The sequence below is a fragment of the Streptomyces daliensis genome, from assembly GCF_054782395.1.
Genome location: NZ_BAAGSO010000109.1, coordinates 17,245 through 58,580, shown reverse-complemented (window position 1 = coordinate 58,580; position 41,336 = coordinate 17,245). Strand labels below are relative to the sequence as shown.

Genomic DNA, 41,336 nt, shown 5'->3' with positions numbered 1-41,336 from the left:
GCAGGTCGAGAAAGTCACCGGCGGAGAGCCGAACGCGAGACCTTCACGCCGAGGAGACACCCCACCCCGGCACCGGACACCCCCCACCCACGCGCCCACAACCACGGTGGAAACCCGGAATCACGCGGCGCCAGCCGCGACGCACCGGTCCATAGGCCGCGCCGAAGCCACCGGCCAGGCAGCCGAACACGGCGCCCAGCCCAGCCCAGCGCCCCGTGCGACGGCGCCAAAAATGTTGTGGGCAATCGTCCCGCGGGCGGGACGGGTGGGCACAACCCGTGCCACCGGCCCGCAACACGCGAACGAAACCCCAAAGGGGCACCCACACCAGGCGCACCCCCACGAGAAACGCGCACCCCGTGTGGCCTTCACCCCGCACCCCGTGAAGGGGCGCCACCGGTGAAGGGGCAACCCTGTGTTTCCTTCCGCGCCCCGCGAAGGGGTCAGTGCCAGGCGCTGAACTCCGCTTGGCCGCGGGCCGCGGAGCCACCGTTCGTGGCGGTCATGAAGAGGCCCGCGTCCATCGCGTCGCTTGCCTGGGGCACCTTCACCGTCGCGACTTCGCGCCACGACTTCCCGTCGTCCGTGGACAGCTCGCCCTTGAACGCGTTGCCCTTGCGCGACAGCCGCAGGGTGACGGGCGCCTTGACGCCGGTGACCCGTTTGTACGTGTCGAGCGTGCCGTCGCCGTCGGAGTCGTAGGAGAGGGCGACGCCGTTGGCGGGGGTGACCGCCAGGTTGACGAAGCCGGGGGAGGTGTCGGCGGCGCGCTGCCCCCCGGGCGCGGCCAGCGTGTTGCGGGCGACGAGCCCGGCCCGTGCCCAGGGCCCGGTCGCCTCCTGCGAGGTCACCTTCGCGGTGACCGAGTCCCCGTCGCGCAGCGCCCCCTCGCGGTAGACCGTGCCGAACTCCTCCGTGCCCTTCCACAGGTCCTTGCCCGCGCCGTTGATGGCGAAGCGGTCCTTGAGCTGGCCGAAGACGGCGTCGTTGCTGGTCGCCGTGCGCAGGCTCCGGTCCAGGGGGCCGCCGACGTAGAGGGTCCCGTCGTGTCGCGTACGGACGCGGCTCTCGCCCTCGGGCCCGTATTCGACCGTCAGCTTGTAGGGCAGTGGTTCCAGCGGGCGTTTCAGTGGCCGGTCGGGTGCGGGGACGCGCCAGCGGACCGTGGCGCGGGCGCCGGGGCCCACGCGCTTGACGGAGGTGGGGTCCTGGGGCTTGGCGCCGTCGAGTCCGGTGAGGGAGAGGTCGACGGCGCCGGTGGCGCGCAGGCCGTTCTCGTTGCGGAAGACGGCCTTCAGCTCGCCGTCGCCGCCCGCGGGCAGCGCGGGCGGGTCGGCCGTCACGCTGAGGCTGCCCTGGTACGGGGCCTTCGCGAGGGCGTCGTGTACGCGCTGCGCGGTGCGGTGCGTGTCGCCGACGGGCCGCAGCGCGTGGGTGTCCGTCTTCTTCGTCCAGGGCTCTTCCAGCGCGTACCAGTCGAAGCTCTTGGGCGCCCTGTCCTGTTTCAGTGCCTCCTCCAGCTCTTCGAGGTAGGCCCGCCACTGGGGGAGGTGGAAGTCGCCGATGAGGCCGTGCCAGTCGCGGTTGGCGTAGTTCGCGAGGCGCCCGGGGTCGGCGGCCGGGCGGTCGGCCCAGGTGGTGATGAGCACGCGCGCGGTGCGCTCCAGCGCGGCCCGCTCGGACGCGGCTTTCCGTTCGGACGCGGCGAAGCGTTCCTGCGCGGCGGCCATCTCGTCCGCCGTGGCGTGCCCGCCCCCCTCGGCCCAGGCGCCCGCCCAGGGGTCCATCGCGGCGGACATGGGCTCCTCGCGGGCCCGCCCTGGCGCGGCGGAGCCCGCCATGTTGCGTGCCGCCTCCAGCCAGGGGCCGAGCAGGAAGGAGCGGTGCGTGCCGGTGATGTCCTCGCTGAGCTGCATCAGCTTCAGCCAGAGCGTGGCGAGCTTGCGGAACGCGGCCGTGTCCTTGGCGCGGTAGGCGGACTGGAGCTGTCCGATCAGCAGCCAGGAGCGGTTGGCGAGGGCCTGGCGGGCGGCGTCGGCCAGGTCGTAGCGGTAGGCGTCGCTGCCGCGCAGTGGCTGCTTGACGGCCAGCAGCCCGGCCAGTGCCCCGTCGAAGTCCGGCAGGTCGAAGGCCGGGGTGTGGGTGGCGAAGTAGGTGCCGGAGCGGGCCTCCAGGCTGGGGCGCGCGGCGAAGATGGAGTCGTGCGGGCGGCCGTCGGTGCTGCTGATCTCGTACGCCGTGTCGCGCAGCGCCGTCAGGGCCCGGCGTGCCGCGCTGTCGTCGCCGCCGTAGCGCAGCCGCGCGTAGTCGTCGAACCACGCCTTGCGGTCGACGGCCTCGCGCCGCCACGCCAGCTCGCTGAACAGCTCGAAGGCGGCGGGGTCGCGGTGGGTGGCCTCGGGCATGTAGGCGGTCCCCGCCAGCGCGCTGCCCTGCCGGTCGCGCCACTGGGTGAAGCGCTCGGTCCACATGTGGGTCTTGGCGCCGAGGGTGGTGCGCCCGCCGAAGTTGGGGATGGTGCCGAACGCGTACGGGACCCCGCCCCAGTCCTTCTCGCGGTCCGTGACGCGCTCCAGGTCGGAAAGGCCGTCGACGATGAGCATGCGCTCCTTGCGCGAGACGCCCTCCAGGACCTCGCGGCGGGGGTTCTCCTGCCAGCCGAGGATGACCCAGGTGGCGTCGCGCACGGAGCGGTGCAGCGCGTCCTCCACGGCCCGCGCCGCCTCGGGCACGGGGACGTCGCCCGGGTCGCCGCCCTCGTGGAGCAGGTCCATCTTGACGTGGCCGATCTCGCCGAAGAGCGTCCGCTGGTGGCGGTAGAAGGCGTCGGCGACCTTGCGGAAGACCTTCGTGCGCGGGTCGAGCCAGGCGGGCCTGGGCAGCCCGTTCCAGGTGCCCTGGGGGATGGTGCGCCCGCCGGAGTTGCGCTTGGCGAAGTCGCCGGGGACGGTGCCGAAGTAGCCGGGCAGCACCGGGCTCATGCCCAGCTCGCGCATGCGCTTGACGATCCGCTGCGCCAGTTCGGTGCGCCGCTTCAGCAGCCCGGCGCTGATGGGGCCGCCGTACTCGGCCATGTTCTGGAGCAGCCACCAGGGCTGGTGGCTGGGTGCGGGGATCCAGGCGCGGGCCTCGGCGTCGCTGTAGCCGAAGTCCTTGAGGAGCCGGTGGTACACGGCCTCGGAGCCGACGGTCACGAGCACGCGGTTGCAGCCGTGCACGGCCAGCACGTCGATGAAGCGCTCCCAGTGCGGCCAGTCGGCGTAGGGCGCCGTGTAGCCGTCGTGGGTGTCGTTGAGCGCGAAACGGTGCGGGACGGTGGCCTCGCGCTCGTACGTCTCCGCCGGGGCCGGGAGCGTCTTGGGGAGGTCGAGCTGGGTGCCCGCCCAGGAGATGTGGGCCGCGCACGTGTACTTGAGGTACCAGTGCAGGCCCGTCAGCACGGCGACGGGGCCGGTGCCCGCGATCTCGATCGCGCCCGCCGTGCCGGTGACGCGGAAGCGCTCGCGCGGGCCCTGCGCCTTGCGGCTCCGGTCGCCGCCCTTCTCGTCGCTCGTGTCGTCGAACCAGTCGCCGGAGCCGCCGCCGACCCAGCCGTCCGCGTCGCCGCCACCGGTGTCCGCGCTGCCGGAGTCGCCGCCCGTGTCCGCGCCGCCGGTGTCCGCGCTGCCGGGGTCGCCGCCCGGGTCCGCGCCGGGCTCGCCGCCCGTGTCGCCGCTGCCGGTGTCGCCGCCCGTGCTCCCCCCGGTGTCGCCGCCCGTGCTTCCACCCGTGTTCCCGCCGGTGCTCGCGCCCCCGGAGTCCGTCAGCTCGCTGATACGGATCTGTCCGCTGTGGTCGGGCAGCAGCCGCGCCACCGCCTCGCGCGCCGGTCCGAGAGTGTCCGCAGCGGGGGCTGCGGCGTGCACCACCCGTCCGGCACCGATCGCCCTACCTCCCGTCGCCGCCACCGAGGCCGCAACCGCTCCGACTCCCAGGACGTGCCGTCTGCTGAGCTCCACAGTCCTCACCTCTCTCGTCCGGTCGAGGGGTGGGGAAGCGTAATCATGTGATCAACGGCGGTCGAGACCACGCGCGGAGGGTCGGCGGTGGTCTCCCGCGATGGTCTAACCAGGTCATCCGACAGCGCCGGATCCTTCGGCTAACCGGGCCCGGAGCCGCCCTTGTCCAGATAGGCCAGTACGGCCAGGACACGCCGGTTGTCGTCGTCGGACGGCGGCATGCCGAGCTTGCCGAAGATGTTGGACGTGTGCTTGGCGACGGCACGCTCGGTGACGAAGAGCTGGTTCGCGATGGCCGCGTTGGACCGGCCCTGCGCCATCAGCTCCATCACCTCGCGCTCACGGGCCGTCAGATTGCCCATCGGCTCGTCCTTCGCGCGGCGCGACAGGAGCTGCTGGATCACCTGCGGGTCCATCGCCGTGCCGCCCTCGGCGACGCGCCGCACACCGTCGACGAACTGCTCCGCGTCGAAGACCCGGTCCTTGAGGAGATAGCCCACCCCGCCGTTGCCGTCGGCGAGCAGCTCCCGCGCGTAGAGCTGCTCCACGTGCTGCGAGAGCACGAGCACCGGCAGCCCGGGGCGCCGCTGCCGCGCCTCCAGCGCGCACTGGAGCCCCTCGTCGCTGAACGAGGGCGGCAGCCGGACGTCGACCACGGCCACGTCGGGGTCCAGCTCGGCCAGCGCGCGGGTCAGCTCGGGGCCGTTGTCCACGGCGGCGGCGATCTCGAAGTCGTACGCCTCCAGCAGCCGGACCAGCCCGTCCCTCAGCAGGAACAGGTCCTCGGCGATGACAACGCGCACGCGATCTCCAGGGTGGCCTTACTCGGCCCGCCGGCACCGGCACGGGCGCCGACGGCGGGACAGCGCCGAATCTACCGGGGGCCGGGCTGAGCGGCGGCGGCGTGACGGGGCTCACGGGACGGCCGTACCCCGTCCGAACAGGCGTTTACATCTGGTTCACACAAGAGCAACGGATGAGAAACGGCTGGTTGTGAAGGTGCTTCACGCAGGGCTCGGAGAGTGCCCGCGAGCCCGGAGCCGCCGCACGGCGATCAGTCGGGCAGCGCTCCGGAGTCCGCCCGCACAGCCCCGCACCCGTGAGGACGACACCGTGACCTTCAAGGCCGAGTACATTTGGATCGACGGCACCAAGCCGTCCGCCAAGCTCCGCTCCAAGACCAGGATCCTGGCGGACAGTGAAGAGCTGCCCACCTGGGGCTTTGACGGTTCCAGCACCAACCAGGCCGAGGGCCACGACTCCGACCGCGTGCTGAAGCCGGTCTTCTCCTGCCCCGACCCGATCCGCGGCGGCGACAACGTCCTCGTCCTGTGCGAGGTCTTCAACGTCGACGGCACCCCGCACGCCTCCAACACCCGCGCCGCGCTCCGCCCGGTCGCCGAGCAGTTCGCGGCGCAGGAGCCGATCTTCGGCATCGAGCAGGAGTACACGTTCTTCGAGGGCGACCGCCCGCTCGGCTTCCCCGAGGGCGGCTTCCCGGCCCCGCAGGGCGGCTACTACTGCGGCGTCGGCGCCGACGAGGTCTTCGGCCGCGAGATCGTCGAGAAGCACCTCGACCACTGCCTGGCCGCCGGTCTCGGCCTCTCCGGCATCAACGCCGAGGTCATGCCGGGCCAGTGGGAGTTCCAGGTGGGCCCGCTGTCCCCGCTGGAGGTCTCGGACCACATGTGGATCGCGCGCTGGCTGCTCTTCCGCACGGCCGAGGACTACGGCGTCTCCGCGACGCTGGCGGCCAAGCCCGCCAAGGGCGACTGGAACGGCGCGGGCGCGCACACCAACTTCTCCACGAAGGCGATGCGCGAGGGCTACGACGCGATCATCACCGCGTGCGAGTCGCTCGGCGAGGGCGACAAGCCCATGGAGCACGTCTCGAACTACGGCACCGGCAGCCAGGAGCGCCTGACCGGAGCGCACGAGACCGCGCCCTGGAACGAGTACAGCTACGGCGTCTCGAACCGCGGTGCCTCCGTGCGCATCCCCTGGCAGGTCGAGCAGGAGAAGAAGGGCTACATCGAGGACCGTCGCCCGAACGCCGACGTCGACCCGTACGTCGTCACCCGGCTGATGGTCGACACCTGCTGCACCGCGCTGGACAAGGCGGGCCAGGTCTGACGGCCTGACGGCTCCCGCCGCGCGGTCCGGCCCCTGAGCGGGCGGGGCCGCGGGGGCGGGCGGCCGGGACGTGCGGAGTCCCGGTGCGAACGACGTGGCGTGTCCCGGCCTGCTCCTCCTGGCCGGGACACGCCACGTGGTCGTGGTGCCTGGACACAGGGTCAGCGCAGGGCCGCCTCGGCGCGCGCGAGGATCTCGGTCACGCGCTGCGCGAGGCGTACGTCGCACGGCGGACCCGCCTCGGCTGCCGCTTCCACACCCGTTCCGCTCGCCGCAGAGATCAGCGCGTCGATCGCACGGGCGAACGCCTCGGCGGGGCCCTCGTCGCGCTCGGGCAGTGCCGCCACCCCGGCCGTGCCCCGCACCTCGGCCGTGACCCCTGACGCCTCGGGCGGTACGGAGTGGCTGAGCGTGGCCGTGCTCGAAGCGCCGCTGGTGTGACGCAGCGTCAGGTGGACGGTGTCGCCGTGTCCGCCCGCCGCGTGCACGTCGTCCAGCGAGCGGACGTCGCCGAGCAGCGGCAGCAGCACCGAGAGCGCGTGCGGCCCGATGTCCCACAGCGCGCCGCGCTCGCGCCGCCACGGCGAAGCGGCGTACGGCGAGTCGCCGCCGCCGAAGACGGGCGAGAGCCAGTCGGCCCGGCCCAGCAGCCAGCCTTCCTCGGCGCGCCGCGCGCGCAGCCAGCTCGCCGACGGTTCGCTGAAGTGAAGCGTGAAGAAGACGACGGACGCCACTCCGGTACGGTCGACGGCCGCCGTGACGCCGCGCGCGCCCTCGACCGTCGTCGCCACCGGCTTGTCGAGCAGCAGATGACAGCCCGCCTCGGCGGCCCGCACCGCGAGCGGGGCCTGCACGTCAGGGGGCAGCGCGACGGCGACCGCGTCGCAGTCGGCGAACAGCGCGTCGACATCGTCGTAGGGCCGCGTCCCCAGCTCCGAGGCCAGCTCCAGCGCGGCCTCAGGGCGCCGCCCCCACACGCCCACCAGCTCGACGCCCTCGTGCGCGGCGAGCGCGGGCCCGTGGGTCCGCCGCGCCCAGGGGCCCGTGCCCAGCAGCCCGAACCTCACGCGCCCGCGCTCCACACCGAGGCCCCCTGGTCGTGGTGGCTGACGTGGCTGACGTACGAGCCGCGCGCGAGGTCGCTCACGTCGACGGAGGTGTGCAGGGCGAACCCGGGCGTGGGCTTGATGTGGTCGCGGGCCAGCCCCAGGACGGCGCGGGACAGCTCGGCCTTCACCTCGGGCGTGCGCCCCGACAGCAGGGACACCTCGATGTGGACCATGGCGATGTCGTCGGCGCCGTCCGCGAGCACGCACTCGTCGATCCGCCGGAAACGGGTTTTGCAGCCCGCGACGGTGCCCTCGATCGTCCGGGCGACCAGCGGGTGGAGGGCGAGCCCGAACCCCCTGCGGTCGAAGGTGTCGGCGAGGGTGTCGGAGTAGTCGACGGTGATATGCGGCATGGGGGCAGGGTAAAGGAGGTGACTGTGTGGAAGGCGTGGCCCTGCGCGGGTCGGCGCGGTACCGCCTCGCGGCGCCCCTCGCCCGGCGCAACCGGGCTGCCGGGGCGGTCCGTGAGCCCTCTCAGCGGGCCCCGGAACCGGACAGGCGACCGGTCCCGGGGCGGGTGCGGAAGGGCTCAGTCCGTACGGGCTGTACGGGCCGTGCGCGCGCGGCGGCGCGCCCGCACCCCCAGCACCGCGTCCACCGTGAGGAACGCCACCAGGCCGATACCGAACAGCGGCAGGAACCAGCCGACGACGGCGGCCACCGCGACCAGCGGCAGCAGCGTCGGCAGCGGGACCCGGCGCCACGCACCGCGCTGAGGGGGTACGCAGTGGTGCCACCACATGCGGTAGCCGAGCACGATCAGCGTGATCAGCGCGCCCGCGAGCGCCATCAGCAGCACCTGGTTCGCGAGCCCGAACAGCAGGCCCTGGTGGCCGTCGATGCCCCAGCGGGTCAGCTTCGCGAGGAGCGGATAGTCCTTGAAGTCCAGCCGGTCGACGACCTTTCCGTCGGACGGGTCGACGGCGATCTGGTCCAGGTGGTGCGGCCACTGCTTGTCGGTCTGCGCGACGACGTAGGCGGAGCCGGGGCCCGAGGAGGGGGTGATCTCGATCGGGCCGCTCAGCCCCTGGCCCTCGCGGGCCACGGTGAGGACGCGGTCGAGCCCGACGTCCTCGGGCTCGGCGGGGTGCCCGGCGTGTGCGTCCCCGTGCCCTTCGTGCGTCCCGTGGCCGCTGTGGTCGCCGCCGCTCCCGTGCCCTTCGTGACCGGTGCCGGTGCCCTCGCCGGTGTCCGTGTCGGCCGAGACCGTCGGTGTGGCGCTGCCCACGCTCGTCCGCAGCGCCTCGATGTTGGCGCCCGCGTACGCGGACCAGGACAGCCCCGTCGCGGACAGCACGAGCAGCCCGAGGGCCGCCCAGAGGCCGACGGTGCCGTGCAGGGAGAGGGTGCGGCGGGCGCCCGTCGTCCCGCGCAGCTTGCGCTGCCCGCGCGCCCTGCCCAGCCACAGCGCGACTCCGCCCAGGGCCACGACCCACAGCCAGCTCGCGGCGAACTCGCTGTAGAGGCGCCCGGGTTCGCCCAGATGCAGATCACGGTGCAGGTGGTCGATCCACGCCCGCACGGGCAGCGCCCCCGAGCTGCCGTAGCTCTCCAGCGCGCCCTGGACCCTGGCGGTGTAGGGGTCGACGAAGACGGCGAGGGAGTTGTCGGGGTCGGCCACGCTCGGGTCGTCGAGCAGCACGCGGGTGGCCGCCTCCGGCTCCGACGAGGGGCGTACGGCGGTGAGTTCGCCGTCCGGGTGCGCGTCGAGCGCGGCCTCGACCTGGCGCGAGAGCGGCAGCCGCGCGGGGTCGCCGTGCGGGCCGCCCTTGGGAACGTCGACGGTCAGCTCGTCCGCGTACACCGCCTTCTCGATCTGGAACGAGGCCGCGTACAGCAGCCCCGTCACCGCCGCGACGAGCAGGAACGGGGCTATCAGCAGCCCCGCGCAGAAGTGCAGCCGCAGCACCAGCGGGCGCAGCGCCTGCCAGCCTCCGGCGCGGGGGGAGGGGGTGGGCGCGGGCGTCCCTTCGGCGCGTGCCGCGCCCGAACCGGGCCGGTCGTGCGGTGGGGTCTCCGGGGTGTCTGGGGTCTCTACGGACATGCGAGGTCCTCCGGTCTGCCGCCGCGCGGACGCGCGCGTCCATGACCTGCGGGCCGACGGATCGACGGGCCGACGGGGCGGCCGTCCGCGCGGAGTCGGGTGTGGTGTGCCACGCCCCCGGCTGCCGGCGGACCTCTCGGCCGTCGGACGTCAGACGTCAGGCGGGTGCCGGAGCGACGGGCGTGGTGGAGCGGGGTGCGGGGCCCGTCGGCGGACCTCGGCGGGAGACCGTGTGGAGGAGCAGCGCGCACGGAGGACGCGGGGTCCGCGCGGGCGAGCGGCGCCGTACGGGGCGCGGTGCGGGAGCCGTCGCGCAGGCGCCGCGTACCGCCGCGCACAGCGCGAGCGGCGGCAGGGCGAGTGCGGCAAGGGCACGCAGCAGCCCGAACAGGGCCCGCTCACCGCGCCACAGCCACAGCGCGCAGAGCAGCGCGGCGAGCAGATGCGCCGCGAGCATGGTGGCCGAGCCGTGCCCGGTCGGCCCGAGCAGCTCCGCCCACTGCGAGGGGCCCGGCCCTCCGGCACCGGCACCAGCACCAGCTGCGGCACCGGACCCGGCGGCACCCGCGTCCATGGAGCCCATGGAGCCGGGGGAGCCCATGGGGGAGTGCGCCATGTGCGCACCGTGCCGCCCGCCATGGCCACCGGGTGCGGCGTGACCGCCATGCGACTGGTGCCCCGTACCCGCGAGACGGCCGAACAGCAGGTGGAGCGCGGCCTGCGCACCGAGCAGCCCGCCCCCGATGGCGAGCGGCCCGCGTTGACGTCGTGCGCCGAGCCAGCCGAGCACGGCCACCCCGGCGAAGGCGGCGCCGAGCACCCGTGGCGGGAGGCCGTGGCCAGCCGCCGTCGCGTGTCCGGCCCCGGCGAGCAGCACGCACACCGCGGCGAAGAGGAAAGCGCGCGCGGTGCGTAGCGGAGGCGTGACGGTGCCGCTCATCGGGCGGCATCCTGCCACGCTTCGGCCTCTCGACGTCGGCCGCTCACCGGCTGGGCACACCGGTCACGGTGCTGCGCCGCAGTCCCGCTTGTCTCAGCTCTGTCACCAGATCCGGGATCCATGTACGCAGCACTCGCGTGCGGCTAGCGTCCCGTTCCGCACGAACTGGAATTCGATCGCCGACAAGAAAGACGCGAGATGAAGCTTCGCAGAACCCGCATGACCATCGGCACGCTCATGTTCGCCGGCGCCGCCGTCACCCTCAGCGCCGGAAGCGCCTCCGCCATCAACTGGGACCACACCAGGACGTACGACGGCGCGCGTGTCTACTTCGAGGAGCACGGCGACATCGTCAAGGTGTGCGACACGTCGAAGAACGGGCATGCGGCAGAGGCCAATGTCTACGAGAACAGCCCCGGCGACGTCGGCTACACGATCACCGTCACCACGGGCACCGGCACCTGCAAGTCGCGCAGGGCGAGCCAGGGCCCCATGTACAACCTGATGGAGGGCAACAACACCTACATCAATCTCGACGGCAACGGCGGCACGTCCTACACCTACAAGTGGCTCAACGACCACTGAGGGACCGCCGTCGCGAAGTCGCCGGTGTGAAGGTGAAGGTGAAGAGGCCGGAGTGATCCCGGTGGAGCGTGCTCAGGCTGGTCGCGGAGGACAGCCCTGAGCAGCCACCGACGGCTCTTCCCCGCCATCCCCTGGCCGCGGGCCGGCCGTACACACTGGTCGGCACCGCGATGAGGCGACACACCCCGAACACCGAAGGGCCGCCCCTCCAAAAGGGGCGGCCTTTCCGCTATGTGTCCCGCGTTCCGTCACCGGCGCGGACGGCGGCGGACGGGGGTGGCGCTAGGTACACCCCGGTCCGGGTGCCGGTCCCCGTGCCAGCGGTGTGCCGCGCACCGCAGACTGGACGCGGAAGCGCGAGGCGCGGGACGGGGACGGGGCCCGGACCGGGCAGGGGAGAGGAAGCAGCGACGTGACGAGCCAGCCGCACGGGAACGGGCGCGAGGAACAGGGCCGGGAGGGCGCGGGCACGGGCACGGCCACCGACCGCGGCACCGGCACCGGCGCTGATCGCGGCACCGACAGTGGCCCCGACCGCAGCACCGGCACCAGCACCGGCAGCGGCACCAGTACCGGACCCGACCGCAGCACCGGACCCGCCGACGCCACGCCGCACGCGCGCCGTCGCCCGAGCCTGGCCGAACGCGCCAGGGACGCCGCGATCGCCGCCGTCCAGGGCCTCACGCTGATGGGCCTGTCCATCGGCGCCTCGCTCGCCCTGTTCATCCTGAGCGTCGTGTCGATCGCGCTGATCCTCGTCGGGGTCGGCGTCTTCACCACGCCCCTGGTGACCAGCCTGGTGCGGATGCACGCCAACCAGCGGCGCGCGTTCGCGCTGGAGTGGGCGGGCCTCCCCGTGCCCGCGCCGTACCGCCCCCTCCCGCGCGACCTGCGCACCGGGGTGACCGGCGTCGTCGAGCGCTGCACGTACCTGCTCAAGGACCCGGCCACCTGGCGCGATCTGGCCTGGCTGCTCACCGACGCGGTCGCGGGCTTCGTCTGCGCCGTCTTCCCGCCCGCGCTGGTCGCCTACGGCGTGTGGGGCTACGTCCTGCTCGCGGGCGTCTGGCAGGCGGTACGGGACAGCTACTGGTACGCCTTCATCCCCGTCACCGGCTTCTTCAGCGCCGTGCTGTGCGCCTGCCTGGGGACCGCCCTGCTCGCCGTGGCGCTGCGGGTGAACGTGCCCCTCATCAAGGCGCACTTCCTGCTCGTCAAGCTGATGATCTCGCCGAGCCGGGGCGCCGAGCTGGCGCAGCGCGTGGAGCGGCTGTACGAGACACGGCACGACGCGGTCGACTCGTCGGCCGCCGAACTGCGCCGCATCGAACGCGACCTGCACGACGGGGCCCAGGCGCGGCTGGTGTCCATGGGCATGAGCCTGGGCACCGTCGAGGCGCTGATCGAGAAGGACCCGGCGCAGGCGAAGCGGCTGCTCGCGCAGGCCAGGGCGAGTTCGGCGGCGGCGCTGACCGAGCTGCGCGACCTCGTCCGCGGCATCCACCCGCCGGTACTGGCCGAGCGCGGTCTCGGCGACGCGGCCGAAGCGCTCGCGCTGCGCACGCAGATCCCCGTGGAGACGGACATCGAACTGCGGGGGCGCTTCGAGGAACCCGTCGAGTCGGCGGCGTACTTCGCCATCAGCGAGGTGCTGACCAACGCGGCCAAGCACTCGGGCGCCGAGCGGGTCTGGCTGGACGTCCACTACAGCGAGTCGGCGGGCGGCATGCTGCGCATCGCGGTCACGGACAACGGCTGCGGCGGCGCCGACCTCGCCAAGGGCTCGGGCATGGCGGGCATCGAGCGGCGGCTCGGCCAGTTCGACGGCATCCTCGCGGTGAGCAGCCCGCCCGGCGGGCCGACGATGGTCACGATGGAGATCCCCTGCGTGCTGCGGCCCAGACGCTGACGGAACCGGGCCGACGGCGCCGGGTCGGCGTGACGGGGCTGGCGTGACGGGGTCGGTGTGACGGGGTCGGTGTGACGGGGTCGGTGTGACGGGGTCGGTGTGACCGGGCCGGTGTGACGGGGTCGGTGTGACGGGGTCGGTGTGACGGGGTCGGTGTGACGGGGTCGGTGTGACCGGGCCGGTGTGACGGGGTCGGCGTGACGGGGTCGGCGTGACCGGGCCGGTGTGACGGGGTCGGCGTGACCGGGCCGGTGTGACGGGGTCGGCGTGACGGGGTCGGCGTGACCGGGTCGGTGTGACGGGGTCGGCGTGACCGGGCCGGTGTGACGGGGTCGGTGTGACGGGGTCGGTGTGACCGGGCCGGTGTGACGGGGTCGGTGTGACGGGGTCGGTGTGACCGGGCCGGTGTGACGGGGTCGGCGTGACCGGGCCGGCGTGACGGGGTCGGCGTGACCGGGCCGGTGTGACGGGGTCGGTGTGACGGGGCTGGCGTGACCGGGCCGGTGTGACGGGGCGGTGCCCGGTCGGCTCCGCCCCGTCACACCGCCCGCCCCGTCCGTCACTCAGCGCGAGAGCGCGTCCCGTACGGCCTCGTCGGAGCGCGCGACGAGCGCAGTGCCGTCGTCCGCCGTGATGATCGGGCGCTGGATCAGCTTGGGGTGCTCGGCCAGCGCCCGGATCCAGCGCTCCCGCGCGTCCGCCTCGCGCGGCCAGTCCTTGAGCCCCAGCTCCTTGGCCTCGGCCTCCTGCGTCCGCACGATGTCCCACGGTTCGAGCCCGAGCCGCTCCAGCACGGCACGCAGCTCGTCGGGTCCGGGCGGGTCCTCCAGATAGCGCCGCACCGTGTACGAGGCGCCCTCCTCGTCGAGCAGCTTCAGCGCGCCGCGGCACTTCGAGCAGGCGGGGTTGATCCAGATCTCCATGCACCCACGGTAACGACCCGCGACCGCCCGCCCCACCCCCGGCAGGGGAGGGGGTGGGGCGGGCGGGGCGCCGCATCAGCCCAGCGCGGCGACCCGTTCGCGATAGCCCCGCACGGGCGCCGCGTCGCGGTAGGGCTCAAGGCGGCGCTCGAAGTCCCGTACGTACTCGTGCGCCCGCACGCTCCGCATCTCGGCCGCCTGCTGCGCCGCCTCGGCGCCCAGCGTGCACGCCTGCTCGATCTCGCCGAGCCCGAGCCTGGCCGTGGCCAGCACCACGCGGCAGAAGAGGCGGCTGCGCGCGTACCCCGTCCCGCGCAACTGGAGCGAGCGCTCCGCGTGCTGGGCCGCCGCGCGGTACTGCTGGAGGTCGCGGTGGCAGTGCCCGAACTCGTCGGCGAGCTGCGCCTCGTCGAAGAAGCGCGCCCACTGCGGCACCTCCTCGCCCGCACCGGGCCGCGACGTCTCCAGCGCGCGCTCGGCCCGCGCCAGCGACGCCGTGCACGCCCTGACCTCGCCGAGCACCCCGTGCCCGCGCGCCTCCGCCGCGTGCAGCAGCGCCTGGACGACGGGCGGCGCCGCCGTCCCCACGCCCTGCTGCGCGACCCGCGCGAGCTGCACCGCCTCCCTGCCGTGTCCGAGATACACGGCCTGGCGGCTCATGGTCACCAGGACGTAGCTGCCGTAGGCGCGGTCGCCCGCGGCCTGGGCCAGCCGCAGGGCCTGGACGAAATAGCGCTGGGCGAGGCCGTGCGCGGCGATGTCGTACGACGTCCAGCCCGCGAGCCGGGTCAGATCGGCTGCGGCGCCGAAGAGCCTGCGTCCGACCTGCTCGCCGTAGACCCCGCGCAGCATCGGCTCGGTCTCGTGCTCCAGATACCGCACCAGGGCCTGGCGCGCGTGGCCGCCGCCGTAGGCGTGGTCGAGGGCGCGGAACAGTTCGCAGACCGAGCGCAGCGCGTTGACGTCCCCGGCGCTCACCCGCTGTCCTGGACCGCGCTCGACCCGGTCCATCCGGGAGGCCGCCGTCGCCGCCGAGGTGGCGGCGGCAGCCGTGACCCCCGGCGCCGCGGCGGGGGAGGCGGTCAGCGCGTGCGCGCCGCCGGGCGCGGGGCGCCGCCCGGGGTAGCCCGCGTGCCCGGGGCCGTGGCCGGACCCGTGCGCGGCGGAGCCGTGCACGCCAGCGCCCGCCGGAACGGGCGAGGCGGACGGCTGCCCCGGACCCGGACCCGGACCTGGGCCCGGACCGCCCTGGCCCCGTAGCTGCGCGGGGACCCGCGCCCTGTTCCCCGGAGCCCCCGGGGTTCCGGGCGCCCCTCCCGGCGGCCCGCCGGGTCCGCCGCCGGGGCCGCCCGATTCCGGGTCGCCGCGCGCGACGCGCTCGTCGGCCCGGCCGATCAGCCAGTCGCGGCTGGGCACCACGAGCCCGGCCGGGGTGAACGCGATCTTGCGCAGCTCGGCATGGCTGCCGGAGTCCTTGCGCCACAGGCCGCTGACGATGTCCACCGCTTCGGTGGGCGTCGCGGCGAATTCCAGGCCCGCGTAGACGGGCGCGCACGCGTCGAGCCCCAGATCCTGCGCGGTCAGCCGACGTCCCAGCCTGCGGGTGAAGACCTCGGCGATCAGCGCGGGCGTCGTGCCCCGCGGCTGCTGGCCGCGCAGCCAGCGCGTCACCGAGGTCTTGTCGTAGCGGAGATCGAGACCGTGTTCCAGGCCGAGTTGATCCACGCGCCGGGCGAGCCCGGCGTTGGAGAACCCGGCCTCGGCGATCAGTGCGGCGAGCTGGCGGTTGGGGATGCGCTGTGGGGAGGACTGGGAGGAAGCGCTCCCAGGTCGTTCCATCGTCATCAGCTTTACGGTCTCCTGCCCTACGGCTTGCGGCAGACGCCGGGGCGCCCTGCGGAACGGCGCGAATGTAACGGCCCCTCGTACATCCCTCGGCCTCTTCGTCGCGTATTCATCCGTACGTGTGAGCCGACGGGCGCCTGCCAGGACCGCCGGGGACGGCCGTACAGTGGCTTCCAGGGCGCGATCCCGGGCCTCCGCGATCCGGAGCCCGGCACACCGTAGGAGGAGCTGTCGTGAGCGAGCTGCGCTTTGTCCACCTGGGGTTCGGCGGGGACGCCGTCGACTACCAGGAGGCGTGGCAGGAGCAGCGCAGGGTGCACGCCGCGCGCTTCGCGGACGAGGTCCCCGACACCTGTCTGCTGCTGGAGCACGCCCCGGTCTATACGGCCGGACGGCGCACCGCCGACAACGAGCGCCCGCTCGACGGCACCCCCGTGGTGGACGTCGACCGCGGCGGCAAGATCACCTGGCACGGTCCTGGCCAGCTCGTCTGCTACCCGATCCTGAAGCTCCCCCGCCCCGTGGACGTGATCGCGCACGTGCGGCGGATGGAGGAGGCCATGATCCGGGCCTGCGCCGACTTCGGCCTGGAGGTCACCCGCGTCGAGGGGCGCAGCGGTGTGTGGGTGCTGGGCGACCCGGTGGAGTCGCGCCCGTCGCCCGGCGGCCTCTCGCTGGACCTGGCGCCGGGCCTCGACGGGGCTGCCGGGCAGGGCGACGGGGAGGACGACGAGTTCGACGCCCGTCTCAAGGGCCCCGAGTACGCGCCGTCGAACGCGGGCCAGCGCGGCGAGGACCGCAAGCTCGGCGCGATCGGCGTCCGCGTGGCCAAGGGCGTCACGATGCACGGCTTCGCGCTGAACTGTGACCCCGACAACACCTCGTTCGACAAGATCGTCCCCTGCGGCATCCGCGACGCGGGCGTCAGCTCGCTCTCGAACGAGCTGGGCAGGAATGTCCCGGTGGCCGAAGTGCTTCCTGTAGTGGAGAAACACCTGCGCGAGGTCCTGGAGTCCACGGAACCGCTGCCGCGCGCGGTGTGAGACCCGAGTAAGCCAGCACTGAACCAGCACTGAGAACCGACGGGGGGCGACCCCCGGAGCCCGGAGAAGCACAGGCGTACCCTTATGGGCGCCGAGGAATCGAAAGTACGTAAGTACGTAGGGAGCCGGACGTGTCCGCTGTCGCACCCGACGGTCGCAAGATGCTCCGCCTGGAGGTCCGGAACAGCCAGACCCCCATCGAGCGCAAGCCCGAGTGGATCAAGACCCGGGCGAAAATGGGCCCCGAGTACAACGCCCTCCAGAGCCTCGTGAAGAAGGAGGGGCTCCACACCGTCTGCCAGGAAGCGGGCTGCCCCAACATCTTCGAGTGCTGGGAGGACCGCGAGGCCACCTTCCTCATCGGCGGCGAGCAGTGCACCCGGCGCTGCGACTTCTGCCAGATCGACACCGGCAAGCCCGCCGAGCTGGACCGCGACGAGCCGCGCCGCGTGGCCGAGTCCGTCCAGCAGATGGAGCTGCGCTACGCGACCATCACCGGCGTCGCGCGCGACGACCTGGACGACGGCGGCGCCTGGCTCTACGCCGAGACCGTCCGGCAGATCCACGCCATGATGCCCGGCACCGGCGTCGAGCTGCTGATCCCGGACTTCAACGCGGTGCCCGAGCAGCTCGCCGAGGTCTTCTCCTCGCGGCCCGAGGTGCTGGCGCACAACGTCGAGACGGTTCCCCGGATCTTCAAGCGCATCCGCCCCGGCTTCCGCTACGAGCGCTCGCTGGAGGTGATCACCCGCGCCCGTGAGGACGGCCTGGTCACCAAGTCCAACCTCATCCTCGGCATGGGGGAGACCCGCGAAGAGGTCAGCGAGGCCCTGCGCGATCTCCACGAGGCGGGCTGCGAGCTGATCACGATCACCCAGTACCTGCGCCCCACGCCCCGCCACCACCCGGTGGAGCGCTGGGTGAAGCCGCACGAGTTCGTGGAGCTCCAGCAGGAGGCCGAGGAGATCGGCTACGCGGGCGTCATGTCGGGACCGCTGGTCCGCTCCTCGTACCGCGCGGGGCGGCTCTACAAGCAGGCCGTCGAGGCGCGCGGCGCGAAGGTGGCGTAGCGCCGCCGCCTTCCGCCGCCCGAGCCGCGTGTCAGCGCGGCGTCAGCATGGCGCGAATACGGCGTGAGGTTCGACGCACATCCTTTCGAAGTCTTTGACCCTCCGGTCATGCGCTGGTAACACCGGAACGTGACGCTGGACTGACGCGGAGTACGGGGGATGTACGGGGGCCACGGGCGCGTGACCGGGCGCACGCCCGGCACGGACCCGAGCACCACAGCACCGCACAGCACGACTGGCACGGCACGACCGCGGCACACGCACGACCGCAGTACCCGCACAGCTCATTCCGTACCCACACGCCACTCCACGGAGGGGATCCGCCTTGCAGACCACGCTGCGCGCGTTGGAAAGCTTGGAGAGCCTGCTGTTGCGCCGGGGCAACCTGACGGCGCGCCGAAACGCCTGGACAGCGGTCCTGGAGGACCGCCAGCGAGCGAAGGCGCGTACGGAGGCACAGCGCATTCTGGAGGCCGCGAAGACCCGGACTCCGGCCGCCACGTAAACTTCCCCGCATGGCGAGGAAGGGCAACGCAGAGAACACTGCGAATCCAGGGCGGCTCAAGCAGATCGCCCTGACGTACAAGATGACCCGGCGTGCGGACCGGATGATCGGCTGGATCCTGGCCGGCGTGGGGCTTGTCACCTTCGGTGTCCTCCTCGCGATCGGCTTCCTGATCGGCCACCCGGTCTACGCGGGCATCCTGGGAGTCCTGCTGGGCTTCCTGGCGGCGGCGATCGTCTTCGGGCGACGCGCAGAGAAGGCCGCCTTCGGGCAGATGGAGGGCCAGCCGGGCGCGGCCGCCGCGGTGCTGGAGAACATCGGCCGCGGCTGGAACGTCACCCCGGCCGTCGCGATGAACCGCAACCAGGACGTCGTCCACCGTGCCGTCGGCAAGGCGGGCATCGTGCTGGTGGGCGAGGGCAACCCGAACCGGGTGCGCTCGCTGCTCGGAGCCGAGAAGCGCAAGATGGCGCGGATCGTGGCCGACGTACCGGTGCACGACATCGTCGTGGGCGACGACGAGGACAAGGGCCAGGTGCCCCTGAAGAAGCTCCGCACCAAGATGCTGAAGCTGCCGCGCACTCTGGCGGGCGGCCAGGTCACCGAGGTCAACGACCGCCTGCGTGCGCTCGGCGATCTCATGAGCAACATGCCGATCCCGAAGGGGCCGATGCCCAAGGGGATGCGGATGCCGAAGGGCGGCCAGGGCGGCGGTCGCTGACCGGACACTTGCTGTCGTATACGGCGCGGGGGCGGGCTGAACCGGCACCGCTCCGTACGACAGGGGCCGTACGAGGGCCGTAGAAGGACCGCAACAAGGGTGAGGGCGGCACGAGGCGCGGTAGCGCTCCCGTGCCGCCCTCACTCGTAGCGCCCGTAGCGGAAGCGGTCGCCGCGTCCACGGCCGTGCCTGGTCGACTCCGGACCCGAACCGATCGGATCAGGTCCTGAACCGGTCAGATCCGGACCTGGACCGCGCCGGAGAGGCGGTCGTGGAGGCCGCGGCTGTCGCGGTCCCAGATGAGCGCGGGGATGGCGAGGCCGAGCAGCACCGTCCGTACGGCCGTACGCCACAGGGGCAGCTTGCCGTGCCCGTCGACGGCGATGACGCGCAGCCCCAGGAGGCGCTTGCCGGGCGTGCAGCCGATGGTGCCGACGGTCAGCAGGCTCATGACGAGGAAGACGGCGAGGGCCCAGTTGTTGGCGGACTGGAGATCGCGGCCCGCGAGGAGTCCGTAGCCGATCAGCACGCAGAGCGCCCAGTCGATGAAGATGGCCCCGAAGCGGCGGCCGACCGGCGCGATGGAGTTCGGGCCCTCTTGGGGGAGGCCGAGCCGCTCACCGCGGTAGCCGAAGTCCGCGCCCATGTCCTCTGCGGTGGCGCGGGGTCCTGAGAGCCACGAGCCGATTGCTTCCCTGTTGTCCACCCGTCAACGGTAACGCGCGGGAAAATGACCTTGCCCGCAGGTCACCAGGGGCCGACGCTCGTATCCTGGTTAACATCGGCGAAACAAACGGGTCATGCTTGAGAAATGGCCTCTGCTTATGGTCGGGCATCAGCGCGCCACCGCACTGGCCTGCGCCCCGCAGCAATTCCCGTCCCCTCGCGGCGGGACTAGGAGGAGTTGGATGTTCCAGAACGCCGACGAGGCCAAGAAGTACATCGCGGACAACGATGTGAAGTACATCGATGTCCGCTTCTGCGACCTGCCCGGCATCATGCAGCACTTCACGGTCCCGGTCGAGACCTTCGACCCGGCCGAGAGCCTGATGTTCGACGGCTCGTCGATCCGCGGCTTCCAGGCCATCCACGAGTCCGACATGGCGCTCGTGCCTGACCTGTCCACGGCTCGCCTGGACCCCTTCCGTGCGGAGAAGCACCTCAACATCAACTTCTTCATCCACGACCCGATCACCGGCGAGCAGTACAGCCGTGACCCGCGGAACGTGGCGAAGAAGGCCGAGGCGTACCTCACCTCCTCCGGCATCGCCGACACCGCGTTCTTCGGCCCCGAGGCCGAGTTCTACGTCTTCGACAGCGCCCGCTTCGAGACCAAGGCGAACGGCGCGTTCTACGAGATCGACTCCGAGGCCGGCGCCTGGAACACCGGCGCCCTGGAGGACGGCGGCAACCGCGGCTACAAGGTCCGCTACAAGGGCGGCTACTTCCCGGCCCCGCCCGTCGACCACTTCGCCGACCTCCGCGCGGAGATCAGCACCGAGCTGATCAAGGCCGGTCTCCAGGTCGAGCGCCAGCACCATGAGGTCGGCACCGCGGGCCAGGCGGAGATCAACTACAAGTTCAACACGCTGCTCGCCGCCGCCGACGACCTGATGCTCTTCAAGTACATCGTGAAGAACACGGCCTGGCGCAACGGCAAGACCGCGACCTTCATGCCGAAGCCGATCTTCGGCGACAACGGCTCGGGCATGCACGTCCACCAGTCCCTGTGGAGCGAGGGCTCCCCGCTCTTCTACGACGAGCAGGGCTACGCGGGCCTCTCGGACACCGCCCGCTACTACATCGGCGGCATCCTCAAGCACGCCCCGTCGCTGCTGGCCTTCACCAACCCGACGGTGAACTCGTACCACCGCCTGGTGCCCGGCTTCGAGGCCCCGGTCAACCTGGTCTACTCGCAGCGCAACCGCTCCGCGGCGATGCGCATCCCGATCACGGGCTCGAACCCGAAGGCCAAGCGCGTCGAGTTCCGCGCCCCGGACCCGTCCTCGAACCCGTACCTCGCCTTCTCGGCGCTGCTGATGGCGGGCCTGGACGGCGTCAAGAACAAGATCGAGCCGGCCGAGCCGATCGACAAGGACCTCTACGAACTGGCCCCCGAGGAGCACGCGGGCGTCGCCCAGGTCCCGACCTCCCTCCCGGCCGTCCTCGAGGCCCTGGAGTCGGACAACGAGTACCTCCAGGCGGGTGGCGTCTTCACCTCCGACCTGATCGAGACCTGGGTCGACTACAAGCGCACAAACGAAATCGCCCCCATGCAGCTCCGCCCGCACCCGCACGAGTTCGAGCTGTACTTCGACATCTAAAGAGCGGGGTCGGGCGACCTGGGAGGGCACCTGGGAACATGCGTTGACCTGCGAAGACACTGCTCAGCAGTGCTCGTTGTTCCCGCTTGTTCTCCACCCCCTTGTGCACCGCGTGTGCACCGCCCGACTGATTCTCTGACGTAGCGTCAGCAACAGCGAGGCCGTCACTCTCATCAGGGTGGCGGTCTCGCTCTGCAGCGTGTGTCCTGTACCGACCCTCGGTGCGTGCGGGCGATCAAGGAAAAGGGTGGGCTTCGGCCCAGGCGTCGGTGACATCCTGTGTTGGTGGACATAGTTTTCCCCGGCCAACTGGGCACGGTCGAACGAGAATCCCGTGCCGCTGCGCAAGCACTGATCGGACGTCTGAAGCTCACCGCGCCTCATGCGCTGCCGACGAAGCAGCAGGATGTTGCCTTCATACCGGTGACCCGCGCGCAGTGGAAGTCGGTACTGAAGGGCGCCGATCTGCCCAGGCTTCAGCAGGAAACCGACGAGACGGCGATGGAAATCCTGCTCCTGCGGACCGCCTCCGGCGCGACGGTCGGGAAGCGACTTCCAGAGTTGTTGCAGCGTCTCGACAGGTCGGTTGTCGCCCTTAGCGCCGTCGCAGGTGAGGTATCCCGGTTCACCCCTTCCCGGACCAGCGCGACTGAGCGTGGGTTGGCCGCTGACCTGGCGCAAGCGAATCAGTGTGAGGCGCAGGCGCTGTTCGCCTGCCTTGAACAGGGGTGGCTAGAGTCCGCCTGGGATCCGGTAAAAAGGCATGCGTACGTCCAGCAGTCCGGGCGTCACCGCAGCTCAGAAGGGGTGTGAATGATGTAACCGGACGTCAAGCTCAGGATGGCCAGCCAGTGGAAGTCCGGCCCGGGGAGACACCAGGGTCCCCGGTAGCTGACTCCCGGCGTCACTCGAAATGGTGGCGTCGAAGTGGAGTGACAAGCGCCCTTCGGGGGCGTGCGACTGACCAGTCCGCAACATGAAGTGAAGCCTGCAGCGTCGTCATTTAACCCCCGCCCGCGGACGGGCCAAGGAGGAGCCGAGCCTGTGCTTGTTCGGCGAAGGCCACGGAAGGTGATCTTGAACCTGGGGCGGTCGCCGAAGAACCTCTCGGCGTAAGGGGCGTGGAATGGTCAGAAGGTTGTCCTGGGAACTGGAGAGAGCCTCCTCGGCCCCGGGTGTGCGGCCCGGGAAGCGTGACTTGCCTATAACCGGCAGAACCGGGAAATGGTGGGTTGCCGAGAGGCAGTCGGAGGGGGTCGTAGTAGTGGTGATCGGCGGGACAACACAACCCGCCGGGAGCGAAGGGCCCCTGCTTCATCGATGCGGATCGCGAACAGGGAGGGACCCGGATGAGTGCCGTATCGGCTAATTCCATCCGCCGGGAGGAAGGCGCCGCAGGGCCGGGCGGCCGTCCTTTGGACAAGGTCCGAGCCTTGCAGCGGACGCTTTACCGCTGTGCCAAGCAAGAACCCGAACGCCGGTTTCATGCCCTGTATAGCCATGTCCACCGCATGGACGTTCTTCGGCGGGCATGGGCCGGTGTGTGTGTGCGAACCGGGGAGCCCCCGGCGTGGACGGTGTGACCGTCGACTCGGTGGCAGCCTCGGGGGTGGATGTGTTCCTCCAGGACCTGTCGGAGAAACTGCGGACGTATACGTATCGTCCGTCGGTACTGCGGCGGGTCCAGATTCCCAAACCGGGGCGGCCGGGCGAGTCCAGGCCGCTTTTGATTCCCACCGTGGCGGACCGGGTGGTGATGACGGCCGTGAAACTGGTCCTTGAACCGGTCTTCGAGGCCCAGTTCACCGAGGCGAGTTACGGTTTCCGGCCCAAACGGTCGGCGATCGACGCGTGCGAAGCTGTGCGCGTCGCCGCCAATCAACGACGGGATTGGGTTTTCGAAGCCGATATCCGGGACTGTTTCGGGACGATCGATCACGACGCGCTGATGGCCCAGGTGGCCCGGCGCGTGGTGGACCGGCCGATGCTGAAGCTGATCCGGTCCTGGCTGCGGATGGGCGTCCTGGAGGGCGGGGTGACCTCTCTGACAGGGGCGGGAACCCCGCAAGGTTCACCGATCTCCCCGCTGTTGGCGAATATCGCACTGCATGTCCTCGACGAGGTGTGGCAGGACGAGGGCCGCCGGCTGGGAGTGCTGGTGAGGTACTGCGACGACTTCGTGGTCTTGTCGCCGACCAGGCAACGGGCAGAACAAGCCCGGGAATTGGCGGCGTTGGTGCTCGGGCAACTGGGGATGCGACTACATCCCGAGAAGTCGGGCATCACCTGTCTCACCCGAGGCGGGAAGGGCTTTGATTTCCTTGGATTCCACCACCGGAAAGTCGAGTCGTGGAAATGGCGGGGCAGGTTCTACTTGCAGCGCTGGCCTTCGGCCAGAGCGATTCGGGTGCTGCGGGAGAAGATCCGCGCAGCCACCGGCCGCTCGAAGAGCGAGCGGCCGGTGGCTGCCGTGGTCGCCGATCTCAACCCGGTCCTGCGGGGCTGGGGTGCGTACTTCCGCAACGGGAACTCCGGGCGGAAGTTCAACGCGGTCGACGGCTACGTCCATGAGTGGCTGGCGATCCTCACCAGCCGGAAACATGGCCGAGCGGGCCGAAACTGGGCCACTCGTTACACCTATAAGTGGATCACACGGCTCGGGGTCTACCGCCTTACCGGAAACGTACGCAGGGCGACAGCGCATGCCAGTCGGTGAACGATGTCGGAAAGCCGTGTGCGGGAGAACTGCATGCACGGTTTGAAGCGGCGGGGACTGGAAACGGAGCCGCGAGCCACCGCGCCAGTCCCCGACCCTACTTAGGGAAGTACTGCCGTAGCAGGCCGTTGGTGCTCTCGTTCGAGCCGCGTTGCCAGGGGCTGGCCGGGGCGCAGAAGTAGACCGGGACGTCGGTGGCGATGGTGAACGCGCCGTGGCAGCCCATCTCCGAGCTCTGGTCCCAGGTCAGGGGCCGTCTGAGGTGGGATGGCAGTGTCTGGACCATGGTGACCAGAGCCTCGCGGACGCTCTTGGCACCGTGGTCACCGGGCAGGTGCAGCAGGACGTAGCGCGTGGCGCGCCCAACCAGAGTGCCGATGGCAGACTTGCTGTTCTTGCCGATGATGAGGTCGCCGTCCCAGGGCCCGGGGACCGCCCGGTCCTCGGCCCTCGGCCGGACGCTCGCTGATCATGACCATCGAGGGAACGAACCGGGCTGGTAATGCTGGCGCCGGGGCTTGCGCCGGACATGGCCGGTGCGCAGGGCACGGGCCAGCTCGCGGCGCAGTTCTCCGCGCCCTTGGACGTAGAGGGCCTGGTAGAGGGTCTCGTGGACCACGTGCATCTCCGGCCGGTCGGGGAACCGTGTCCGCAGATGCCTGGCAGATCTGCTCCGGGTCCCATCGCAGGTTCAGGTGGTCCTGAATGAAGTTCCGCAGCTGCGGACTCCGGCCGATCTTCCCGGGCTTGGGGCGGGGCCGACGGGCATCGGCGCATGCCTGGGCGGTGTGCGGGCCGTACTGGCCGATGGCCGGGTGGCGGTTGCGGCGGATCTCCCGGCTGACCGTGGACGGGCAGCCCAGTTCGGCGGCGATCACTCGGACGGCCGCCTTCTCTCGCAGCCGGTCGGCGATGTGGATGCGGTCTTCCTCGCGCAGGTACCGGGACAGCCCGCCAGACGCTGCCACCACGTTGAGCGGTGGCAGCGCCTTCCGGTTTCCGTATCCGTGACGCCCGTTACGCCACTTCTTGCCGGTCCGCACGTCGACCCCGATGATCCGACACGCTGCCCGCTTGCTCACGCCTTGCTGTTGAACTGGGGTGTTGCGACGACTCCTAGAATCCAAGGAGGTTCCACGCCCGGGCTGCTGCACGTACGCGGCCCCGGGTGCACAGAGTGTCGACAAAGGCAGCCAGGTGCCCCTGAGCGGTGCTGCTTTCCCAAGCGAGCCCTCATGGCGAAGCGGAAGTTGGCTGAGGTCGGCGTAGTTCATCGCCCGCCGCTCGCGTGGAGGGCACCGTTCTCAACATCGTCGACATGGATGATGGCATCCGGGATATTCTTGAAGTGCATGAGGGCCTTGACGGAGATCTTGTAGCCCCGCCCCGCCCTCGCTGCGGGGAAAGGGAATTGTCCTGCCCTGATGAGCCGATGCGCGGCGGACTCGGCGATCCCCATCACATCTGCGGCTTCCCGGAGTCCGATGAATGAGGGGTAGAGATCGGAGAGGTAGTAGTAGAGGTTTGGGTCGGAGATCCAAGATCGGGAAAGTCCCGAGATCCTAGACTGGCTGACCGAGCCCGAACGGCTACCAGATCGGAGTCCGTCGTGGAAACCCCGAAGAACATCGAAGTGTCCCTGCGTCTGAAACAACGCCCCGACGCGTTCGCCTCCGAGCTGTTCCGCGACATCGGGATCGCGGATACTTGCGACATCGATGATCGACGACATTCTGAGCGTGGAGTCCTGCGTGAAAAATTCCTGCTGGTTTAATATCTCGACGTCATCTGTCGAGCACTCGGAGGAATTGGCATTCCCAATCCGGAAGGCCATCTCGAAGGCTGCCTTGACCATACGGTCTCTGACGTGACGGGGTGATACGCCCATGGCTGTGCCTGTCCAGACCTCCAGGGCGGCTGCCACCATGGACGACCGAATTTCTTCGCGTTCGACTTGGAAATCATAGGAGATCCTCGTGGACAGCGAGCGGAAGCAGGGAATGATGCAGTCGAGGATGACCAGCCGCCACGTGTCGTCGCCGTCCAGGTCACACAATCTGCCCATGGCTATCATGGACTCCCACTGGCGCGAGGTGGCGGCTGATCGAACTCCCGACGAAATTGCAGTGGAACGGAACTTGGAGTAAGTGGGATGTCGTTTGATCTCACACTCCCGAACATCTCCCACATGCACGCAGACCGGCTCTTCCCCGAAGATTTCTCGAACCTTCCACTCGATTCGATCGAAAACATCCGGCATGACTTTCCCCTTGATCAATCGCCTTCGATTGCGACTGAGTATGGGGGTTCAGGAAGATCCAACTGTCCTTCGCGAGTCGCGTCACCTAATAGGGTGAAGAATGTTTACGTGTGGATGTCTCTAGTTTCACAGTGGACCCACTAGGACCGCTTGATGCATCAACACCGCCAGTCGCATTAGGCCATCAACGAAGCTCAGGCACCGGCCACAGTCGGCTGAAGGCCCAGCTTGGAGCCCCGTAGTGTTCAAGTTCTCGCCGGGGCTAAGACGAAGGGGGACAAGTCTTCGCGGGATTCGAAGCATCGCCGGTTCCACAACCTGAGCAGCGCGCTGCCCGTTTGCCGGTCTCGCGCTCGTCGAGGCTCTGCCTGGTTCGACACACGTGCTGAGGGCGAGGGCGCAAGGCAGCGGTGGTTACCAGTCTCATGCTCGCGTTCGATGCCGCAGCGCCAGCACCGTCTCCCTCGTGACCGCCTCCTTGAAGCGGGCCGAGGCTGATGTTCTGCTAGCCGCAGCCGCAGCCGCAGCCGCAGCCGCAGCCGCAGCCGCAGCCGCTTGGCGACGCGACCCGTCAACGTGGCGGCGACGCTGCCCGCAACGTACGCGCCCATCGGCGGCCCCGTCTGGCACGACTGCGGGACGCGGCCCCGCCGGGCCCGTACGCCGCCGCCGCGTCGCCCGCCACGAAGACCTCCGGGTGGGAGATCGGGCGCAGCGCCGGGCCGAGGGTCAGCAGTCCGCGCGTCCACCGCGAACCCGGCCTCGCGCGCCTGCCCCGGCACGCGGAACCCGGCCGTCCAGGCGACGGCATCGGCCGGGATCGCGCCGCCGTCGGCGAGGACCAGGCCGTGCGCCGCGATTTCGCTGACGTCACCCCGTGCCGCACCAGCGCGCCGAGCAGATGGCGACGTGCACGCTCGAAGAGCCCGGCGCCGTACCGTGAGCGCCGGGTGGGCCGCGGCCAGTTCGGTGGCCGTCTCCAGCCCGGGCCCGCTCCGGCCACGGCCAGCGAGCCCCCGCGCCGCAGTCGTACGCGCGCAGGGCGGACCGCGTCCTCGTACGTGGCCACCGCCGACGCGTGCGTGGCAGTGCCGAGGACGGCGGCGGTGTCGGCCACGCTGCCCAGCGCGTAGACGAGGGTGTCGTAGCCGAACGCGAGCTTGCCGGGGTTGACGACGGTGTGGACCGCCGTGACCCGCGCGGACGAGGGCCGCCGGTGCGCCGTTCACCTCGGCGAACTCGGCTCGGACCCGCGCCGCCTCCGGCCGGGAGCGCAGGCCCAGCAGATAGCGGAGCACTTCGTCGCGTCCCGCCCGGCGGGCCGCGGACACCTCGCCGCCGTTAGTCGTAGAAGGCGACTCCGTCGCCGCCCTCGGGATTGGTCGTCGAGAGCATCAGCTCTGCCTTGTTGTTGCCGCCGTCGACGTAATCGTCAATTCCGTTGAAGACGAGGCAGCCGCCCTTGCTGGACTTCGACGCGATCTTCCGGGAATTGCTGCTGTCGTGCTCCCACAGGGTGTACGTGTACGTTTCCGACTTGTTCGCGAGGCACGTGCGGAAACTGCCGCCGCTGGATTGGACGTAGTCGGTGAACCACAGGCCGTTGTCCACATCGCGGTTACTGAAATCCCCGGCGCCGACATAATTCCAGCCGGCCGAGGCGTTTGCGACACCCGACCCGCTGACGACCGCCACTGCGGCGAAGAGCGCTACACCGACGGTCCTGTACTTCCTCATACCGGTCCTTAGAACGTCCCCGATATCCTGCCGATATCCTGTCAGCAACTCACCCTAACATCGCGGGCAGTTGGACAGGTCGGAGATTTCGGGCACCGGAAATTCGCCGGAATTTCGCCCGGAATTTCGCCCGGGATTTCGCCAGGAAATCGAGCCGGAACGCGGCGAGAGCCGCCGCCCCCGGCACGGGGGGCGGCGGCTCTCACCTCGGACCAGACGCGTCGGTCAGACGAGGTCGAAGCGGTCGAGGTTCATCACCTTGTCCCAGGCGGCGACGAAGTCCCTGACGAACTTCTTCTCGCAGCCCTCGCTCGCGTACACCTCCGCGACGGCACGCAGCTCGGCGTTCGCGCCGAAGACCAGGTCCGCACGCGTCCCCGTCCACCGCACGGTGCCACTGGCGTCGCGGCCCTCGAACTCGTCCTGCGCCTCGGACGTGGACTTCCAGGTGGTGTCCATGTCGAGCAGGTTGACGAAGAAGTCGTTCGTGAGCTGCCCCGGGCGCTCGGTGAGGAGCCCGTGCTTCGACCCGCCCTGGTTGGCGCCCAGGACGCGCAGGCCGCCGACGAGGACCGTCAGCTCGGGCGCGCTCAGGGTGAGCAGGTTGCCCTTGTCGATGAGCAGATACTCGGCGGGCAGCCGGTTGCCCTTGCCCTGGTAGTTGCGGAAGCCGTCGACGGTGGGCTCCAGCGCGGCGAAGGACTCGGCGTCCGTCTGCTCCTCGGAGGCGTCCACGCGGCCCGGTGTGAAGGGCACCTCGACGGGCTGGCCCGCGTCCCTGGCCGCCTTCTCGACGGCCGCGCAGCCGCCGAGCACGATCAGGTCGGCCAGCGAGACGTGCTTGCCGCCGCTCGCCGAGGAGTTGAAGGACGCCTGGACGTTTTCCAGGGTCCGCAGCACCTGCGCCAGCGACTCCGGGTCGTTGACCTCCCAGCTCCGCTGCGGCTCCAGGCGGACGCGGGCGCCGTTGGCGCCGCCGCGCTTGTCGCTGCCGCGGAAGGTGGACGCGGAGGCCCAGGCGGCGGAGACGAGCTGGGCGACGGTGAGGTCCGTGCCGAGGATGGCCTCCTTCAGGGTGGCGATGTCCGCGGCGTCGATCAGCACGCCGGTGCGCTCGGGCAGCGGGTCCTGCCACAGCAGCGTCTCGGACGGGACCTCCGGGCCGAGGTAGCGCTGGACCGGGCCCATGTCACGGTGCGTCAGCTTGAACCAGGCGCGCGCGAAGGCGTCCGCGAACTCCTCGGGGTTCTCGTAGAAGCGCCGGGAGATCGGCTCGTAGATCGGGTCGAAGCGCAGTGACAGGTCCGTGGTGAGCATCTGGGGACGGTGCTTCTTCGACGGGTCGTGCGCGTCCGGGACGATCTCCGGCGCGTCCTTGGCGATCCACTGGTTGGCGCCGGCGGGGCTCTGCGTCAGCTCGTACTCGTACTCGAAGAGGTTCTTGAAGAACCCGTTGCTCCACTGGGTCGGGGTGGTCGTCCACGTCACCTCAAGGCCCGAGGTGATGGCGTCCGGGCCGACGCCGGAGTTGAACGTGCTCTTCCAGCCGAGGCCCATCTGCTCCATCGGCGCGGCCTCCGGGTCGGCGCCGACGTTGCTGTCGGGCCCCGCTCCGTGGGTCTTGCCGAAGGTGTGGCCGCCCGCGATGAGGGCGACGGTCTCCTCGTCGTTCATCGCCATGCGGCGGAACGTCTCGCGGATGTCGCGGGCCGCCGCGATCGGGTCCGGGTTGCCGTTGGGGCCCTCGGGGTTGACGTAGATGAGGCCCATCTGGACCGCGCCGAGCGGGTTCTCCAGCTCGCGGTCGCCGCTGTAGCGCGCGTCGCCGAGCCACTCGGTCTCGGGGCCCCAGTACACGTCCTCCTCGGGCTCCCAGGCGTCCACGCGGCCACCGGCGAAGCCGAAGGTCTTCAGGCCCATCGTCTCCAGCGCGACGTTGCCGGTGAGGACGAGGAGGTCGGCCCAGGAGATGCGCTCGCCGTACTTCTTCTTGACGGGCCACAGCAGACGGCGGGCCTTGTCGAGGCTGGCGTTGTCCGGCCAGCTGTTGAGCGGCGCGAAGCGCTGCTGGCCGGAACCGGCGCCGCCGCGGCCGTCGCTGATGCGGTACGTGCCGGCGCTGTGCCAGGCCATACGGATCATGAGCGGGCCGTAGTGGCCGAAGTCGGCGGGCCACCAGTCCTTGGAGTCGGTGAGCACCTCCGCGATGTCCCGCTTCACGGCGGGCAGGTCGAGTGTCTTGAACGCCTCGGCGTAGTCGAAGTCGTCACCCATCGGGTTGGCTTCGGCGGGGTTCTTGGCGAGGATCTTCAGGTTGAGCCGCTCGGGCCACCACTGGCGGTTGCCGCCGCCCTGTGTCGGGTGCGGGGCACGCCCGTGCGCCACCGGGCAGCCGCCTTCTTCCTCCGTCTTCGCGTCTCCGACGATCGCTTCGTGGTTCTCAGACATGGGAATCCTTCCGGACTCGGCTGACCACGGCTCAGGAACCACCCACGTGGTCTCAGCTCCCGCTGTGTCCTGCCCGCGTCGTGCCCCTTGGCTATAGCTGGAGCCGATCCTACGATGGACGAAATCCAAGTCAATACGACAACCAACACCGGTCACGCGTTCTTAGCTGGTTGTCGGTCGACGGTTAGGCTGGTGGCCATGAGTGACCTGCTGGAACGGCTTCGCGGGCGTGGCTGGCGGCTGACCGCCCAGCGCCGGGTGGTCGCCGAGGTACTCGACGGCGAGCACGTCCACCTCACCGCGGACGATGTGCTCGCACGCGCGGAGGCCCGGCTTCCGGAGATATCCCGCGCGACGGTCTACAACACCCTCGGCGAACTGGTCCTGCTCGGTGAGGTCATCGAGGTGGCCACCGACGGACGCGCCAAACGCTACGACCCGAACGCGCACCGGCCCCACCAGCACCTGGTGTGCTCCGGCTGCGGCCTCATCCGCGACGTCCACCCGGACGGCGATCCGCTGGCCGACCTCCCGGACTCCGAGCGGTTCGGATTCACCGTCTCCGCCGTCGAGATGACGTACCGGGGCCTGTGCCCCGACTGCGCCCGCGCCTGACGGAGCCTGACAGAGAGCCTGGCGGAGAGGGCGCAGCCGGGGCCGGGATCACGTGGCCGTCTCGCCCGTGCGGACAGGCAGGCGGTCACGCTTCCGCTGGAGGGCGCGGAAGTCCTCGTACCACGCCTTGTTGAGCCCGGGGCTCCCGTCCTCCCCTTCCTCGACGGTCCTGCTGGCGTACACGCTGTTGAGCATCCATGGCGTCTTGTCGGGACCGATGTCGCGCACCATGGCGTCGGCCTGCACGACGCCGTAGGTGGCGACCGCGAGCTTCCCCGTGTCGCGGAACTTCCGCATCTGGTCCCGCAGATAGTGCCGGTTCCGGTGGAACCAGGGGCTCGCGGCGAGGAAGGCGTCCCACTTCTCCTGGGGGAAGGGGTTCTCGGCGGCCTCCTTGAGCAGTTGCCACACGCGCGTGCCCGGGGCCACGTCGTACTTCGAGGCGAACGCCGCGGGGATCTTGTCCCGCATGTGCCGTCCCCAGTTGAGGACGAGGGAGAACTCGGTGGCGAGGAACTTCTGGTCGTCGCGGAGGTGGGGGAGCACGTAGTCCAGGTACTTCTGGCTGGCGTCGAGGGACGTCACGTGGGGGTGGATGTCGACGCCCTCGATCTCCCGGGTCTTGCCGACGAACTCCATCCACCGCCGGGTGGGGGCCGTCCGCCGGGCCGGGTCGTCCAGGCGGTTGAGCGCGCCCATGTAGAGGCGGGTCCTGCACCGTGCTCCGAAGTGCTTCTTGCGGTACGCGATGACGTGCTCGGCGAGGTGCTCGTAGAACGCGTTGATGGCGGGGCCGCCGCGGTCGGCCCGGCGGGTTTCGAGGAAGGGCTCGTTGCCGATCACCAGGATGTCCATCGTGCCCAGCGCGGCGTCCAGCACCTTGTCGACGCGCGCGAGTTCGGCGTCCATGGCGGAACTGCCCGCCTCGGGGAGCGCCTTGTGCTGGTACGGGAACTTCAGCGACAGGATGGTGCCGTAGCCCTCTTCGCGCGCCTTGAGCAGGGTGGCGACGGCTTCCTGACGGGCCGGGTCTGACGTGCCGTCCTCCCGCATGGGGATGAAGCCGCGCAGCCACCCGGCGGAGATCCCCCGCAACTGCGCGAAGGTCATGTCGCTGGGGTCCTCGTTGAAGTTGGCGCCGAGGGCGCCGCTCGGCGGCGCGGGGGGCCGCGCCGACTCGTCGTCGCCCGATCCGCCCCCGGAGCCGCCGCCGTTCCCGTTCCCCCCGCCGTTCCCGCTGCCGGACCCTTCGTCGTCCCCTCCCAGGCCGCACCCGGCGAGCAGGAGAGCCGCGGCCCCGGAAGCGGACGCGCCGAGCAGCGATCGCCGCGATATTCCCGCCCCGTCGCCGTGCTCGTTGTCGGATCCGGGCAGTCGCAGGCGCCTCATCCAGCCTCCTTCTCGGTCCATGACCGGTTGCACCGCTGCCGGGGCCCTTCCCCGCCTTGCCGCGGCTCGCCCCACGGGGCTGTGCGCGGGGGGCCGTTGACGGCGTACCGCTCAGATGACCGTGCCCACGTCCTGGGCCACGAGGGTATCCATGGCGCGCTCGGCCACGGCGGCGATGGTCATCGACGGGTTGCACGCGCCCGTCGTGCCCGGGATCAGGGCGCCGTCCAGTACATAGAGGCCGCGTTGGCCGCGCACCCGGCCCTCCAGATCGCACACCGTGCCCATCGGCGCGCCGCCGAGGGGGTGCCAGGTGCTGTTGACCAGGAGGTTGGTGTCCGTGAGGGTGCCGAGGCCGCGGGAGAGGGCAGCGACCCTGCGCTGGATGTGGCGGTAGGAGGAGGCGTCGCCGCCCAGGGGCCAGTGGAGCGAGACGGAGTCGGTGAGCGAGTCGTAGCGGAACCGCCCCCGGTCGGCGCTGACGCCGAAGCCCACCAGCATCGTCGTCCGCGTGTCGAGGCCCAGGGGAGGAAGGGACGCCTGGATGACCGTGTTCGCGTGCGTCGGGTCGGCCCAGTCCTTGCTGCCGTAGACCACGGGCCCGCCCTGTTCGGCGCCGAAGTCCTCTTCGAGGTTCGTCCACGCGTAGATGCGGTCGCCGTTCGTGCCCCACCCTTCGCCGAGCCCGTCGGGCAGATCGGGGACGGCTCCTGTGGCGCCCGCGCGCACGAGGAGCCTGCTGGTGTTGAGGCTCCCGGCGGCCATGATCAGGGCCCGGGTGGTGAGGACCTTCTGTTCGAGGGTGCGGCCCGCGTCGTCGGTCCGCTCGACGTGCACCTCCCAGCGGCCGTCCTTCGCGCGGGCGACGCCGGTGACGTTGTGGTGCGTCGCGACGGTGACCTTCCCCGTCGCCTCGGCCCGCTCGATGTAGGTGACGTCGACCGAGTGCTTGCCGCCGTTGTTGACGCCGAGCGCGCAGTCCCCGTTCGTGTAGGACGGCTTCATCTCGCCGCGCAGCTCGGCCAGCGCGTAGTCCCAGTCGATGGGCATCGGGATCTTCTCCACCCCGTAGCCCGCCCTCCGCGCGCGCTCGGCGAAGACGCGCGCGGCGTGGTAGTTGGGCGAGCGGATCAGATCGTCGGGCGCCGTGACCGTGCGCAGCATCCGCGCGACGCGCGGGTAGTGGACGCGGTGCATGCGCGCGTGGTCCAGCTTCTCGGGCAGCCAGGTGTGGAAGACGGCCTCCGACGGCTCCAGGGTCATGCCCTGGTACACGAGCGAGCCGCCGCCGACCCCGGCGGCGCAGACGGCCAGGATGTTCTCGCCGAGCACGGGTTCCAGCAGCCCGACGTACGGCGCGAAGTCCAGCGGGGTCCCGATCAGCTCCGCCAGCGGCCGGAGCGCCGCCGGGACGGTGCCGTACCAGAGTGCCCGCTTGTCGAGGCCCGAGACGCGCGGGAACGTCTCCGCGTCCGGACCCGTCGGCCAGCGCCGCCCGCGCTCCAGGACCGTCACCGGGACGCCCGCCTGCGCCAGCCGCAGCGCGGCGACGCCGCCGCCGAAGCCCGAGCCGATGACGACGGCGCGGTGCTCCTCCCTGGTGAGCCGCACGCGGGCCGGTGTGGAAGCGGTGGCCGGGGCGGCGGTGGCGGCGGTGGCGGTGGGGGCCGTCAGCAGGCTCGCGGCCCCGAATCCGGCGGCTCCCGCCAGAAGGGCACGCCTCGACGTGGTGGGCATGGGCGGCTCCCGGAGTGCGACGGCAGGGGCGGGCCGGACTGGGCGGCCAACCTAGGCCGTTCGACGGAGCACGGATAGTGCGATCGTTCTAGTCCTGGGAGCGGGCGTGCTCACCTCGGCACAGGGGGCGTCTCGGTGTGGAGGGGGCGTCGCGAGGGGCGGCGGATCAGTGGGGTTAACATATGAGCACCGCCTAGCTCGAAAGATAGATCTGTGACTGTCAATGAGGACGTGTTCACCAACTGGAAGCACCGCGAGGAGATCGCGGAGTCGATGATCCCGGTCATCGGGAAGCTGCATCGCGAGCGGGACGTGACGGTCCTGCTGCACAGCCGCTCCCTGGTGAACAAGTCGGTCGTCAGCATCCTCAAGGCGCACCGGTTCGCCCGGCAGATCGCCGGGGATGAGCTGTCGGTCACCGAGACCCTGCCGTTCCTGCGCGCCCTCGCCACGCTCGATCTCGGCCCCTCACAGATCGACATCGGCATGCTGGCCGCGACGTACAAGGACGACGACCGCGGGCTCTCGGTGGAGGAGTTCACCGCCGGGGCCGTCGCCGGTGCCACGGGCGACAACAAGATCGACCCCAGTCGCCCGCGCGACGTCGTCCTCTACGGCTTCGGCCGCATCGGCCGCCTCCTCGCCCGGCTGCTCATCGAGAAGGCGGGCTCGGGCAACGGCCTGCGGCTGCGCGCCATCGTCGTCCGCAAGGGCGGCGAGCAGGACCTCGTCAAGCGTGCCTCGCTGCTGCGCCGCGACTCCATACACGGCCAGTTCCAGGGCACCATCACCGTCGACGAGGAGAACGCCCGGATCGTCGCCAACGGCAGCGAGATCCAGATGATCTACTCCGACGACCCGACGACGGTGGACTACACCGAGTACGGCATCCAGGATGCCGTCCTCATCGACAACACCGGCAGGTGGCGCGACCGCGAGGGGCTGTCGAAGCACCTGCGTCCCGGCATCGACAAGGTCGTACTGACAGCGCCAGGCAAGGGCGACGTCCCCAACGTCGTGCACGGCGTCAACCACGACATGATCAAGCCGGACGAGCGGATCATCTCCTGCGCGTCCTGCACCACCAACGCGATCGTGCCGCCGCTGAAGGCGATGGCCGACGAGTACGGGGTGGTGCGCGGTCACCTGGAGACCGTCCACTCGTTCACCAACGACCAGAACCTGCTGGACAACTTCCACAAGTCCGACAGGCGCGGCCGTTCGGCGCCGCTCAACATGGTCATCACCGAGACCGGTGCCGCCTCCGCCGTGGCCAAGGCGCTGCCCGACCTCAAGGCGAGGATCACCGGCAGCTCGATCCGCGTCCCGGTGCCGGACGTCTCGATCGCCATCCTCAACCTTCAACTTGAGCGCGAGACCAGCCGCGAGGAGGTCCTCGACCACCTCCGCGACGTCTCGCTGACCTCGCCGCTCAAGCGTCAGATCGACTTCACCAGCGCCCCCGACGCGGTCTCCAGCGACTTCATCGGCTCGCGCCACGCCTCGATCGTCGACGCCGGTGCGACAAAGGTGGAGGGCGACAACGCGATCCTCTACCTCTGGTACGACAACGAGTTCGGCTACTCGTGCCAGGTCATCCGCGTCGTCCAGTACGTCTCAGGGGCCGAGTACCCGACCTACCCGGTTCCGGCGGCTCCGGAAAACCGGCCCGCGCATTAAGCATCCGATGACAATTCCGTGCCGAATTCTCGTGGGTGGATGACAAGGAAAAAACGGTGCGGCGGCGCGTGCGAGAACTTCAGGACGCCTTCGGTGAAGGTTTCTTGAGTTCTCGCGTAAGCGTCAGTACCTTTCGTCGGCGCCATATCGGCCTCGTTTCCCGGCCGGTCGTTCGCCTCGCAGGCGTACCGCGTTCAGCATGTCTCGCTTTCCCGGAGTTCCCCAGAGTTCCCGGAGATTTCTCCGGAGGCTCCGGACGACCACACGAGAGGTGTTTCCATGAACGGCAAGTCGGCTTCAAAGAAGGTACGGGCCACGAAGGTACGGGCCACCCTCGCCGCCGCGACGCTCGCGGCGGGCGGGCTGGCCGGGCTCGGTACCGCTGGCACCGCGCACGCCATCCAGCCCACGCTCAGCCTCACCTACACCTGCACCATGCCCCTGATCGGTGCCCAGCAGATGACCGTGGCGATCACCGCGGACGCGCCCGCCTCGGTCGCGCGGAACACCCCCAGCCCCACGTTCCCCGTCTCCACCGTGGCCACGGTGAACGCGACGACGACATCCGCTCTCAGACTCATCGGCGCCAGGACGCTGACGGGCACGGCTTCGGCGTCGGCCACCGTCCAGGCGCCGCAGGGGAACATTCCGCTCACCGTTCCCAACACCTTGCGGAACACGGCCATCCCCGAATCCGGCGCGTTCCCCGTCACGGCGAACGGCACGGCGCCTTCCATGACCTTCACCCAGGCGGGCACCGGCACGATCCGGGTCGGCAACCTTTCCCTGACCCTCACCCCGAAGACCGCGTCCGGCGGGAACACAGGGCTCGGTACGTTTACCGTTCCGTGTACGCAGAATTCCGGTCAGAACAACGTGCTGGACACGTTCACCATCACCTGACGGCCGGAGAGCGCGCGCACGCGTGCTCGCGAAAACGCGGGTCCCGTCGACGGCGGGGCCCGCGTTTCTCGTCAAGTGCGTGTCAGAAGAGCGCGTCGGGGGTGGATACGGGAGGGGAGAAGTCGCGCTGTACCGGGAGGGCGAGCGCCGCGTGCGCGGCGCGGTCGGCCGCCTCGTTGAGCGGGTGCCCGCTGTGCCCGCGCACCCACTCCAGACGCACGTCGCGGCCCTCCATGCGCTCGGCGGCCTGCTCGATCAGATAGCGGTTGGCGACGGGCTTCCTGCTGGAGTTCAGCCACCCGTTGCGGCGCCAGTTCGGCAGCCAGACCGTCAGGCACTTGATGGCGTAGACGGAGTCGGCGTAGACGGTGAGCGGGCCGCTGGTGTCCTCCAGCACCGCCAGTACCGCGGCCAGCTCCGCCACCTGGTTGGTGCCGCGGCCCAGCGCGCCGGAGACGGTACGCGCTGCCCGGCCCTCGGCGTCGGCGATGACGTAGGCCCAGGCGCACGGCCCCGGGTTGGGGTCGCAGGAGCCGTCCGTCGCGGCGATGATCCGTTCGCGGACGTTGGGCGGGGTGGGCGAACTGGGCATGTGGGAAGTCCTGGGGGAAGGCGGGCGCGTCGGTGGTGAGGCGTCGCCCCATTGTGGCGCACGGCTCGTGGGGCCGGGGCTCCGAGCCCGCGCGGTCCGGACTCCGACCCCCGTACGGAGGCCGGACCGCGCGGAGTCCGTCGAGCGCTTGTGGGGGCGCCGCCGCGCTCAGGTGTCTCGGGCGACTCAGGTGTTCTCGTGGCGGGCGACGTTGGCGAGGTAGCGGTCGCGGGCCTCGCGGACGTCGGCGAGGTCGTCGGCGTGCGCGCGTAGCTGCCGCTTCTGGTACGCGGCCTCGGTCCGCCACCACACCCCGACCAGCGACGTCGCACGCTTGCAGGCGACATCGGCCCGCGCGGTGGCGATCTCGGCCCGCGAGGGCTTCTTCGCCGTACGCCGCCATCGCGCGTCGTCGTTCGCGGCCGTCGGATCGGCGTAGTCGAAGCCCCTGTCCCGCATGCAGGCGCTCCAGCGGGCGAACGCCTTCGTCACGGCGGGGGCGCGCCGAGAGCGGTCGTAGGTGTCGGCGGAGATCTCGTCGACCAGCTCGAAGTCGGCCTTGGGCACGCCGCGCAGCAGAGCGCGCTCCGCCTCCCGTTCACACCCCGCGCTGCTGCCTTCTCCGTCGTTGCCCGCCTTGTCCTTCTCCGCCGCCGCGCCGTACGCGGCCGTCCGCTGTTCGGGGGACAGCTTCGCCTCGCGCCGCGCGAGCCATGCCTCCGTCGCCTCGGAGTGCGGGTCGGGCAGCGGGTGGTAGCCGTAGCGCGCGGCGGGCTCGGGCTCGATGAGCCCGTACCGGCCGCGGTGCGGCCAGACGCGCTCTTCGCGCGCGGGCAGCCGGGGCCAGTCGAGCCCCGCGCGCGCCATGCAGGCGCCGATCAGCCGGTCCTGCGCGACGGTGATGCGCGCCATCTCGGGGGCGCCGAGCGTGTACGCGTCGAGGGGGAGCGTCAGCTCCTTCACCTCCTGGGTCGGCGCCGGCGGCGGCGCCGGCGAGGCCGGGCCCCCGCCCTCGCCGGTACCGGGCGCTGGGGCGGTTCCCGCGCAGCCCGTCACCGTCGCCGTCAGCGCGGCGCAGTAGGCGGCGGCCACGGTCACGGCCGCCAGTCGTGCACGCATGACACATCAGCTCCTGGGTGCCGGGGCCCCGCGCGGTGTGGGAGGCGGGCACGGGGCCCCGGCGGTTTCACGCGATCGGGTCAGGTTCGGTCAGGCCGGATCAGGTGCCTGCCAGGCGGTCAGCCGCAGTACTTGTAGACCGAGCTGGTCTTGTACCCGACGTTGTTGTTGGAGAGGTTGGCGTCCCAGCTCCACGGCTTGAAGGACGTCTGGCGGCCCCGCTGGTAGTAGTTCTGCGAGAGGAGCCAGTAGCAGCCGCGGGACAGGTTCTTCGCCGAGCGGATGTGGTCGTTGACCTTGCCGCCGTTGTTGAACGTGTTGTTGGCCAGGTAGTTGTCCGACGAGCAGAACTTCTTCCAGCCGCCCGTGTAGTTCTTGTACTGGTACGTGTGCAGCGGGTTGGCGCACGCCGCCGCCGCGCTCACGCCGCTGTCCGCGGCGGCGGGCGCCGTCTGCGCTGCCGGGCTCGCACTCGCCACGGGCGCGAAGCCGAGCGCACCCGCGACGGTCAGCACCGCCGCGCCCACTCCGAGCGCCATCTTCTGCTTCATGGTGTTCCCCTTCGTTCCCCCGTCGGCCCTGGTGGCCGATGGCCGGGCCCTGCGGCCCGTTGTCCGACAGCGAAGTTACGGGCGGCGGGGCAAAGCGGGCATCCAGCAGGGGATTGACATACGGGGCAGCACGACGGCGGTACCGCCGGGCACGCCTGCAACGACCGCCGCACCGGCCTACGGCGCGGGTACGAGGCGCCGTCCCGTACCGGACCCGTAGCGGGCGGGCGCGGGCCTGGTACCGAGGTGCGGTTTCATGTGACGGCGTGACGGCGTGCCGCCGCGGCCCCGTGCCGTCGTGTCTCGCGGCCCCGTGTGCGCACGTCAGCGTCGCGTCAACGCGGGGCCCTTCGCCGTCAGCGTCCCGTCAGCGGCCCCAGCGGCCGGGTGCGATACGGGCATACCGTCGGCGATGTGCCCCGTCCGCCTCCCCGCGACGGGGCCCACCCAGATCATCGAGGAGCCCTTGCCATGGCAGAGTTCAGCAGCGACGACGACCCCGGGGAACCTTCCCCCCGCCGCCCCGCGGAGGTTCCCGTTCCCGCGTTGTACGTCCCCGTCACCCCGGGCCCCGCGGGCTGCGTGCCCCGGCTCTTCCGTACGCCTCCTGGTGACCGTACGGCCGTCGGCTTCACCGCCAGGGAGCGGCTGGCCGATGTGCTCGGTGCCGCGCAAGGGTGGGTGCGGCTGTCGGAGCCCGCGCTGCGGGCGCTCGCCGAACCCCTGGGGGTCGAACTCCTCACCGTGGACCCGCAGTTCGCCGCCCCGGCCGTGACGCCGGGTCGCGTCACCGCACTCGCCGCACTGGACGATCCTCGTACCGGCCGGGCGGCCCTCAGCCCGGCGGCGGGGCTGAGGGGGCCGCGATGACCGTGACCGCCGTGAACGCCCCGGCCACAGGCCCGTCCTCCCCGCCACCGCAAGACCCGCAGGCCCCGCCGTCCCACGACTCCCTTGACGTATGGCCCGCGTCCACCACGCGGCTCCCCGCCGGGGACCTGTCCGTGGGCGGTGTCCCCCTCACCGCCGTCGCCGAGCGCTTCGGCACCCCCGCCTACGTACTCGACGAGGCCGAGGTCCGCGCCCGCTGCCGCGCCTACCGGCACGCCTTCCCCGACGCCGAAGTCCTCTACGCGGCCAAGGCGTTCCTCTGCCGTGCCATGGCGCACTGGGTGCGGGAGGAGGGGCTCGGCCTGGACGTGTGCTCGGCGGGGGAGCTGGAACTCGTCGTCTCCGCGGGGTTCCCGCCCGACCGGATCGTGCTGCACGGCAACGCCAAGAGCCCGTACGACCTGGAGGCCGCGCTGCGCCTCGGAGTCGGCCGTATCGTCATCGACAGTGCCGCGGAGATCGCCCGGCTGGCCGCGGCCGTCGGACCGCGCGGACGCCAGAAGGTGCTGCTCAGGGTCGTCCCCGGCATCGCTGCCGGAGCACACCACAAGATCCGTACGGGTACGGAGGACCAGAAGTTCGGCCTGTCCGTCGCCGACGGTTCCGCGCAGCACGCCCTCGCCCGCGTCCTGGACCAGCCGCGGCTCGAACTCACCGGGCTGCACTGCCACCTGGGCTCCCAGATCACCTCCGTCAAGCCCTATCTCGCCGCCGTCCGACGGATGACGGGCCTCATGGCGCGCGTCCGGGAGCAGCACGGAGTGGCCCTCCCCGAACTGGACCTCGGCGGCGGTCACGGCATCGCCTACCGGCCGGGCGAGGCGGCACTCGACCTCGCCGCGCTCTCGTGCCGCCTGCGTGCCGAACTGTCCCGGAGCTGCGCCGCCGCCGGGCTGCCCGAGCCCCGGCTCCTCCTCGAACCCGGCCGCGCCGTCGCCGGGCCAGCGGGCGTCGCGCTCTACCGCGTCCTCGCGGTCAAACGCACGCGAGCCACCACGTTCGTGGCCGTGGACGGCGGCATGAGCGACAACCCGCGGCCCGCGCTGTACGGGGTCGGCTACGCGCCCCGCCTCGTGGGCAGCGCCGCAGCTCGGGGCGAGGGGGCCGGTTCCGGGGCCGGTTCTGGAACCGGTTCCGGGATGTGCGACGCCACCGTGGTGGGGCGGCACTGCGAGGCCGGAGACATCCTCGCGGCCGATGTGCCGCTGCCCTCCGGCGTACGGCCAGGCGACCTGATCGCCGTCCCCGCCGCCGGGGCCTACCACCTGTCCATGGCCTCCGGCTACAACCTCGTCGGACGCCCGCCCGTGATCGCCGTACGGGACGGGCACGCCCGGCCGCTCGTACGGCGGGAGTCGCTGGAGGACATCCGCAGCCGCGACATCGGCCTCTGACCCCGTTCCGGGTCCCGGTCCCCGCGCCCCGCCCCTTCCGCCCCCAAGCCGATCGGCTCGGGGGCGGAGGCTGTTGCCCCGGATTTGACGTGCTCTCTGGTCTAAAGTCCAGGGATTCCGGCCTGGGTCGTGTGGCCCTTCCGGGGGCTTCCTGC

The 41,336-nt window shown here is 71.0% G+C and carries 32 protein-coding genes and 1 pseudogene; 15 read left to right on the top strand and 18 right to left on the bottom strand.

Annotated features, from left to right (window positions below; translation table 11 throughout):
• Positions 1 to 443 precede the first annotated feature (443 nt).
• Together ACYVOO_RS30855 and ACYVOO_RS30850 are read right to left on the bottom strand one after the other, a co-directional pair.
• Positions 444 to 3,998: an alpha-N-acetylglucosaminidase TIM-barrel domain-containing protein gene (locus ACYVOO_RS30855; RefSeq protein ID WP_461019010.1), complete on the bottom strand. Its 3,555-nt coding sequence runs from the start codon at positions 3,996 to 3,998 to the stop codon at positions 444 to 446.
• Positions 3,999 to 4,138: 140 nt separating this feature from the next.
• Positions 4,139 to 4,801 carry a LuxR C-terminal-related transcriptional regulator gene (locus ACYVOO_RS30850; protein ID WP_461019009.1) on the bottom strand — a complete coding sequence of 221 codons (663 nt, stop codon included), beginning with the start codon at positions 4,799 to 4,801 and terminating at the stop codon, positions 4,139 to 4,141.
• 310 nt (positions 4,802 to 5,111) lie between these two features.
• Between ACYVOO_RS30850 and glnII the strand changes: the two genes are divergently transcribed.
• Positions 5,112 to 6,131 (top strand): glutamine synthetase, encoded by a 1,020-nt coding sequence (glnII, locus tag ACYVOO_RS30845; protein WP_461019008.1) that lies wholly within the window; start codon positions 5,112 to 5,114, stop codon positions 6,129 to 6,131.
• 161 nt (positions 6,132 to 6,292) lie between these two features.
• Here the strand turns inward: glnII and ACYVOO_RS30840 are convergent, their stop codons facing one another.
• The 4 genes from ACYVOO_RS30840 to ACYVOO_RS30825 all read right to left on the bottom strand — a co-directional run bounded on the left by ACYVOO_RS30840 (position 6,293) and on the right by ACYVOO_RS30825 (position 10,224).
• Complete coding sequence (locus ACYVOO_RS30840; protein ID WP_461019007.1) at positions 6,293 to 7,198, bottom strand: Gfo/Idh/MocA family protein; 906 nt, start codon at positions 7,196 to 7,198, stop codon at positions 6,293 to 6,295.
• Positions 7,195 to 7,593 (bottom strand): 5-carboxymethyl-2-hydroxymuconate Delta-isomerase, encoded by a 399-nt coding sequence (locus ACYVOO_RS30835; protein ID WP_461019006.1) that lies wholly within the window; start codon positions 7,591 to 7,593, stop codon positions 7,195 to 7,197. The genes ACYVOO_RS30840 and ACYVOO_RS30835 overlap by 4 nt, the downstream gene beginning before the upstream one ends.
• Before the next feature lie 176 nt (positions 7,594 to 7,769).
• On the bottom strand, positions 7,770 to 9,284 hold the full coding sequence (locus ACYVOO_RS30830; protein WP_461019005.1) for a PepSY-associated TM helix domain-containing protein: 1,515 nt from the start codon (positions 9,282 to 9,284) through the stop codon (positions 7,770 to 7,772).
• Positions 9,285 to 9,441: 157 nt separating this feature from the next.
• Positions 9,442 to 10,224 (bottom strand): hypothetical protein, encoded by a 783-nt coding sequence (locus ACYVOO_RS30825; RefSeq protein WP_461019004.1) that lies wholly within the window; start codon positions 10,222 to 10,224, stop codon positions 9,442 to 9,444.
• A 198-nt stretch (positions 10,225 to 10,422) separates the two neighbouring features.
• Here ACYVOO_RS30825 and ACYVOO_RS30820 point away from each other — a divergent pair, with 198 nt between their 5' ends.
• Together ACYVOO_RS30820 and ACYVOO_RS30815 are read left to right on the top strand one after the other, a co-directional pair.
• Positions 10,423 to 10,809 (top strand): hypothetical protein, encoded by a 387-nt coding sequence (locus tag ACYVOO_RS30820; RefSeq protein WP_461019003.1) that lies wholly within the window; start codon positions 10,423 to 10,425, stop codon positions 10,807 to 10,809.
• Positions 10,810 to 11,497: 688 nt separating this feature from the next.
• Positions 11,498 to 12,718 (top strand): sensor histidine kinase, encoded by a 1,221-nt coding sequence (locus ACYVOO_RS30815; protein ID WP_461019020.1) that lies wholly within the window; start codon positions 11,498 to 11,500, stop codon positions 12,716 to 12,718.
• A gap of 563 nt (positions 12,719 to 13,281) precedes the next feature.
• On the opposite strand, the gene ACYVOO_RS30810 is transcribed toward ACYVOO_RS30815, so the two are convergent.
• Both ACYVOO_RS30810 and ACYVOO_RS30805 read right to left on the bottom strand, forming a co-directional pair.
• Positions 13,282 to 13,641 carry an arsenate reductase family protein gene (locus ACYVOO_RS30810; protein ID WP_461019002.1) on the bottom strand — a complete coding sequence of 120 codons (360 nt, stop codon included), beginning with the start codon at positions 13,639 to 13,641 and terminating at the stop codon, positions 13,282 to 13,284.
• A 75-nt stretch (positions 13,642 to 13,716) separates the two neighbouring features.
• Positions 13,717 to 15,486, bottom strand: a complete 1,770-nt coding sequence (locus ACYVOO_RS30805; RefSeq protein WP_461019001.1) for a regulator — start codon at positions 15,484 to 15,486, stop codon at positions 13,717 to 13,719.
• Between the two features lie 233 nt (positions 15,487 to 15,719).
• On the opposite strand from ACYVOO_RS30805, the gene lipB reads away from it, so the two are divergent.
• The 4 genes from lipB to ACYVOO_RS30785 all read left to right on the top strand — a co-directional run bounded on the left by lipB (position 15,720) and on the right by ACYVOO_RS30785 (position 18,825).
• Entirely contained in the window at positions 15,720 to 16,529 is an 810-nt protein-coding gene (gene lipB, locus ACYVOO_RS30800) for a lipoyl(octanoyl) transferase LipB (RefSeq protein WP_461019000.1), read from the top strand.
• 131 nt (positions 16,530 to 16,660) lie between these two features.
• A complete protein-coding gene (gene lipA, locus ACYVOO_RS30795) occupies positions 16,661 to 17,599 on the top strand; it encodes a lipoyl synthase (RefSeq protein ID WP_453346472.1) in 939 nt (312 codons plus the stop codon).
• Positions 17,600 to 17,834: 235 nt separating this feature from the next.
• On the top strand, positions 17,835 to 18,104 hold the full coding sequence (locus ACYVOO_RS30790; RefSeq protein ID WP_461019019.1) for an SCO2195 family GlnR-regulated protein: 270 nt from the start codon (positions 17,835 to 17,837) through the stop codon (positions 18,102 to 18,104).
• A 10-nt stretch (positions 18,105 to 18,114) separates the two neighbouring features.
• Positions 18,115 to 18,825, top strand: a complete 711-nt coding sequence (locus ACYVOO_RS30785) for a DUF4191 domain-containing protein (RefSeq protein WP_461018999.1) — start codon at positions 18,115 to 18,117, stop codon at positions 18,823 to 18,825.
• Positions 18,826 to 19,060: 235 nt separating this feature from the next.
• Here ACYVOO_RS30785 and ACYVOO_RS30780 read toward each other — a convergent pair whose 3' ends face one another.
• The gene (locus tag ACYVOO_RS30780) at positions 19,061 to 19,531 is read right to left on the bottom strand and encodes an RDD family protein (protein ID WP_453346469.1); all 471 of its coding nucleotides are present in this window, start codon (positions 19,529 to 19,531) and stop codon (positions 19,061 to 19,063) included.
• A gap of 202 nt (positions 19,532 to 19,733) precedes the next feature.
• Between ACYVOO_RS30780 and glnA the strand changes: the two genes are divergently transcribed.
• The 3 genes from glnA (at position 19,734) to ltrA (ending at position 23,865) form a co-directional block, all read left to right on the top strand.
• A complete protein-coding gene (gene glnA / locus ACYVOO_RS30775; protein ID WP_453346468.1) occupies positions 19,734 to 21,149 on the top strand; it encodes a type I glutamate--ammonia ligase in 1,416 nt (471 codons plus the stop codon).
• Between the two features lie 285 nt (positions 21,150 to 21,434).
• Complete coding sequence (locus tag ACYVOO_RS30770) at positions 21,435 to 21,962, top strand: hypothetical protein (RefSeq protein WP_461018998.1); 528 nt, start codon at positions 21,435 to 21,437, stop codon at positions 21,960 to 21,962.
• Between the two features lie 718 nt (positions 21,963 to 22,680).
• Entirely contained in the window at positions 22,681 to 23,865 is a 1,185-nt protein-coding gene (gene ltrA, locus ACYVOO_RS30765) for a group II intron reverse transcriptase/maturase (protein ID WP_461018997.1), read from the top strand.
• A gap of 100 nt (positions 23,866 to 23,965) precedes the next feature.
• Here the strand turns inward: ltrA and ACYVOO_RS30760 are convergent.
• From ACYVOO_RS30760 to katG, 4 genes and pseudogenes are all read right to left on the bottom strand, one after another.
• Positions 23,966 to 24,992: pseudogene (locus tag ACYVOO_RS30760) on the bottom strand (IS30 family transposase); the annotation flags it as partial.
• 143 nt (positions 24,993 to 25,135) lie between these two features.
• Complete coding sequence (locus tag ACYVOO_RS30755; RefSeq protein WP_461018996.1) at positions 25,136 to 26,125, bottom strand: helix-turn-helix domain-containing protein; 990 nt, start codon at positions 26,123 to 26,125, stop codon at positions 25,136 to 25,138.
• A gap of 1,341 nt (positions 26,126 to 27,466) precedes the next feature.
• On the bottom strand, positions 27,467 to 27,736 hold the full coding sequence (locus ACYVOO_RS30750) for a hypothetical protein (RefSeq protein WP_461018995.1): 270 nt from the start codon (positions 27,734 to 27,736) through the stop codon (positions 27,467 to 27,469).
• A 351-nt stretch (positions 27,737 to 28,087) separates the two neighbouring features.
• Positions 28,088 to 30,310, bottom strand: coding sequence for a catalase/peroxidase HPI (gene katG, locus ACYVOO_RS30745; RefSeq protein ID WP_461018994.1), 2,223 nt, complete (start codon positions 30,308 to 30,310; stop codon positions 28,088 to 28,090).
• A gap of 198 nt (positions 30,311 to 30,508) precedes the next feature.
• Between katG and ACYVOO_RS30740 the strand changes: the two genes are divergently transcribed.
• Complete coding sequence (locus ACYVOO_RS30740; protein ID WP_453346461.1) at positions 30,509 to 30,925, top strand: Fur family transcriptional regulator; 417 nt, start codon at positions 30,509 to 30,511, stop codon at positions 30,923 to 30,925.
• A 48-nt stretch (positions 30,926 to 30,973) separates the two neighbouring features.
• On the opposite strand, the gene ACYVOO_RS30735 is transcribed toward ACYVOO_RS30740, so the two are convergent.
• Positions 30,974 to 32,314, bottom strand: coding sequence for a hypothetical protein (locus ACYVOO_RS30735; RefSeq protein ID WP_461018993.1), 1,341 nt, complete (start codon positions 32,312 to 32,314; stop codon positions 30,974 to 30,976).
• 111 nt (positions 32,315 to 32,425) lie between these two features.
• A complete protein-coding gene (locus ACYVOO_RS30730) occupies positions 32,426 to 34,051 on the bottom strand; it encodes a GMC oxidoreductase (RefSeq protein WP_461018992.1) in 1,626 nt (541 codons plus the stop codon).
• 213 nt (positions 34,052 to 34,264) lie between these two features.
• On the opposite strand from ACYVOO_RS30730, the gene ACYVOO_RS30725 reads away from it, so the two are divergent.
• Positions 34,265 to 35,731: a glyceraldehyde-3-phosphate dehydrogenase gene (locus tag ACYVOO_RS30725; RefSeq protein WP_461018991.1), complete on the top strand. Its 1,467-nt coding sequence runs from the start codon at positions 34,265 to 34,267 to the stop codon at positions 35,729 to 35,731.
• A 279-nt stretch (positions 35,732 to 36,010) separates the two neighbouring features.
• Positions 36,011 to 36,634, top strand: coding sequence for a DUF6801 domain-containing protein (locus ACYVOO_RS30720; RefSeq protein ID WP_461018990.1), 624 nt, complete (start codon positions 36,011 to 36,013; stop codon positions 36,632 to 36,634).
• An 82-nt stretch (positions 36,635 to 36,716) separates the two neighbouring features.
• Here the strand turns inward: ACYVOO_RS30720 and ACYVOO_RS30715 are convergent, their stop codons facing one another.
• The 3 genes from ACYVOO_RS30715 to ACYVOO_RS30705 all read right to left on the bottom strand — a co-directional run bounded on the left by ACYVOO_RS30715 (position 36,717) and on the right by ACYVOO_RS30705 (position 38,896).
• Positions 36,717 to 37,226 carry a ribonuclease H family protein gene (locus tag ACYVOO_RS30715; protein ID WP_461018989.1) on the bottom strand — a complete coding sequence of 170 codons (510 nt, stop codon included), beginning with the start codon at positions 37,224 to 37,226 and terminating at the stop codon, positions 36,717 to 36,719.
• A gap of 186 nt (positions 37,227 to 37,412) precedes the next feature.
• Positions 37,413 to 38,345: a hypothetical protein gene (locus tag ACYVOO_RS30710; RefSeq protein WP_461018988.1), complete on the bottom strand. Its 933-nt coding sequence runs from the start codon at positions 38,343 to 38,345 to the stop codon at positions 37,413 to 37,415.
• A 119-nt stretch (positions 38,346 to 38,464) separates the two neighbouring features.
• The gene (locus ACYVOO_RS30705) at positions 38,465 to 38,896 is read right to left on the bottom strand and encodes a hypothetical protein (protein ID WP_461018987.1); all 432 of its coding nucleotides are present in this window, start codon (positions 38,894 to 38,896) and stop codon (positions 38,465 to 38,467) included.
• A 471-nt stretch (positions 38,897 to 39,367) separates the two neighbouring features.
• On the opposite strand from ACYVOO_RS30705, the gene ACYVOO_RS30700 reads away from it, so the two are divergent.
• Both ACYVOO_RS30700 and lysA read left to right on the top strand, forming a co-directional pair.
• Entirely contained in the window at positions 39,368 to 39,766 is a 399-nt protein-coding gene (locus tag ACYVOO_RS30700; protein WP_461018986.1) for an SAV_915 family protein, read from the top strand.
• Positions 39,763 to 41,181 carry a diaminopimelate decarboxylase gene (lysA, locus tag ACYVOO_RS30695; protein ID WP_461018985.1) on the top strand — a complete coding sequence of 473 codons (1,419 nt, stop codon included), beginning with the start codon at positions 39,763 to 39,765 and terminating at the stop codon, positions 41,179 to 41,181. The genes ACYVOO_RS30700 and lysA overlap by 4 nt, the downstream gene beginning before the upstream one ends.
• Positions 41,182 to 41,336: the final 155 nt, after the last annotated feature.

Coding starts and splice junctions, on each gene's coding strand:
- ACYVOO_RS30835 (WP_461019006.1), bottom strand. CDS start 7,593: ATGCCGCATATCACCGTCGACTACTCCGACACCCTCGCCGACACCTTC.
- ACYVOO_RS30830 (WP_461019005.1), bottom strand. CDS start 9,284: ATGTCCGTAGAGACCCCAGACACCCCGGAGACCCCACCGCACGACCGG.
- ACYVOO_RS30825 (WP_461019004.1), bottom strand. CDS start 10,224: ATGAGCGGCACCGTCACGCCTCCGCTACGCACCGCGCGCGCTTTCCTC.
- ACYVOO_RS30820 (WP_461019003.1), top strand. CDS start 10,423: ATGAAGCTTCGCAGAACCCGCATGACCATCGGCACGCTCATGTTCGCC.
- ACYVOO_RS30815 (WP_461019020.1), top strand. CDS start 11,498: ATGGGCCTGTCCATCGGCGCCTCGCTCGCCCTGTTCATCCTGAGCGTC.
- ACYVOO_RS30810 (WP_461019002.1), bottom strand. CDS start 13,641: ATGGAGATCTGGATCAACCCCGCCTGCTCGAAGTGCCGCGGCGCGCTG.
- ACYVOO_RS30805 (WP_461019001.1), bottom strand. CDS start 15,486: ATGACGATGGAACGACCTGGGAGCGCTTCCTCCCAGTCCTCCCCACAG.
- ACYVOO_RS30785 (WP_461018999.1), top strand. CDS start 18,115: ATGGCGAGGAAGGGCAACGCAGAGAACACTGCGAATCCAGGGCGGCTC.
- glnA (WP_453346468.1), top strand. CDS start 19,734: ATGTTCCAGAACGCCGACGAGGCCAAGAAGTACATCGCGGACAACGAT.
- ltrA (WP_461018997.1), top strand. CDS start 22,681: ATGGGCCGGTGTGTGTGTGCGAACCGGGGAGCCCCCGGCGTGGACGGT.
- ACYVOO_RS30755 (WP_461018996.1), bottom strand. CDS start 26,125: ATGCCGGATGTTTTCGATCGAATCGAGTGGAAGGTTCGAGAAATCTTC.
- katG (WP_461018994.1), bottom strand. CDS start 30,310: ATGTCTGAGAACCACGAAGCGATCGTCGGAGACGCGAAGACGGAGGAA.
- ACYVOO_RS30740 (WP_453346461.1), top strand. CDS start 30,509: ATGAGTGACCTGCTGGAACGGCTTCGCGGGCGTGGCTGGCGGCTGACC.
- ACYVOO_RS30735 (WP_461018993.1), bottom strand. CDS start 32,314: ATGAGGCGCCTGCGACTGCCCGGATCCGACAACGAGCACGGCGACGGG.
- ACYVOO_RS30730 (WP_461018992.1), bottom strand. CDS start 34,051: ATGCCCACCACGTCGAGGCGTGCCCTTCTGGCGGGAGCCGCCGGATTC.
- ACYVOO_RS30720 (WP_461018990.1), top strand. CDS start 36,011: ATGAACGGCAAGTCGGCTTCAAAGAAGGTACGGGCCACGAAGGTACGG.
- ACYVOO_RS30715 (WP_461018989.1), bottom strand. CDS start 37,226: ATGCCCAGTTCGCCCACCCCGCCCAACGTCCGCGAACGGATCATCGCC.
- ACYVOO_RS30710 (WP_461018988.1), bottom strand. CDS start 38,345: ATGCGTGCACGACTGGCGGCCGTGACCGTGGCCGCCGCCTACTGCGCC.
- ACYVOO_RS30705 (WP_461018987.1), bottom strand. CDS start 38,896: ATGAAGCAGAAGATGGCGCTCGGAGTGGGCGCGGCGGTGCTGACCGTC.
- ACYVOO_RS30700 (WP_461018986.1), top strand. CDS start 39,368: ATGGCAGAGTTCAGCAGCGACGACGACCCCGGGGAACCTTCCCCCCGC.
- lysA (WP_461018985.1), top strand. CDS start 39,763: ATGACCGTGACCGCCGTGAACGCCCCGGCCACAGGCCCGTCCTCCCCG.